At 51.0% G+C, this 55,464-nt stretch carries 63 protein-coding genes and 2 tRNA genes; 53 read left to right on the top strand and 12 right to left on the bottom strand.

Annotated features, from left to right (window positions below):
* Positions 1-22 precede the first annotated feature (22 nt).
* The 6 genes from KTQ90_RS03160 to ung all read right to left on the bottom strand — a co-directional run bounded on the left by KTQ90_RS03160 (position 23) and on the right by ung (position 8,578).
* Positions 23-1,183, bottom strand: a complete 1,161-nt coding sequence (locus KTQ90_RS03160; protein ID WP_217317163.1) for a CD0519/CD1768 family membrane protein — start codon at positions 1,181-1,183, stop codon at positions 23-25.
* Positions 1,184-1,533: 350 nt separating this feature from the next.
* Positions 1,534-3,795, bottom strand: a complete 2,262-nt coding sequence (locus KTQ90_RS03155; protein ID WP_217317162.1) for a hypothetical protein — start codon at positions 3,793-3,795, stop codon at positions 1,534-1,536.
* Between the two features lie 15 nt (positions 3,796-3,810).
* Complete coding sequence (locus tag KTQ90_RS03150) at positions 3,811-5,877, bottom strand: carboxypeptidase-like regulatory domain-containing protein (protein ID WP_217317161.1); 2,067 nt, start codon at positions 5,875-5,877, stop codon at positions 3,811-3,813.
* A gap of 167 nt (positions 5,878-6,044) precedes the next feature.
* Positions 6,045-6,605, bottom strand: a complete 561-nt coding sequence (locus KTQ90_RS03145) for a DUF3575 domain-containing protein (protein ID WP_217317160.1) — start codon at positions 6,603-6,605, stop codon at positions 6,045-6,047.
* A 202-nt stretch (positions 6,606-6,807) separates the two neighbouring features.
* A complete protein-coding gene (locus tag KTQ90_RS03140; RefSeq protein ID WP_217317159.1) occupies positions 6,808-7,398 on the bottom strand; it encodes a DUF3109 family protein in 591 nt (196 codons plus the stop codon).
* Positions 7,399-7,912: 514 nt separating this feature from the next.
* Positions 7,913-8,578: a uracil-DNA glycosylase gene (gene ung / locus KTQ90_RS03135; RefSeq protein WP_217317158.1), complete on the bottom strand. Its 666-nt coding sequence runs from the start codon at positions 8,576-8,578 to the stop codon at positions 7,913-7,915.
* A 197-nt stretch (positions 8,579-8,775) separates the two neighbouring features.
* Between ung and KTQ90_RS03130 the strand changes: the two genes are divergently transcribed.
* From KTQ90_RS03130 to rplQ, 38 genes are all read left to right on the top strand, one after another.
* Complete coding sequence (locus tag KTQ90_RS03130; protein WP_217317157.1) at positions 8,776-9,729, top strand: bile acid:sodium symporter family protein; 954 nt, start codon at positions 8,776-8,778, stop codon at positions 9,727-9,729.
* Positions 9,730-9,811: 82 nt separating this feature from the next.
* Positions 9,812-10,129 carry a DUF3467 domain-containing protein gene (locus KTQ90_RS03125; RefSeq protein ID WP_022158826.1) on the top strand — a complete coding sequence of 106 codons (318 nt, stop codon included), beginning with the start codon at positions 9,812-9,814 and terminating at the stop codon, positions 10,127-10,129.
* Positions 10,130-10,586: 457 nt separating this feature from the next.
* Positions 10,587-11,036 (top strand): hypothetical protein, encoded by a 450-nt coding sequence (locus KTQ90_RS03120; RefSeq protein ID WP_217317156.1) that lies wholly within the window; start codon positions 10,587-10,589, stop codon positions 11,034-11,036.
* Between the two features lie 10 nt (positions 11,037-11,046).
* A complete protein-coding gene (locus tag KTQ90_RS03115; protein WP_217317155.1) occupies positions 11,047-11,475 on the top strand; it encodes a hypothetical protein in 429 nt (142 codons plus the stop codon).
* Positions 11,476-11,647: 172 nt separating this feature from the next.
* Positions 11,648-12,070, top strand: coding sequence for a nucleotidyltransferase substrate binding protein (locus KTQ90_RS03110; protein ID WP_217317154.1), 423 nt, complete (start codon positions 11,648-11,650; stop codon positions 12,068-12,070).
* 367 nt (positions 12,071-12,437) lie between these two features.
* Positions 12,438-12,818, top strand: coding sequence for a 30S ribosomal protein S12 (gene rpsL / locus KTQ90_RS03105; RefSeq protein WP_007899805.1), 381 nt, complete (start codon positions 12,438-12,440; stop codon positions 12,816-12,818).
* Between the two features lie 140 nt (positions 12,819-12,958).
* Positions 12,959-13,435 (top strand): 30S ribosomal protein S7, encoded by a 477-nt coding sequence (rpsG, locus tag KTQ90_RS03100; protein WP_007899803.1) that lies wholly within the window; start codon positions 12,959-12,961, stop codon positions 13,433-13,435.
* 24 nt (positions 13,436-13,459) lie between these two features.
* Positions 13,460-15,574 (top strand): elongation factor G, encoded by a 2,115-nt coding sequence (gene fusA, locus KTQ90_RS03095; RefSeq protein WP_217317153.1) that lies wholly within the window; start codon positions 13,460-13,462, stop codon positions 15,572-15,574.
* 199 nt (positions 15,575-15,773) lie between these two features.
* On the top strand, positions 15,774-16,079 hold the full coding sequence (gene rpsJ, locus KTQ90_RS03090; RefSeq protein WP_007899799.1) for a 30S ribosomal protein S10: 306 nt from the start codon (positions 15,774-15,776) through the stop codon (positions 16,077-16,079).
* Positions 16,080-16,107: 28 nt separating this feature from the next.
* The gene (gene rplC, locus KTQ90_RS03085) at positions 16,108-16,722 is read left to right on the top strand and encodes a 50S ribosomal protein L3 (protein ID WP_217317152.1); all 615 of its coding nucleotides are present in this window, start codon (positions 16,108-16,110) and stop codon (positions 16,720-16,722) included.
* Complete coding sequence (gene rplD / locus KTQ90_RS03080; protein ID WP_022158819.1) at positions 16,722-17,351, top strand: 50S ribosomal protein L4; 630 nt, start codon at positions 16,722-16,724, stop codon at positions 17,349-17,351. The genes rplC and rplD overlap by 1 nt, the downstream gene beginning before the upstream one ends.
* Positions 17,352-17,366: 15 nt before the next feature.
* Positions 17,367-17,711, top strand: coding sequence for a 50S ribosomal protein L23 (rplW, locus tag KTQ90_RS03075; RefSeq protein WP_007899791.1), 345 nt, complete (start codon positions 17,367-17,369; stop codon positions 17,709-17,711).
* Positions 17,712-17,719: 8 nt separating this feature from the next.
* The gene (gene rplB, locus KTQ90_RS03070; RefSeq protein WP_217317151.1) at positions 17,720-18,544 is read left to right on the top strand and encodes a 50S ribosomal protein L2; all 825 of its coding nucleotides are present in this window, start codon (positions 17,720-17,722) and stop codon (positions 18,542-18,544) included.
* A 14-nt stretch (positions 18,545-18,558) separates the two neighbouring features.
* Positions 18,559-18,825, top strand: coding sequence for a 30S ribosomal protein S19 (gene rpsS, locus KTQ90_RS03065; protein ID WP_007899787.1), 267 nt, complete (start codon positions 18,559-18,561; stop codon positions 18,823-18,825).
* A 35-nt stretch (positions 18,826-18,860) separates the two neighbouring features.
* Positions 18,861-19,265, top strand: coding sequence for a 50S ribosomal protein L22 (rplV, locus tag KTQ90_RS03060; RefSeq protein ID WP_007899784.1), 405 nt, complete (start codon positions 18,861-18,863; stop codon positions 19,263-19,265).
* An 8-nt stretch (positions 19,266-19,273) separates the two neighbouring features.
* Positions 19,274-19,999, top strand: coding sequence for a 30S ribosomal protein S3 (gene rpsC, locus KTQ90_RS03055; RefSeq protein WP_022158818.1), 726 nt, complete (start codon positions 19,274-19,276; stop codon positions 19,997-19,999).
* Positions 20,000-20,014: 15 nt separating this feature from the next.
* Entirely contained in the window at positions 20,015-20,443 is a 429-nt protein-coding gene (rplP, locus tag KTQ90_RS03050; RefSeq protein ID WP_007899778.1) for a 50S ribosomal protein L16, read from the top strand.
* A 3-nt stretch (positions 20,444-20,446) separates the two neighbouring features.
* Positions 20,447-20,641, top strand: coding sequence for a 50S ribosomal protein L29 (rpmC, locus tag KTQ90_RS03045; RefSeq protein WP_022158817.1), 195 nt, complete (start codon positions 20,447-20,449; stop codon positions 20,639-20,641).
* A 2-nt stretch (positions 20,642-20,643) separates the two neighbouring features.
* Positions 20,644-20,910, top strand: coding sequence for a 30S ribosomal protein S17 (gene rpsQ, locus KTQ90_RS03040; protein WP_007899766.1), 267 nt, complete (start codon positions 20,644-20,646; stop codon positions 20,908-20,910).
* 3 nt (positions 20,911-20,913) lie between these two features.
* Positions 20,914-21,279: a 50S ribosomal protein L14 gene (rplN, locus tag KTQ90_RS03035; RefSeq protein ID WP_007899763.1), complete on the top strand. Its 366-nt coding sequence runs from the start codon at positions 20,914-20,916 to the stop codon at positions 21,277-21,279.
* Positions 21,280-21,301: 22 nt separating this feature from the next.
* A complete protein-coding gene (gene rplX / locus KTQ90_RS03030; protein ID WP_022158815.1) occupies positions 21,302-21,622 on the top strand; it encodes a 50S ribosomal protein L24 in 321 nt (106 codons plus the stop codon).
* Entirely contained in the window at positions 21,622-22,176 is a 555-nt protein-coding gene (gene rplE / locus KTQ90_RS03025) for a 50S ribosomal protein L5 (RefSeq protein ID WP_007899758.1), read from the top strand. Before rplX ends, rplE begins: the two co-directional genes overlap by 1 nt.
* 5 nt (positions 22,177-22,181) lie before the next feature.
* On the top strand, positions 22,182-22,484 hold the full coding sequence (gene rpsN, locus KTQ90_RS03020; protein WP_022158814.1) for a 30S ribosomal protein S14: 303 nt from the start codon (positions 22,182-22,184) through the stop codon (positions 22,482-22,484).
* A 56-nt stretch (positions 22,485-22,540) separates the two neighbouring features.
* Positions 22,541-22,936, top strand: a complete 396-nt coding sequence (rpsH, locus tag KTQ90_RS03015; RefSeq protein WP_022158813.1) for a 30S ribosomal protein S8 — start codon at positions 22,541-22,543, stop codon at positions 22,934-22,936.
* A 15-nt stretch (positions 22,937-22,951) separates the two neighbouring features.
* Positions 22,952-23,518 carry a 50S ribosomal protein L6 gene (rplF, locus tag KTQ90_RS03010; protein WP_022158812.1) on the top strand — a complete coding sequence of 189 codons (567 nt, stop codon included), beginning with the start codon at positions 22,952-22,954 and terminating at the stop codon, positions 23,516-23,518.
* 22 nt (positions 23,519-23,540) lie between these two features.
* The gene (rplR, locus tag KTQ90_RS03005; RefSeq protein WP_007899747.1) at positions 23,541-23,885 is read left to right on the top strand and encodes a 50S ribosomal protein L18; all 345 of its coding nucleotides are present in this window, start codon (positions 23,541-23,543) and stop codon (positions 23,883-23,885) included.
* Positions 23,886-23,891: 6 nt separating this feature from the next.
* Positions 23,892-24,404 (top strand): 30S ribosomal protein S5, encoded by a 513-nt coding sequence (rpsE, locus tag KTQ90_RS03000; RefSeq protein ID WP_217317150.1) that lies wholly within the window; start codon positions 23,892-23,894, stop codon positions 24,402-24,404.
* Between the two features lie 12 nt (positions 24,405-24,416).
* A complete protein-coding gene (rpmD, locus tag KTQ90_RS02995) occupies positions 24,417-24,593 on the top strand; it encodes a 50S ribosomal protein L30 (RefSeq protein WP_007899740.1) in 177 nt (58 codons plus the stop codon).
* 22 nt (positions 24,594-24,615) lie between these two features.
* Positions 24,616-25,062, top strand: a complete 447-nt coding sequence (gene rplO, locus KTQ90_RS02990) for a 50S ribosomal protein L15 (protein WP_007899735.1) — start codon at positions 24,616-24,618, stop codon at positions 25,060-25,062.
* Between the two features lie 8 nt (positions 25,063-25,070).
* Positions 25,071-26,408 (top strand): preprotein translocase subunit SecY, encoded by a 1,338-nt coding sequence (gene secY, locus KTQ90_RS02985; protein ID WP_217317149.1) that lies wholly within the window; start codon positions 25,071-25,073, stop codon positions 26,406-26,408.
* A 15-nt stretch (positions 26,409-26,423) separates the two neighbouring features.
* Positions 26,424-27,212, top strand: a complete 789-nt coding sequence (map, locus tag KTQ90_RS02980) for a type I methionyl aminopeptidase (protein WP_217317148.1) — start codon at positions 26,424-26,426, stop codon at positions 27,210-27,212.
* 78 nt (positions 27,213-27,290) lie between these two features.
* A complete protein-coding gene (gene infA, locus KTQ90_RS02975; protein ID WP_004341775.1) occupies positions 27,291-27,509 on the top strand; it encodes a translation initiation factor IF-1 in 219 nt (72 codons plus the stop codon).
* 12 nt (positions 27,510-27,521) lie between these two features.
* Complete coding sequence (gene ykgO / locus KTQ90_RS02970; protein WP_007899708.1) at positions 27,522-27,638, top strand: type B 50S ribosomal protein L36; 117 nt, start codon at positions 27,522-27,524, stop codon at positions 27,636-27,638.
* Between the two features lie 101 nt (positions 27,639-27,739).
* On the top strand, positions 27,740-28,120 hold the full coding sequence (gene rpsM, locus KTQ90_RS02965) for a 30S ribosomal protein S13 (protein ID WP_007899704.1): 381 nt from the start codon (positions 27,740-27,742) through the stop codon (positions 28,118-28,120).
* Positions 28,121-28,201: 81 nt separating this feature from the next.
* Positions 28,202-28,591, top strand: a complete 390-nt coding sequence (gene rpsK / locus KTQ90_RS02960) for a 30S ribosomal protein S11 (RefSeq protein ID WP_007899701.1) — start codon at positions 28,202-28,204, stop codon at positions 28,589-28,591.
* Between the two features lie 78 nt (positions 28,592-28,669).
* The gene (gene rpsD / locus KTQ90_RS02955) at positions 28,670-29,275 is read left to right on the top strand and encodes a 30S ribosomal protein S4 (RefSeq protein ID WP_022158808.1); all 606 of its coding nucleotides are present in this window, start codon (positions 28,670-28,672) and stop codon (positions 29,273-29,275) included.
* A gap of 11 nt (positions 29,276-29,286) precedes the next feature.
* Positions 29,287-30,279 (top strand): DNA-directed RNA polymerase subunit alpha, encoded by a 993-nt coding sequence (locus KTQ90_RS02950; protein ID WP_022430512.1) that lies wholly within the window; start codon positions 29,287-29,289, stop codon positions 30,277-30,279.
* A gap of 6 nt (positions 30,280-30,285) precedes the next feature.
* Entirely contained in the window at positions 30,286-30,765 is a 480-nt protein-coding gene (gene rplQ, locus KTQ90_RS02945) for a 50S ribosomal protein L17 (protein ID WP_217317147.1), read from the top strand.
* Positions 30,766-30,791: 26 nt separating this feature from the next.
* Here the strand turns inward: rplQ and KTQ90_RS02940 are convergent, their stop codons facing one another.
* Complete coding sequence (locus KTQ90_RS02940) at positions 30,792-30,950, bottom strand: hypothetical protein (RefSeq protein WP_217317146.1); 159 nt, start codon at positions 30,948-30,950, stop codon at positions 30,792-30,794.
* A 182-nt stretch (positions 30,951-31,132) separates the two neighbouring features.
* On the opposite strand from KTQ90_RS02940, the gene KTQ90_RS02935 reads away from it, so the two are divergent.
* The 6 genes from KTQ90_RS02935 to KTQ90_RS02910 all read left to right on the top strand — a co-directional run bounded on the left by KTQ90_RS02935 (position 31,133) and on the right by KTQ90_RS02910 (position 36,212).
* The gene (locus tag KTQ90_RS02935) at positions 31,133-32,062 is read left to right on the top strand and encodes a carbohydrate kinase family protein (protein ID WP_217317145.1); all 930 of its coding nucleotides are present in this window, start codon (positions 31,133-31,135) and stop codon (positions 32,060-32,062) included.
* A 244-nt stretch (positions 32,063-32,306) separates the two neighbouring features.
* Complete coding sequence (gene dapB, locus KTQ90_RS02930; protein WP_217317144.1) at positions 32,307-33,062, top strand: 4-hydroxy-tetrahydrodipicolinate reductase; 756 nt, start codon at positions 32,307-32,309, stop codon at positions 33,060-33,062.
* Positions 33,063-33,391: 329 nt separating this feature from the next.
* The gene (locus KTQ90_RS02925) at positions 33,392-34,852 is read left to right on the top strand and encodes a S26 family signal peptidase (protein ID WP_217317143.1); all 1,461 of its coding nucleotides are present in this window, start codon (positions 33,392-33,394) and stop codon (positions 34,850-34,852) included.
* 18 nt (positions 34,853-34,870) lie between these two features.
* Positions 34,871-35,068, top strand: coding sequence for a hypothetical protein (locus tag KTQ90_RS02920; RefSeq protein ID WP_217317142.1), 198 nt, complete (start codon positions 34,871-34,873; stop codon positions 35,066-35,068).
* Between the two features lie 65 nt (positions 35,069-35,133).
* Positions 35,134-35,805 carry a WbqC family protein gene (locus KTQ90_RS02915; RefSeq protein WP_217317141.1) on the top strand — a complete coding sequence of 224 codons (672 nt, stop codon included), beginning with the start codon at positions 35,134-35,136 and terminating at the stop codon, positions 35,803-35,805.
* Positions 35,802-36,212: an acyl-CoA thioesterase gene (locus tag KTQ90_RS02910; RefSeq protein WP_217317140.1), complete on the top strand. Its 411-nt coding sequence runs from the start codon at positions 35,802-35,804 to the stop codon at positions 36,210-36,212. Before KTQ90_RS02915 ends, KTQ90_RS02910 begins: the two co-directional genes overlap by 4 nt.
* A gap of 1,033 nt (positions 36,213-37,245) precedes the next feature.
* On the opposite strand, the gene dusB is transcribed toward KTQ90_RS02910, so the two are convergent.
* Both dusB and KTQ90_RS02900 read right to left on the bottom strand, forming a co-directional pair.
* A complete protein-coding gene (gene dusB / locus KTQ90_RS02905; protein WP_217317139.1) occupies positions 37,246-38,241 on the bottom strand; it encodes a tRNA dihydrouridine synthase DusB in 996 nt (331 codons plus the stop codon).
* A gap of 253 nt (positions 38,242-38,494) precedes the next feature.
* Positions 38,495-40,165 (bottom strand): S41 family peptidase, encoded by a 1,671-nt coding sequence (locus KTQ90_RS02900; RefSeq protein ID WP_217317138.1) that lies wholly within the window; start codon positions 40,163-40,165, stop codon positions 38,495-38,497.
* Between the two features lie 284 nt (positions 40,166-40,449).
* Between KTQ90_RS02900 and KTQ90_RS02895 the strand changes: the two genes are divergently transcribed.
* A tRNA-Asn gene (locus tag KTQ90_RS02895) sits at positions 40,450-40,523 on the top strand.
* Between the two features lie 13 nt (positions 40,524-40,536).
* A tRNA-Asn gene (locus KTQ90_RS02890) sits at positions 40,537-40,613 on the top strand.
* A gap of 203 nt (positions 40,614-40,816) precedes the next feature.
* On the opposite strand, the gene KTQ90_RS02885 is transcribed toward KTQ90_RS02890, so the two are convergent.
* A complete protein-coding gene (locus KTQ90_RS02885) occupies positions 40,817-42,127 on the bottom strand; it encodes an MATE family efflux transporter (protein WP_217317166.1) in 1,311 nt (436 codons plus the stop codon).
* Positions 42,128-42,140: 13 nt separating this feature from the next.
* Positions 42,141-42,320: a DUF4250 domain-containing protein gene (locus KTQ90_RS02880; protein WP_022158551.1), complete on the bottom strand. Its 180-nt coding sequence runs from the start codon at positions 42,318-42,320 to the stop codon at positions 42,141-42,143.
* A 288-nt stretch (positions 42,321-42,608) separates the two neighbouring features.
* On the opposite strand from KTQ90_RS02880, the gene KTQ90_RS02875 reads away from it, so the two are divergent.
* The 7 genes from KTQ90_RS02875 (at position 42,609) to KTQ90_RS02845 (ending at position 53,777) form a co-directional block, all read left to right on the top strand.
* Positions 42,609-43,793, top strand: a complete 1,185-nt coding sequence (locus KTQ90_RS02875) for a PCMD domain-containing protein (protein ID WP_217317137.1) — start codon at positions 42,609-42,611, stop codon at positions 43,791-43,793.
* A 12-nt stretch (positions 43,794-43,805) separates the two neighbouring features.
* Positions 43,806-44,561 carry a porin family protein gene (locus tag KTQ90_RS02870; RefSeq protein ID WP_217317136.1) on the top strand — a complete coding sequence of 252 codons (756 nt, stop codon included), beginning with the start codon at positions 43,806-43,808 and terminating at the stop codon, positions 44,559-44,561.
* A 164-nt stretch (positions 44,562-44,725) separates the two neighbouring features.
* The gene (locus KTQ90_RS02865; RefSeq protein ID WP_217317135.1) at positions 44,726-46,150 is read left to right on the top strand and encodes a hypothetical protein; all 1,425 of its coding nucleotides are present in this window, start codon (positions 44,726-44,728) and stop codon (positions 46,148-46,150) included.
* Positions 46,151-46,166: 16 nt separating this feature from the next.
* Positions 46,167-48,443 (top strand): calycin-like domain-containing protein, encoded by a 2,277-nt coding sequence (locus KTQ90_RS02860; RefSeq protein ID WP_217317134.1) that lies wholly within the window; start codon positions 46,167-46,169, stop codon positions 48,441-48,443.
* 128 nt (positions 48,444-48,571) lie between these two features.
* Entirely contained in the window at positions 48,572-49,177 is a 606-nt protein-coding gene (locus KTQ90_RS02855) for a calycin-like domain-containing protein (RefSeq protein ID WP_217317133.1), read from the top strand.
* Between the two features lie 47 nt (positions 49,178-49,224).
* Complete coding sequence (locus KTQ90_RS02850) at positions 49,225-51,765, top strand: hypothetical protein (RefSeq protein ID WP_217317132.1); 2,541 nt, start codon at positions 49,225-49,227, stop codon at positions 51,763-51,765.
* An 812-nt stretch (positions 51,766-52,577) separates the two neighbouring features.
* A complete protein-coding gene (locus tag KTQ90_RS02845; RefSeq protein ID WP_217317131.1) occupies positions 52,578-53,777 on the top strand; it encodes a helix-turn-helix domain-containing protein in 1,200 nt (399 codons plus the stop codon).
* Positions 53,778-54,034: 257 nt separating this feature from the next.
* Here KTQ90_RS02845 and KTQ90_RS02840 read toward each other — a convergent pair whose 3' ends face one another.
* Positions 54,035-55,207 carry a MalY/PatB family protein gene (locus KTQ90_RS02840; protein WP_217317130.1) on the bottom strand — a complete coding sequence of 391 codons (1,173 nt, stop codon included), beginning with the start codon at positions 55,205-55,207 and terminating at the stop codon, positions 54,035-54,037.
* Positions 55,208-55,464 lie beyond the last annotated feature (257 nt).

The following is a 55,464-nucleotide window of genomic DNA, read 5'->3' as shown; positions in this document are numbered from 1 at the left end:
TTTGTTATTTGTTTTGCAAGTTTTATCCCACCGCCAGCGAGTAGAGGAAGAACATCCAGTGGGCGGTGATGGCAGCGACGAGTCCGCCGCAGAAGTGGGCGAGGATAGCCTTCGGCGTGAGGTCGCGGTAGCCGAGCGAGTCGAGCATGGCGGTGTGAGTGCTGAGGAAGCCGCTCCAGCACATGCCGATGGCGGTGAAGACGGCGATGGCGTTGCCGTCAATCCAGCCGTGCGCTATGAAGTTGGGTATCAGGCTGAGCGCAGCGCCTACAGCACCGAGCGCCGTGATGGGGAACGCCACGAGGTGCGGGTCGTGGAAGCCGAAGAGCCACTCGAACACGAAGTCGATTTTGTTGGCAAGCCACGGCAGCAGCTCCACACCCTGATAGGCGGCGCCCGTGTACGAGCCGTCGGCAGACGCGCCGAACGTGAATATCATCACGAACGTAGAGATGATGAGCACGCCGGGGATGATGGCTATGCCCACTTCAACGCCGCTGCGTCCGCCGTCGAGCATGGCGTTGAGCAGGCGTATGAACACGGTCTTCTCTTCTTGCGCACCTTCCTCTTTCTCTTCTTCCTCTATGTCCTCCTTCGACACGGCGTCCTCCGTGGCATACTGCGGATAAGCCTTCAGCACGAAGCGCTGCATGAGGCGCGTAGAACAGACGCAGCCGAAGCAGGCGCCGAGCAGACCGATGAGTGGCGCGGCGTAGTAGCCCTGACTCGCCATGAACACGATGACGAGCAGACCCATGCCGAACGCCGTACCGAAGTTGGTGAGCGAGATGAACTGGTATTTCTTGAAGTAGCTTGCGAAGCGCTTGTCGTGTGCAAGCGAGATGATGGCGGGGTTGTCGGAGAGGAACGTCATCACGGCGCCCAGCGACGTCACGCCCGGCAGGTTGAAGATAGGTCGCATCAGCGGTCGCAGCGTGCGTTCGAGCAGCGTAACCACGCCGAATTCCACGAACACCCTGCCTATGGCGCCGGTTATCACGCAGATGCTCATAAGATAGAATACGGTGTTGAGCAGCAGGTCGTGCGCCGTGCGCATGATGGTGTTTAGCATGTTGGGCACACCCATCACCATGCCCAGATAGCCGAAGAGCACCACTACGCTGGTGATGCACCAGATGCCGCTCGGGATGAGCGCTTTGCGTTTAGAATTGTTCTGTTTCATAAGGGTTCGTTTAATAGTTAGTAGACGTGACGGTTGAGGTTTGTGGGCAACCGCCGTAACCATTCGCAAAGATATGAATAAATACTGAACGGCGCATGCCAACATCCGATATTTTTTTCGGTTGGTATTCGTAAGCATTGTTTTAGATATAGTTCGTAGTGGCAAACAGCTTCGTATAAATACAAAAGAAAGTGACGAAAGGAACTGTATCCTTTCGTCACTTTCTTTGTGATTTGTATTTGGAAATTATTAGTTATTAATTATTAATTGGTTGATTGAAATCGTACATCTTCATAATAATATGAAGCATGCTTGATAATTAATAATTAAAAATTAATAATTACTAATTGTTAGAAGTGTAACTTCGTACCGATGCTGAACTTCAGCTCGCCGTTAGCCGGCTCCTGGTCCTTCACCTGGTCGATCGACTTGGCGTGTACCACCGCTGCCGGCTCTGCGTATATCTCGAAGTGGCGGCTCAAGCGGAAGCCAGCCTGGATAGCTGCGTGTACGCCCGGCACAACCTTCGTCTTGTGCATGTCGCACGAGTTTACGCTGAGCTGCGCGCCAAGCATACCCGTCACCTGGAACAAGCGGTCGTCGCTCTGTTCGCCAGTGATGGCGTTGCGCATGTTCATCATATAGTCGGCTGTAACGGCTGTGATGTGGTCGGTGTAGCTGAGTCCGTTCGCACCACGCTTGGCGAATGTCTCGCTCACGCTGCCGTGCACACCATGCACACCATTGAACCAGTGGCCGTAGCCAGCCTGCACGTTATATGTGAGCTTGTGCTGAGCGTGCAACTCGCTGAAGCTGCCCGAGAAGAGTCCGGCGCCACCGCCGATAGTGATGAAGTTCTTCTCTTCGGGTGCCTCCTTAAGGTCGCTTGAACCCTTGTCGCGGTTCATCGTGTAGTCGAGACCGACGAGAGCGCGCGGCGTCACACGACCCCAGTTGCGGTGCATGAAGCGGTCTGACAGCTCGTAAGCCATCTGCGGCTCGATGAACAGACCCGTAGTGCTTGAAAGACGGATTCGACCCTGCGCGCCGGCGTGAACGTCGGCAGAGAAGTACGACTTGTGGCCGCCGTAGTCGGCGCCGACAGCGAAACCGATGACAGAACGTATTGAGAGCCACTTGGTGTTCTCCGTGCCATAGTTCATAGCTGTGAGGTCTGCAAGCCAGTCGAACGCGCCTACAGCCTTAGAGTAGCGCTTGTCCTCGATGCGGCGCTGCATCGTTCCGTCAAGACTGAAACGCACGCCGTGCGAAGCTGCCGACCACTTGGTGTAGCTGATGCGTGCAACCGGCATCCAGTAGTCGGTCTGCTTCATCTTTGTAGACGTAGACGCCAGACCTCCGGCGATGCTTATAGACGCCTTGGGTATGCCGTGGATGCCTGCTTCGCGGCGCTCGATGGCGTATCTGTCATGATAGGTATACATGAAGCCGGCGAGAAGCGACGGCATCACGCTCCACTTCTTGAAGACGCGGTCCTGCTGCATGAAGTTCTTGGTGTAAGAGTCGACACGCGGTTCGATAACGAACGCGAGTCCGCGCGAAAGGCGTATGTTGCCCTGCAGACCTCCGCTGAAGCCCCAGCTGCTCTTGATGCCGTCGATGCGGTCGGAAGAACGGTTGAAGCTGAAACCTGCCAGCGCATTGATCCATACGTAACGCTCTGGATCGACACCGCCGATGAGGTTGTTAAGGTTGAGAAGGTACTCGAACTGTGAGCTGAGTGCCTTTGTGCGCCACTGGTTGTCGGGGCGGATAGTTGTAGAGCTGAGCGTGAAGCGCACACCGTGATACGGTCCGAACCATTTGCCGGCACTTGCTGCCTGACGAACGCCGAGGAAGTCGCTCCAAGTGGCTTTGTGAGCGTTGGAAAGCGTTGCCGGACCAACCATTCCGCCTACGAAGATACCGTCCCAGATGCTGTGTTTGCCACGTTCAGGGTCTTCATAATTCTTGCGAACAAACGGCAGACGATAGCCCAAACCCATAGTGAGCGTAGTGAACGGGCGGTAGCCGTGCCATGTCTTTTGCTGCGATATCTGGTCCTCCATCAAGCCGTAGCGCGACTCGAGGTAGGTATAGAAGTTGTCGCTCAGAGCATACTGTCCGCGCAAGCCGATATGTATGCCCATACCGTACTTTGTTACGTTGTTGTGGTTTGACGTAGCGAGGTCGAAACCTGCGATGCCGTACACCTCGAAGCGTTTTGTCTCGTAGTAGGTGCCGGGCTGAGCGATGGCTGTGATATTGAGCAGGTAGTCGAGGCTGAGGTCAAGATACTTAGCCTTCAGTCCGCGTGTGCTCCACTTGCCTCCGTTGATGTTGATGCGTGCGCCGTGCTCAGGAGTAAACCAGTCGCCGATGTTGAAGTCGGCGGTAAGTCCGAACTCAGGGTGGCGTGTTCCCATGATGTTGGTGCCCAGGCCAGCGTCTACGAAGAGATGGTCGAAGTAAGTCTTCTGCTTCCACTTCTTTGCAACGCGTGGGCGCTGCAGCATATAGTTGAGAGCACTGCCTTCAATCTGTGCGTTTGCTGTTGCGATGTAGGCGCAAGCCATGAAGGCAGCCACAATCGCTTTTCTTATATTGTTCATAACTCTTTTCCCTCCTTATTTCTTCTGCTCTAACAACAAATCGTTAACGTCTCCATCGGTGTGCGCAATCTTCTCGAGCGACGGGTCCATCTCGAACGAGCGCTTCAGCTCCTCGTATGCTCCCACAGCGTCGTCGGTGCGGTTGAGGCAGACAGCGCGCAGGTAGTGGGTGAGCGCCTCGTCGTCGGGCAACTCGCGGCTCAGCTTGAGAGCCTCCTTGTTGCGCTTCATGGCGAGCATCATGAGTAGCTCGTTGCGCTTGCCCGTAGCAGCCACCGTCTTGTAGTTCTCGTCGTAGCGTCCGTTGAGAACGCCGCTGATGGCGTGCAGCAGTTCTGACTCCTCGGTCTTGGGCACGTACGAAAGACACTCGTCGGCGGCAGCGAACTGGCGGTTCTGAATCAATGCGATGGCGTGGTTGATGTTTACCGTAGCCGGTGCCTTCTCGCCTGCGAACGGCTCGAGCAGCTGCGGGTCAGACTCACCGCGGTTGATAAGATCGGCTGCGAGGTCGTTGGCTGCAATCATGAACGAAGGATACATCTCCAGAGCCTGGCGTATGATGGTGTCGCGCTTTACGGCGTTGTTCTCGCTGCGATAGAGTGTGAAGAACTCGTAGCGAGTGAGCTTCTTGTAGTCGGCAGCGTAGAGATTGCGAATCTCGTCGAGCGTGAGCTGACGGAAGATTGTGTAGTTCATCACGTAGTTCACCTGGCGAAGCTTCGGCAGATAGCGTGCCTCAAGTACACTTCTGAAGAACGGCAGACGGCGTATCCTTGCGCTCTGCACGTCGATGTTGCTGCTGCGGTTGATGATGCTCTGCACCTGGTCGGCTTCGCTGAAGAGCGAGTCGCGGCGCAGCAGAGCAACCACCTCGCTCCAAGGAGCTACCGACGACTTGCTGCTGAACTCGATGCCGCTGCGCAGGTTCTCGGGCAGCTTTTCGCGTATATATCCCAGCGCGAAGTCCATACGCTGGCGTGCAAGATCCTGGTTGAAGTTGTAGCGACCGTCAGGCGAAGCGATACCTTCGAGCGAGAGCGACTGGATTGTAGCGTCCTTGTCGGCGCGTATGGCGTCAATCTGCTGGCGCAGTTTCTCAATCTCTATATCGTTGTGCGGGTCGTTGGTGTTGAGCGTTGCCTTGCCGATGAGGAACTTCAGGTTGATGTTGCCCTTGCTGTCGCGCATCTGCTTCTCGGGAGTGGGGTAGTAGGATGCGTCGGTGAGCGGCTTGCCCAGCAGCGAGCAGTCGAGCCAGCGCAGCGGATTGACCGTTCCGCGGGCGATGATGGTAGTGTCGCGGTAGATGATGTGCGTGTAGTCCTCGATAGCCATGTACACGTCGCAAGAGTATTCTGCCTTGAGGTTCTTCACGAAGATAGAGTCGCTGTAGCCGATGATGTCGTTATCCTGACCCTTCTCGCGTGTGGCGCTGCTCTTCACGGTGACGTGCTTTGCAAGCGGGTCGCCGGCGGTCTCGCTGTTCATGTTGAAGTTGTAGAGGCGGTCCTGCGTTCTGTGATACTCCTTGGCGTCGTACACCATCGGGCGCATCAGCGTGAGCTTGTTCTCCGTCACATTATTCAATATAGGCTGCACCACGAGTCGGCGGTCGTGCTGGAACATCTGCTTCGGCACACGAACACGCGTACGTACATAGAGCCAGTTGCCCTTCACCTCGATATCCGTAGGCTCGGGCATGATGCGGTCGGTGATGCGCTTTGTCTTCACCTCAACCTCCTTGAGCTGCACGTCGTCCTCGTCGAGCTTCACTGTGAGGAACTTGTCGTTCTTCACCTTCACCATTTCCTGCTTGGCGCCAATCATGGAGAAGCGCAGCTGAGTGCCTACGTGTGTGTTCATTGAGAAGCGTCCGTCCTCGTCGGTTACGGCGAGCGCTCGGCGTAATCTGGTGTCGGTGATATTCACGCCGATGAGCGGTTCGCCGGTCTGCTTAGACACTACGCGACCCGTAAGGCGCACCACTTCCTGAGCCTGCGCACCGAGTGCGAGGCATAGCAGGGCTGCGAGTGTGAGTGCCACCCGCTTAAAGTGTGTTGCTATGTTTTCTGAATTCATAACTCTTTGTTTTCAAACTTTAAAATTAAGTTGCTTATAAAACCCTCTAATCTAAACTTATTCGTAGATAAACCAGTTTCTGTAGCGTCTCTTGTCCGTCGGCGGACATATCGCGAAACGCCGTTTATAAGTATTTAGCTTTAACTTCCAGTTGAGTTTGTGTTGTGTTATTTAATAATGTATACGAAGTTGACGCCTGCCTTTATCGGAGCGAAGTTGACGGTTTCGACGTTAGGCTTGTCGAGTGTTGCACGCTGAGCGTCGTTTCTCGAGAACTTCTCCTGGCGGTATACCAGACCCACGCCGAGCGTTGTCTCTATACTCCAGTGGCGACTGAGCACGAAGCTGTAGCCGTAGGTGACGCCACCGCCGAATACATCGCCGTCGTGTCGCTTCTGCTTGAACTTCAGGTCGTAGTTTGCTGCTACTGCGGCTATGCCCACAAAGTGAGCAGCCTGAGGACGTGCGCTGAACCAGTAGCGTACTTCGGGTTCGACTCCGAATCCCTTGACGTCGTATTTGCCGTTGTTAAACTTGGTGCGGGTGACAACGCCTTCGAGGTTGAACGTCACATGACGATTAATCCTGAATTCAAGCCCGAGGTTGGGTGCCGCTACAGCCCAATATAAGGCGTTCGTTTTTACATTTACGCGCTGCGCATTAGATGGCGTGGTTGTCACAAGCACCGCCACAATGGCTACCAATCGCGCGAACCATTTGTTTGACATGTGTGTTTGATTTTATACTGAAAAAAAACAATTTGCTGCAAAAGTACTAATAATATTTAATAAGTCGACGCTCGAAAACTTGTTCAAGCGCCGACTTAACATATTATTAACATCTTTTATGTTAACGCGCACCGTTTGTGTACGCAGATGTTTCAGAAAGAAAGTGCGGGTTTAGTAATGTGTTGAGCGCTACTATGTTATGCTAAGTAGCCGACGTGTTGCATTCGTCGAAGTGGTCTGCCACCTCGCAGAGCGCAGCATACCACTCCTTGCCGAAGCGTCTGGTGAGCGGACCTTCGAGGAACTTGTATACGGGCAACCCGAGTTCGCGACCCTTCTTCACGGCGTCCTTGCACACGTCCCAGCGGTTGTAGTTGAGCGCCACGGTGCCGTTGGCGAAGCGCTTCTCGCGGATAGGGTAGAGTGCGCACGAGATGGGCTTGATGAAGCTGGTCTTGCCGGCGCGGTATGCACGCTCTAAGGCGCAGAGGCAGCAGTCGCCTTCGTAGCAGGTGAAGACGCAGTCTTTGCCGCCCACGATGCTTGTCACGAGGTCGCCGTCGCGGTCGGTGTACGCCACGCCCTGCTTGTCGACCACGGCTTGTGCTTGTGCCGACATGTCGCCCCACACGGTGTCGAGCGCGTCTTCTATGCCGCCGATCTCTTCGAGTGTGACGGGTGCGCCGGCGTCGCCTTCTACGCAGCAGATGCCCTTGCAGGCGTCGAGGTCGCAGCAGAACTGCTCGGTGATGATGTCCGATGAAACGAGTATGTTGTCAATGTCAAGTATCATATTTCTGTTTTGTTTCTTAATGATTATTTCTTCTTGCTGTGAAATGCCTCCCACGGATTGCACTCTTCTTGCAGTGAAATGCCTCCCACAGATTGCACAGATTTTCACAGAATCTTCTTGCTGTATATTCTCCCACAGATTGCACAGATTTTCACAGATGCTGCTTTCAGGGGGTGCACTTGTCTCAAGTGCACCAACCAGCTCTGTTGTTGCACTTCTTGCTCTGTAGGCGCATCAATCTGCTTTGTTGTTGCACATCTTGCTTCATTGGTGCCTTTTTTGCTTTGTTGGTGCACTTGAGACAAGTGCACCCCCTGAAAGAACCCATCTGTGTTGATCTGAAATCTGTGGGAGTATACTTTCAGCAATCTCTTCCGTGAATTCCGTGAAATCTGTGGGAGAACAATTTCAGCACGAAGTTCTGTGAATTCTGTGAAATCTGTGGGAGTATACTTTCAGCAACCTCTTCTATGAATTCCGTGAATTCCGTGGGAGAATATCTCAGCAGAGCGTGTTACCAGTCGATCTCCTGCTCGCCATGCTCGCGCAGATACGCGTTGCAGAGCGAGAAGTGGTGGTTGCCGAACCATCCGCCGCGGTTGGCAGAGAGCGGCGAAGGATGCACCGACTCGAGCACGAGATGGCGCTCGCGGTCGATGAGCTGCTTCTTAGAGCGCGCATAGCCGCCCCAGAGAATGAACACGAGGTGCTCGCGCTCGGCGCTGAGCGCGCTGATGGCGGCATCTGTGAACTGCTCCCAGCCGTGACGCTGATGACTCGCCGCCTGATGCGCACGCACCGTGAGCGTAGCGTTCAGCAGCAGCACGCCCTGCTTAGCCCACCGCGTCAGGTCGCCCGTCGGTGGGATAGGCTTTCCGAGGTCGAGCTGTATCTCCTTGAAGATGTTCTGAAGCGACGGCGGGAAAGGCACGCCTGCCGGCACAGAGAAGCTCAGACCCTGCGCCTGACCCGGCTCGTGGTAAGGGTCCTGACCGATAATCACCACCTTTACCGCGTCGAACGGACAGAGGTTGAAGGCGTTGAAGACGAGCGAACCCGGCGGATAGCACGCCGTCGTGGAATATTCCTGGCGCACGAAGTCGGTGAGCTGAGCGAAATAGGGCTTCTCAAACTCCGCTCCAATATGCTTGCGCCATGAGTTGTCGATTTTTACGTTCATTGCTTTTAAGGGGGTGCAGTTGTCTCCGCTCGGCTTCGCCGCTTGCCAGAGCAAGAACTGCACCAATTGAATTAGTGTGGTGTAATAATATAGGTGTGCACCTCTTTCGAGTACAAAATTACGAAATTATTGCGAACAACCCACACTATCTGATATATTTTCGCTACTTTTGCTCCGTATAACAAAACCCGACGATAATGCAACTTATACGCTTACTGAAAGACTGGACGCTGCCCGTAGCCATCGCCACGGGATGTGTCGTTTATATGATATTCGCGCTCGTGCCGCAGCTCGACACGTTCGCCACCTGCGCAGCGCCCGTGTTCGACGCCCTGCTCCCCATGTTCATGTTCCTCGTGCTCTTCGTCACGTTCTGCAAGGTCGACTTCCGCCGCTTGCGCCCCGTGGCGTGGCACTGGTGGCTTGGCGCCTTTCAGCTGCTCGGCGTGGGCGTGGTGATGGCAGCCGTCATAGCCTTCTCTCTGAAGGGCAACCGGCTCATCCTCGCCGAAGCACTCCTCACGTGCATCATCAGTCCGTGCGCCTCAGCCGCGCCCGTCGTCACGCAGAAGCTGGGCGGCAACCTCGAGGAGATGACCACCTACACCTTCCTCTCCAACTTCATCACGGCGCTCATGATACCCGTCTGCTTCCCGCTCCTCGACGGCGGACGCGAGATGCACTTCCTCGCCGCCTTCTCGCTTATATTATATAAGGTGTTCACGGTGCTCGTCGTGCCGATGCTCCTCGCCTACGTCGTGAAGCACCACGCCAAGCGCCTCTGCCAGCGCATCGTCAGCGTCAAAGACCTCTCCTACTATCTCTGGGGATGCTCGCTGCTCATTGTCTCCGGCACCACGATGAAGAACATCTTCCACGCCGACACCACGCTCCGCTTCCTGCTCCTCATCGCCGCCGGTTCGCTCCTGCTCTGCATCTTCCAGTTCGCCTGCGGCAGAACCATCGGTCGACGCTTCGGCGAGACCGTCAACGCCGGGCAGGGACTCGGACAGAAGAACACCGCCTTCGCCATCTGGATAGCCTGCACCTACCTCTCGCCACTCTCAGCCGTAGGACCCGGATGCTACATACTCTGGCAGAACATCATCAACAGCATAGAGATATGGCGCGCGCAGATTTCTGAAAAATAATTTGCACGACCCAAATGAAAACCGTATCTTTGCAGATACAAAAGGAAAACACATAATTAATAACTTAAACAAAATAACAAAAATGGAAGAAAACAAGAACCAGCAGCCCCAGGGTCTTCAGATCGAACTGAAGCCAGAAATCGGTGTAGGCGTTTACGCTAACCTCGCACTCATCACACACTCTTCAAGCGACTTTATCCTCGACTTCACTTGCATGCTCCCCGGTATGCAGCAGCCGCAGGTACGCAGCCGCGTCGTAATGGCTCCGGAGCACGCAAAGCGTCTGCTCATGGCCCTGAACGACAACATCCAGAAGTACGAGCAGAACTTCGGTAAGATCAACCTGCCGGAGGCACAGCAGCCTCGCACAGCTACTCCGTTCAACAACCCGGAGGCTTAACCGACGCACTCGTTAGCTCTCCGTCTGCTTCCTGAAGCAGACAGCATGAGCCGATATGCATATAGGCGCAATTCCCACAAGGGAGTTGCGCCTTTTTTGATGTCAACGACGTGCTATAGCAGCGCGTAGCGGAAAGCCAATGCCGTAGCCTCCTACAGATAGTCAGTCACTTCTTGCCTCTGCGCCATAACCCTCAACATCTTTCCACCGTTCGTGTCCGCCGCCCGATCGGATTCCGTTCGCCGCCCAATCAGATTCCGTTCGTCGCCCGATCAGATTCCGTTCGGAGCCCGAGGAAAATCTTGAGCATTCGTCTTGTCTCAGCATACGGAATAAGCTGCTGAATTTCACCGCATATGAAGATGTTGAAACTATTTTTATCAAGAATGCCTTGCGTTTATTATGGGAAAGTAGTATCTTTGTGTTCAAAGTAATAAAACAACCTAAACACCAACCAATGAAGAAATTTTTCATTTACACAATCATGTGTTTTCTGTATATCACGCTCACGGCAACAACGTGCGATGATGATGGATCTTCTGTTACTCATCTTTATTGCACCTTTACAAACGAATCGGAAGGCGAGGTGTATTTAGTTACATATTATAATGCGAAACCTAACCAATGTGTTACGGTGGAATCCGTGTTTGATAAAATACGCAGTAGAGACAGAATGTCTAAGGTTTTGCCAGAGGAGAGTTGGGGACTCTCCATCATTTGTCCGAATGATGCTCGTGTGGCTCTTAATTCTACCTATTTGTTTATCTTCAAAAAAGAAACCTTAGATAAATATACCGATGCTGAGCTTGTGGAAAAGGGAATCTGTGATAAAATATATCGCTTCACTTATGATGATGCTTTAGCAATGGGTTCATCAATTACTTATACGGGAAATGATGATAAATGATAAAAGAAGTATGAGGTATAAATTAATATTTTTGGCTATAGCGTTTGTGTCCATTTTGTCTTCGTGTAAATTCTTCTTCGGGTACAGGGATGACGACGAGTTGGAATTCGATTATGACTACCCGAATATTTGTTTCATAAACAAATGCGGTGAATCGGTTTATATTGGCTATGGAGCATTCGCAGACATTTCTTCAGAACTTACTACTAAAACTATACTCTCCAAAGGACTTCGGCGTGTTAAAAACAATGATCAATACAAAGGCTACGAAGTGTATAAGCGCAACGACGACTTGGTCTATCAGATTGTTGTTATTAGGAGGAGCACGTATAAAAAGCACACCAAAGAAGAACTTGCAGAGAAATGTATCTATGACAAAAAGTATAAGTTCGTGATAAAACAGTTGGCAAGAATGAATTATACGGTGATATATCAATAAATAAACATCTATATATGAAAAAACTACTTTTGACGGCGTGTCTTATCGGTTCTGACGCATGAAACGAGGGTGCGGCATGGTTGGTTGATATTGTTGTACTCCTCGCTTTTATGGTGTGAAGCCTTGCTCTTTTCGCGTAAAAGTAGTAACTTAGCACGCAAAACAGCAGTATATGATTAACATTCCGCGTTGGGAACTACGTCTTGACAGCTACCATAAGGCACTTGCACGCCTCGCCGAGATAGTCGGCGCCAGCAAAAAGCGGACGCTCAACGAGTTTGAGCGCGACGGACTTGTACAGCGATTTGAGTTCACACACGAACTCTCATGGAAACTCATGAAGGCATATGCCGAGTATCAAGGCTTCGACGGCATCGGAGGCTCGCGCGACGCTACACGCAAAGCCTTCGAAATGAGCCTTATAAGCGACGGGCAGTCGTGGATGGACATGATAAAGAGTCGTTCGGATGCTGCGCACAATTATGAAGGCTCTGTGATAGACGTTCTTGTTGACACTATAATAAACAAGTATTATCCTCTCCTCGCTGATTTTTGTCGGAAATTGGATGCGCTTCGCACCGACGCTGACGACTGACGAGTGGGGAAGAGTGGTCTACGCAAAATGAAAGTTTGTAGGGATGAATTGTTGCTTTTCGTATACCGTCGAACGCACCATTATATATATAATGTGTAACCCCACTGCAAACAGCATGTTACGCATGCGTTTCAATCAGGATAAACCTCGGTTGCTATTCGTAAAATGGCTGCATACTATTGTGAATGTCTGTTAAAATATCCTGTCGCATATTAAATTTTTAATTTCGTAGTGAGATTGTGTTTTTATATATTAGGTAGTTTCGAGAAAAGTTTGTACCTTTGCACCCCGAAAACAGCTTGTAATAGAGCGGTTTTATGGAATACGACAATAGAAAAATAAAATATATAAATTAAAAATTAAAATCATGCCTACAATTTCACAATTGGTAAGAAAAGGCAGAAAGGTGCTCGTAGACAAGAGCAAGTCGCCGGCTTTGGACTCATGCCCTCAGCGTCGTGGTGTTTGCGTTCGTGTTTACACAACAACACCTAAGAAGCCTAACTCGGCAATGCGTAAAGTTGCCCGTGTACGTCTCACAAACTCAAAGGAGGTTAACTCTTACATCCCGGGAGAAGGTCACAACCTTCAGGAGCACTCAATCGTGCTTGTTCGCGGTGGTCGTGTAAAGGACCTTCCTGGTGTACGTTACCACATCGTTCGCGGTACACTCGATACAGCAGGTGTAGCAAACCGCACACAGCGTCGTTCTAAGTACGGTGCTAAGCGTCCTAAGGCAAAGAAGTAATCTGAAAATTGTCGGACGAAACAAATTTTAAAAACGTTTTGCTGGAGAATTGTTAATAGACAGGTTGAGTAAATGTCCAAGAGAGGACGTTGAAGAACAGTAAGAAACAGCCCCACGCAGACAGAAATTTTTCAAACAAAATGAGAAAAGCAAAACCAAAGAAGCGCGTGATCCTTCCGGATCCGAAGTTCAATGACCAGAAGGTCTCTAAGTTTGTAAACCACCTTATGTATGATGGTAAGAAGAATACATCATACGAAATCTTCTACAACGCACTCGAAACCGTAGGTGCTAAGATGCAGAACGAGGAAAAGTCAGCTCTCGAAATCTGGAAGCAGGCTCTCGACAACATCACTCCGCAGGTTGAGGTAAAGAGCCGCCGTATCGGTGGTGCTACTTTCCAGGTGCCGACAGAGATCCGCGCAGAGCGCAAGGAGAGCATCTCTATGAAGAACCTTATCCTCTTCGCACGCAAGCGTGGCGGTAAGAGCATGGCAGACAAGCTTGCTGCCGAGATTATGGACGCTTTCAACAACCAGGGTGGTGCTTACAAGCGTAAGGAAGATATGCACCGCATGGCAGAGGCTAACCGCGCATTCGCTCACTTCAGATTCTAATATAATAATAAGGTAAAAGGAAAAATGGCAAATCGCGATTTACATTTGACTCGTAACATCGGTATCATGGCGCATATCGACGCTGGTAAGACCACTACTTCTGAGCGTATCCTGTTCTACACAGGTAAGACTCATAAGATTGGTGAGGTTCACGACGGCGCTGCTACCATGGACTGGATGGCACAGGAGCAGGAGCGTGGTATCACTATCACCTCAGCTGCTACAACATGTAACTGGAACTATCTTGGCAAGTCATACAAGATTAACTTGATTGACACCCCGGGACACGTTGACTTTACCGCTGAGGTGGAGCGTTCACTCCGCGTACTCGACGGCGCAGTTGCTACTTACTCTGCAGCTGACGGCGTACAGCCGCAGTCAGAGACAGTATGGCGCCAGGCAGACAAATATAACGTACCGCGTATCGGCTACGTAAACAAGATGGACCGTTCGGGTGCTGACTTCTTCGAGACAGTACAGCAGATGAAGGACATCCTCGGTGCTAACCCTTGTCCTATTCAGATTCCTATCGGAGCTGAGGAGAACTTCAAGGGTGTTGTAGACCTTCTCAAGATGAAGGCTATCCTTTGGCACGACGAGACAATGGGCGCTGAGTACGACGTTGAGGAGATCCCTGCTGATCTCGTTGACGAGGCTAACGAATGGCGCGAGAAGATGGTTGAAAGCGCAGCCAACTTTGACGACGCTCTCATGGAGAAGTATCTCGAGGGTCAGGAGATCACAGAAGAGGAGCTTATCGCAGCTATCCGCAAGGGTACAATCTCTATGGAGCTTACTCCTATGCTTCTCGGTTCTTCATACAAGAACAAGGGCGTTCAGCCGCTTCTCGACTACGTTTGCGCATTCCTTCCTTCACCTCTCGATACAGCAGCTATCGTTGGTACAAACCCTGACACAGAGGAAGAGGAAGACCGCAAGCCGTCTGAGGAGGAGCCGACATCAGCTCTCGCGTTTAAGATCGCTACCGACCCGTTCATGGGCCGTCTCGTGTTCTTCCGCGTTTACTCAGGTAAGGTAGTTGCAGGCTCATACGTTTACAACCCGCGTTCACGCAAGAAGGAGCGTATCAGCCGTCTGTTCCAGATGAACTCAAACAAGGAAATCCCGATGGAGTCAATCGACGCTGGTGATATCGGCGCAGGTGTAGGCTTCAAGGATATCCGCACAGGTGACACACTCTGCGACGAGGCACACCCGATCGTGCTCGAGTCAATGTCGTTCCCTGATACCGTAATCTCTATCGCAGTAGAGCCGAAGAGCCAGGCTGACATCGCTAAGCTCGACAACGGTCTCGCTAAGCTCGCTGAAGAGGACCCGACATTCACTGTTCGTACCGACGAGCAGAGTGGTCAGACCATTATCTCAGGTATGGGTGAGCTCCACCTCGACATCATCATCGACCGTCTGAAGCGTGAGTTCAAGGTAGAATGTAACCAGGGTAAGCCGCAGGTTAACTACAAGGAGGCAATCACCAAGCCGACTACTCTCCGTGAGGTTTACAAGAAGCAGTCAGGTGGTCGCGGTAAGTTCGCTGACATCATCGTAACAATCGGCCCGAAGGACGAGGATTACAAGGAAGGCGACTTGCAGTTCATCAACGAGGTTAAGGGCGGTAACATTCCTAAGGAGTTCATCCCGTCAGTACAGAAGGGCTTCGAGAACGCCATGAAGACTGGTGTCCTCGGTGGCTATCCGATGACTGGCCTTAAGGTTGTCCTCACCGATGGTTCGTTCCACCCGGTTGACTCTGACCAGTTGTCATTCGAGCTCGCTGCCCTCAACGCTTACAAGAACGGCTGCCCGAAGGCAGGTCCGGTTCTCATGGAGCCTATCATGAAGGTAGAGGTTGTTACTCCGGAGGAGAACATGGGTGACGTAATCGGCGACTTGAACAAGCGCCGTGGTCAGGTAGAAGGCATGGAAGAGGCTCGCTCTGGCGCCCGCATCGTAAAGGCTCAGGTACCTCTGTCAGAGATGTTCGGTTACGTAACAGCTCTCCGTACCATCACTTCAGGTCGTGCAACAAGCTCTATGGAGTACGATCACCACGCACCTCTCTCAAGCGCTATCGCTAAGGCAGTGCTCGAGGAAGTAAAGGGTCGCGCAGACCTCGTGTAACCAATCACGCAATTGCGTAGGGAGCCGCCAAAACGGCTCCCGACAAAATAAAACTAAAGGGACATGGGGCGTCGCTTAGCGAATGACTCTTAAGCGACGTACCCCACCTCCTTTTTTCGGCTGTTCAGCACTCCAAGTTGAGACCATAATCACGCTGAACGTGCCACATTAAATTGCATTATAAACTTTAAATACAATTATGAGTCAGAAAATTCGTATCAAGCTGAAGAGCTACGACCACAAGCTCGTAGACAAGTCAGCTGAAAAGATCGTGAAGGCAGTTAAGGCCACAGGTGCTATCGTTAGCGGTCCTATTCCATTGCCTACACACAAGCGTATCTACACTGTAAACCGCAGTACTTTCGTTAACAAGAAATCACGTGAGCAGTTCCAGCTCTCAGACTTCAAGCGTCTTATCGACATCTACAGCTCAACAGCTAAGACAGTTGACGCGCTCATGAAGCTTGAACTCCCGAGCGGTGTAGAAGTAGAGATCAAAGTATAGTAATTTTCATTTTTAATATTCATTTGAAATGCCAGGATTAATTGGAAGAAAAATCGGAATGACATCCGTTTTCAGTGCCGACGGTAAGAACGTACCGTGCACTGTTATCGAAGCTGGTCCATGTGTTGTAACACAGGTTAAGACCGTTGAAACAGACGGCTACAAGGCAGTTCAGCTGGGCTATGGTGAAGCTAAGGAAAGGAACACCACAAAGCCTATGATGGGCACCTTCAAGAAGGCTGGTACAACACCTAAGAAGCACTTGGCCGAGTTCAAGTTTGACGAGGAGTACAACCTCGGTGATGTTATCACTGTAGAGCTCTTCGCTGACACAGAGTTTGTTGACATTGTAGGCACATCTAAGGGAAAAGGTTTCCAGGGTGTTGTTAAGCGTCATGGATTCGGCGGTGTAGGTCAGAGCACACACGGTCAGGACGACCGCGCACGCAAGCCGGGTTCTATCGGTGCTTGTTCTTACCCAGCAAAGGTATTCAAGGGTATGCGCATGGGCGGCCAGATGGGCGGCGACCGCGTTACAACCCAGAATCTCAAAGTGTTAAAGGTAATTCCGGAGCACAATCTCCTTCTCGTTAAGGGTTCTGTAGCCGGATGCAATGGTTCAACCGTATTAATCAAGAAATAATGGAAGTTAGCGTATTAAATATCAACGGTCAGGAGACCGGTAGAAAGGTTCAGCTGAACGACGCAATCTTCGGAATCGAGCCTAACGATCACGTACTCTACCTCGACGTTAAGCAGTACCTCGCTAACCAGCGCCAGGGCACAGCAAAGTCGAAGGAGCGCAGCGAGGTTAGCGGTTCTACACGCAAGCTCGGACGCCAGAAGGGCGGCGGCGGTGCACGCCGCGGTGATATCAACTCACCGGTGCTCGTTGGTGGTGGCCGCGTTTTCGGTCCGAAGCCACGTAACTACAGCTTCAAGCTCAACAAGAAGGTTAAGGCTCTCGCTCGTAAGTCAGCCCTCTCATACAAGGCTCAGGAGAACGCTATCGTAGTTCTCGAAGACTTCACAATGGAGGCTCCAAAGACTAAAGATTTTGTAAATATTACTAAAAATCTTAAAGTTGAGGGCAAAAAGATGCTCCTTCTTTTGCCAGAAGTAAATAAAAACGTATTTTTGTCATCACGTAACTTGCAGCGTGCTGAAGTAATGACAGCAACAGCAGTGAACGCATACAAAGTTCTCAACTCTGAGGTGCTCGTAATCACAGAGAATTCGCTCAAGGCTATCGATTCAATCTTATCAAAATAATAGGAGGCAACAGACATGACATTTATCGTAAAACCATTGGTCACTGAGAAGATGACCAAACTGACAGACAAGTCTTCTGTAGCTAAAACCTACAAGGTAAAGGGTCAGGAGCGCACAAAGAAGGCAGAAACAAAGTATGGCTTCATCGTGCTTCCGGAGGCAAACAAGCTTCAGATCAAGAAGGAGATTGAGACACGCTACAACGTTACTGTTCTTGACGTGAACACAATGGTATACGCTGGCAAGCGCCAGAGCCGTTACACACGCAAGGGTCTCGTGAAGGGACAGAAGAACTCGTTCAAGAAAGCAATCGTTACTCTTAAGGAGGGCGATGTAATTGATTTTTACAGCAATATCTAAAATAAAAAATGGCAGTACGTAAATTTAAACCGGTTACTCCGGGACAAAGACACAAGGTTATTGGCACGTTCGAGGAGATTACTGCATCCGTGCCAGAGAAGTCTCTCGTTTTCGGTAAGCGTTCTACTGGTGGTCGAAACAACACCGGTAAGATGACTGTCCGCTACATGGGCGGCGGCCACAAGAAGAAGTATCGTTTGATCGACTTCAAGCGAGAGAAAGATGGTGTTCCAGCTGTAGTTAAGACAATCGAGTACGATCCGAACCGCTCGGCTCGCATCGCTCTGTTGTTCTACGCAGATGGCGAAAAACGTTACATTATTGCTCCTAACGGACTGGAAGTTGGCGCAAAGCTGATGTCTGGCGCAGAGGCTGCTCCTGAGATCGGTAACGCTCTTCCGCTCGCAAACATTCCCGTTGGTACTGTGATCCACAACATTGAGTTGCGTCCAGGACAGGGTGCTCTGCTCGTTCGTTCGGCTGGTAATTTTGCTCAGCTCACTTCTCGTGAAGGCAGTTATTGTGTAATTAAGCTCCCTTCAGGCGAGACTCGTAAGGTGTTGAGTGCTTGTAAGGCAACTGTAGGTAGTGTTGGTAACTCAGACCACGCACTCGAGCAGTCAGGTAAGGCTGGTCGCTCACGCTGGTTGGGACGCCGTCCGCACAACCGTGGTGTAGTTATGAACCCTGTCGATCACCCGATGGGTGGTGGCGAAGGCCGTCAGTCTGGTGGACATCCGCGTTCACGCAAGGGCTTGTATGCTAAGGGTCTCAAGACACGTGCACCTAAGAAGCAGTCTAACAAGTATATCATCGAAAGAGCTAACAAATAAAACAAGAGTAAATTATGAGTCGTTCATTAAAAAAAGGTCCATATATCAACGTGTCGCTTGAGAAGAAAATTCTCGCCATGAACGAGAGTGGCAAGAAGACTGTTGTCAAGACTTGGGCCAGAGCATCAATGATCTCACCTGACTTCGTGGGACACACTGTTGCAGTTCATAACGGAAACAAATTTATCCCTGTTTACATCACAGAGAACATGGTTGGTCACAAGCTCGGTGAATTCTCTCCGACTCGTCGCTTCGGTGGTCACTCTGGTAACAGAAAGTAAGCGGGTTTAAACCATTTAAAATTAAGAAATAAATAATGGGAGCAAGAAAACATATATCGGCTGAAAAAAGAAAAGAAGCCCGTAAGAACTTGTACTTCGCAAAGCTCAACGGCGTTCCTTCTTCACCACGCAAGATGCGCTACGTTGTAGACATGGTTCGTGGCATGGAGGTTAACCGCGCACTCGGCGTACTCCGCTTCTCTAAGAAGCAGGCTGCTGCTGACGTTGAGAAACTGTTGCGTTCGGCTATTGCAAACTGGGAAGCTAAAAACGACCGCAAGGCTGAGGACGGCGAACTCTTCATCACTAAGGTGTTCGTTGACGAAGGCGTGACAATGAAGCGCATGCGTCCTGCACCGCAGGGTCGCGGATACCGCATCCGCAAGCGCAGCAATCACGTAACTCTGTTTGTTGATTCCAAAACTAATGACGAAAAATAATAAGTAGAATGGGACAGAAAGTTAATCCAATAAGCAACCGTCTCGGTATCATCCGCGGATGGGATTCAAATTGGTTCGGTGGAAAGAGCTTCGGTGACAACCTCGTTGAGGACAAGAACATCCGTACTTACCTCAACAAGCGCCTTGAGAAGGCAAGCGTTTCACGCATCGTTATCGAGCGCACACTGAAACTCATCACTATCACAATCTGCACAGCTCGTCCGGGTATCGTCATTGGTAAGGGTGGTCAGGATGTTGACAAGCTCAAGGAAGAGCTCAAGAAGCTCTACAAGAAGGATATTCAGATCAACATCTTCGAGGTAAAGAAGCCTGAGCTTGACGCCAACATCGTTGGTAACAACATCGCTCGTCAGGTAGAGGGCAAGATTGCTTACCGCCGCGCTATCAAGATGGCTATCCAGAACACAATGCGCGCTGGCGCTGAAGGCGTAAAGATCCAGATCACTGGTCGTCTCAACGGCGCTGAAATGGCTCGCAAGGAGATGTTCAAGGAAGGTCGTACCCCGTTGCACACATTCCGTGCAGACATCGATTACTGCCAGGCAGAAGCCCTCACTAAGGTAGGTCTTCTCGGTATCAAGGTATGGATTTGCCGTGGCGAGGTTTACGGCGATCGTGACCTCACACCTAACTTCTCTCAGGAGAAGCAGAATGGTGGCTCTAACAATGGCCGTGGCAACCGTGGTAATCGTAAGAGAAACAATAACCGTTAAAAGTAGAAGATTATCATGTTACAGCCAAAAAGAGTAAAATATAGAAGACCTCAAGACGGACGTGGCAATAAAGGCAACGCCCACAGAGGCACACAGTTGGCGTTCGGCTCTTTCGGCATCAAGACTCTTGAGCCGAAGTGGATTGACAGCCGCCAGATAGAGGCTGCCCGTGTTGCAGTAAACCGTTACATGCAGCGCCAGGGTCAGGTCTGGATTCGTATTTTCCCGGATAAACCAATCACACGTAAGCCTGCTGACGTACGTATGGGTAAGGGTAAGGGTGATCCCGCAGGATGGGTAGCACCGGTTACCCCGGGTCGTATCCTCTTTGAAGTAGAAGGCGTAAGCTTCGACATCGCTAAGGAGGCTCTCCGCCTCGCTGCTCAGAAGCTGCCGGTAAAGACAAAGTTTGTTGTAAGACGTGACTACGATAAAAACGCTTAATTTATGAAGATCAAAGAAGTAAGAGAAATGGATGCCAAGACATTGGCAGAAACTAAGGAGAACCTCCAGGAGAAGCTCGCTCAGATGAAGCTCAACCACACTGTTACTCCGCTTGAAAATCCATCACAGATTAAGGCAGTTCGTCGTGACATCGCACGCCTCAATACTGAAATCCGCCAGAGAGAACTTAACAAATAACAATGGTCCAGATGGAAACAAGAAATTTAAGAAAAACAAGACAGGGTGTCGTTATTAGCAACAAGATGGATAAAACCATTGTTATCGCCGCTAAGTTCAAGGAGATGCACCCTATTTATGGTAAGTTCGTTCAGAAGACAAAGAAATACCATGCTCATGATGAGAAGAACGAGGCTAACGTAGGCGATACAGTGCTTATCATGGAGACTCGTCCTTTGAGCAAGACAAAGAGATGGAGATTAGTACAAATCGTAGAAAAAGCTAAGTAAAATATGATACAAGCAGAATCAAGACTTACAGTATGTGATAACAGCGGCGCACGCGAGGCTCTCTGCATTCGCGTCCTCGGAGGTACACGCCGTCGTTACGCAAGCGTAGGAGACGTTATTGTCGTTGCTGTCAAGAACGTTATCCCATCAAGTGATTTGAAGAAGGGTGCGGTATCTAAGGCTTTGATCGTTCGCACAAAGAAGGAAATCCGTCGTGCTGACGGCTCTTACATCCGCTTTGACGACAACGCATGCGTACTGCTCAACAACGCAGGTGAGCTCCGCGGTAGCCGTATCTTCGGCCCGGTTGCTCGTGAATTGCGTGCAGTGAATATGAAGGTCGTTTCTTTGGCACCTGAGGTTCTTTAATATTTAAAAACGCAAACAAGTAATGGGTAAGTTACATATTAAGAAAAATGACACAGTCGTTGTCCTTGCCGGTGAGGATAAGGGCAAGACTGGTAAGGTGCTCAAAGTGCTGGTTGAGAAGAACCGCGCACTCGTTGAAGGTGTGAACATGGTTTCAAAGAGCACCAAGCCTTCTGCACAGAACCCTCAGGGTGGCATCGTTAAGCAGGAAGCTCCGATTCACATCTCTAACCTCAGCCTTGTTGATCCAAAGAGTGGCAAGGCTACTCGCGTAGGCATCAAGGTTACCGAGGATGGTAAGAAAGTACGCATCGCTAAAAAGTCAGGGGAGGAAATCAAGTAATGGATACAGCACAGTTAAAGAAATTCTATGCAGAGAGCATCGCTCCTGCACTGAAGGAGCAGTTCAACTACTCTTCATCAATGCAGATTCCAGTTCTGAAGAAGATTGTCATCAACCAGGGTCTGGGCGACGCTACTCAGGACAAGAAGATCATCGACGTTGCAATCAACGAGATTTCTACTATCGCAGGTCAGAAGGCAGTAGCTACATATTCTAAGAAGGATATCGCTAACTTCAAGCTTCGTAAGAAGATGCCTATCGGCGTTATGGTAACTCTCCGTCGTGAGCGCATGTACGAGTTCCTCGAGAAGCTCGTTCGTATCGCACTTCCCCGTATCCGCGACTTCAAGGGCATCGAGAGCAAGTTCGACGGCCGTGGTAACTATACACTGGGTATTCAGGAGCAGATCATCTTCCCTGAAATCAACATCGACCAGATCGACCGCATCCAGGGTATGAACATCACATTCGTGACCTCTGCCAACACAGACGAAGAGGGCTACGCTCTCCTCAAGGCATTCGGTCTTCCATTTAAAAACGCTAAAAACGATTAAGCAATATGGCAAAAGAATCAATGAAGGCTCGTGAGGTAAAGCGTGCCAAGCTCGTTGCTCGCTATGCTGAGAAGCGTGCCGCTCTGAAGAAGGTAATCGCTACTACTGAGGATCCTTCTGAGGCTTACGAAGCTGCCCGCAAGTTGCAGGCTATTCCTAAGAATGCAAACCCTATCCGTCTGCACAACCGCTGCAAGATCACAGGCCGTCCGAAGGGATACATCCGTCAGTTCGGCATCTCTCGTATCCAGTTCCGTGAGATGGCTTCACAGGGTCTCATTCCTGGTGTAAAGAAAGCAAGCTGGTAAATTTTTTTCTTTAATATTGTCGGGGTAGTCCCGATTAATTAAACTTTTTATATAAAATGACAGATCCAATAGCAGATTTTCTGACAAGACTCAGAAACGCAATCATGGCTCATCACCGTGTCGTAGAGGTTCCTGCGTCTAACTTGAAGAAAGAGATCACCAAGATCCTCTTCGAGAAGGGCTACATCCTCAATTACAAGTTCGTAGAGGACGGTCCTCAGGGTACAATCAAAGTTGCTTTGAAGTACGACCCTGCAACCAAAACAAACGCTATCACAACATTGAAGCGTGTTTCTACTCCTGGTCTCCGCAAGTACGTCGGATACAAGGATATGCCGAGAGTTATTAACGGATTGGGTATCGCAATCCTCTCTACTTCAAAGGGCGTAATGACCGACAAGGAAGCTTCTGCCCAGAAGATCGGTGGTGAGGTTCTTTGCTATGTTTATTAATTGGAGGATTTGAATATGTCAAGAATAGGTAAATTACCAATTAGTATCCCAGCAGGTGTTACAGTAACACTCAACAACGGAGTAGTAAACGTTAAGGGTCCCAAGGGCGAACTCTCACAGAAGGTAGACCCGTCAATCATCGTTAAGGTCGAGGACGGTCACGTAACTTTCGAGGTAGACGAGAACAGCCCTGTAAACTACAAGCAGAAGTCAGCTTTCCACGGTCTCTACCGTTCACTCGTTAACAACATGGTTGTTGGCGTAAGCGAAGGCTACAAGAAGGTACTCGAGCTTGTCGGAGTCGGTTATCGTGTTTCAAACCAGGGAAACCTCATCGAGTTCTCCCTCGGTTATACTCACCCTATCTTCATCGAGCTCCCGGCAGAGGTTAAGGTAGAGTCTAAGAGCGAGAGAAACCAGAACCCTATCCTCACTTTGGAGTCTTGCGACAAGCAGTTGCTCGGACTCATTTGTGCAAAAATTCGTTCTTTCCGCAAGCCTGAGCCGTACAAGGGCAAGGGTATCTTGTTCCAAGGCGAAGTTATCCGCAGAAAGTCTGGTAAGACAGCTTCAGCTAAGTAACATTCTTAATTTTTTTAGGATTATGACAACAAAGAAAGTAGAAAGACGAATCAAAATCAAATATAGAGTTCGTAAGCGTATCAGCGGTACTGCAGAGCGCCCTCGTCTTAGCGTTTTCCGTAGCAACAAGCAGATTTACGCACAGGTTATCAACGACTTGACTGGAACAACACTTGCTTCAGCTTCTTCACTCGGTCTCGAGAAGATGCCTAAGAAGGAGCAGGCTGCTAAGGTTGGTGAGCTCGTAGCTGCCAACGCAATCGCTGCTGGTGTTTCAGCTGTAGTTTTCGACCGTAATGGTTATCTTTATCACGGACGTGTTAAGGAGCTCGCTGATGCAGCTCGTAACGGTGGTCTCAAATTCTAAACGATTATGGCAATGAATAAAGTAAAAGTTTTTAATGACGTTGATTTGAAGGACCGCCTCGTGGCTATCAACCGTGTAACTAAGGTTACAAAGGGTGGTCGTACATTTACATTCGCTGCCATCGTTGTTGTTGGTGACGGCAAGGGCGTTATCGGCTACGGTCTCGGTAAGGCTGGCGAAGTTACAGCAGCAATCGCTAAGGGCGTAGAGGCTGCAAAGAAGAACCTCGTTAAGGTTCCGGTGCTCAAGGGCACTATCCCTCACGAGGTAGAGGCTCGCTTCGGCGGCGCTCAGGTGTTCATGCGTCCGGCTGCTGCCGGTACTGGTCTCGTTGCCGGTGGTGCTATGCGTGCCGTACTCGACAGCGTAGGCGTAAAGGACATCCTTGCAAAGTCAAAGGGCTCTTCTAACCCTCACAACCTTGTGAAAGCTACAATCGAGGCTTTGTCACAGCTTCGTGACGCTTACACCATCGCAGGTGTTCGCGGCATCTCTATGGACAGAGTATTTAACGGATAAGGAGGAAAAACAATGGCAACAATAAAAGTAAAGCAGATTAAGAGCAAAATCGGTTATCCGAAGGATCAGAAGGCAACTCTTCAGGCTCTTGGACTCCGCAAGATCTCTCAGGTTGTTGAGGTTGAGGATACTCCTAGCGCACGTGGAATGATTCGCAAGGTTCACCACTTGGTAACTGTAGTTGATTAATTAAATCTTAAAAGAACGAATTATGAAATTAAATAATTTAAAGCCTGCTGCAGGTTCCACACATTCACGTCGTCGTATCGGTCGTGGTCCAGGTTCTGGTCTTGGCGGTACTTCTACACGTGGACACAAGGGTGCTAAGGCACGTTCAGGTTACAAGAGAAAGATTGGTTTCGAAGGTGGACAGATGCCGTTGCAGCGTCGAGTACCGAAGGCTGGTTTCAAGAACATCAACCACAAGGAATACTTCGCTGTTAACCTCTCTACACTCCAGAAGCTTGCTGAGGCAAAGAACCTCACTGTAATCGGAATCGAGGAGCTCAAGGCTGCTCACCTCACCAATGGCAAGGAGCTTGTTAAGGTTCTTGGCAACGGCGAGCTCACAGCTAAGCTTGAGGTTAAGGCTCACGCATTCTCAAAGACAGCCGAGGAAGCAATCAAGGCAGTCGGAGGTAACACAACTATTATCTAAAAAAGTAGATGAAAAAGTTTATTGAGACACTAAAGAACTGTTGGAGAATTGAGGATTTGCGTCAGCGACTCCTCATTACTCTGCTGTTTACGGCTATCTACCGTTTCGGCTCGTTTGTGGTGCTTCCTGGCATCAATCCGGGCATGTTGGACAAACTTCAGTCGCAGACATCGGGCGGTCTTATGTCACTGCTTGACATGTTCTCTGGTGGTGCATTTTCCAATGCGTCTATCTTTGCGCTTGGAATCATGCCATACATCTCAGCTTCTATTGTCATGCAGCTTCTGGCAGTGGCAGTGCCTTACTTCCAGAAGATGCAGCGCGAAGGCGAAAGCGGACGTAAGAAGATAACTTGGTACACACGAATACTCACAGTGTTCATCCTTCTGTTCCAGGCTCCTTCTTACCTGCTTAACCTTAAGGCGCAGGCTGCTGCAGCCCTTTCGTCAGGCATCTCATGGACAATGTTCATGATTCCTGCAACGATTATCCTCGCAGCAGGCAGTATGTTCATACTGTGGCTTGGTGAGCGTATCACCGACAAGGGAGTTGGAAATGGTATCTCAATGATCATCATGATTGGTATCATCGCACGTCTGCCCCAGGCTTTCGTGCAGGAACTGGGCTCACGATTCACAGCTATCTCAAGCGGTGGACTTGTGATGTTCATCATAGAGATCTTGGTTCTGTACGCAGTAATCTGTGCTTCAATCATGCTGGTTCAGGGTACCCGCAAAATCCCAGTACAGTACGCCAAGCGTCTCGTGGGTAATAAGCAGTATGGCGGCGCTCGCCAGTACATACCTCTGAAATTGTTCGCAGCCAATGTGATGCCGATCATCTTTGCTCAGGCTTTGATGTTCATTCCTTTGGCTTTCGTACGCTACCAGAGCGACGGTGCCTCGTCTTGGGCAACATCCCTTATGGACAACCGCAGCCTCCTCTACAACGTCATCTATGTTACGCTGATCGTCGCATTCACTTACTTCTATACGGCAATCACACTCAATCCGACACAGATGGCTGAGGACATGAAACGCAATAACGGCTTCATCCCGGGTATCAAGCCGGGCAAGGACACAGCCGAGTACATCGAGACAATCATGTCACGACTCACATTCCCCGGCTCGTTCTTCATCGCCTTCATTGCTATAATGCCTGCACTCGCAGGACTGCTCAATGTTCAGCAGGCCTTCTCACAGTTCTTCGGTGGTACATCACTCCTCATTCTCGTTGGTGTTGTCATTGACACACTCCAGCAGATCGAGAGCCACATGCTGATGCGTCACTACGACGGACTGCTCAACTCAGGACGTACACGTAACGGTGCTGTTTCTGCGTATTGATTTTCCTCTTGAGAAATGAAAATATTTCTAAAGACCGAAGATGAAATTGAGCTGATGCGCAAGGCTAACCACTTAGTAGGTGAAACCCTTGCCGAATTGGCCAAACATATTAAACCAGGCGTGACGACCCTCCAACTGGATAGGATCGCGGAGGAATTTATCCGTTATAACGGAGCCGTTCCTACCTTCAAAAACTTTCCCAATCCTTTTGGAGGGCCGTTTCCCGCAAGTATCTGCACCTCTGTCAACAACGTTGTAGTTCATGGAATACCCGATGAAAAAACAATTTTAACTGACGGAGATATCATTTCTATTGATTGTGGCACACTTTTTGCTGGATATAACGGAGATAGTGCTTATACCTTTTGTGTCGGAGAAGTGAGTCAGAATGTCAGAGATTTACTGACAGTGACACGACAATCTTTGTACAAAGGCATAGAAATGGCAGTTGCAGGAAATCATGTCGGTGACATAGGTGATGCAATCCAAACTTTTTGCGAAGCGCACGGATATGGAGTGGTGAGAGAACTCACCGGTCATGGTATCGGACGCGAGATGCACGAAGATCCGGCGGTGCCCAATTACGGCAAGCGTGGAAACGGAGTGATGCTAAAGGAAGGAATGTGTATTGCCATCGAGCCTATGATAACCATGGGCGACAGACGAATTGGGCTCCTGCCAGACCGCTGGGGTATAGCTACCCGCGACGGTAAGCCAGCAGCACACTTCGAGCATACCATTGCCGTAAGGCGAGGTAAGGCAGAGATACTGTCAACGTTTGATTTAATAGAAAATCCTCAGTAATACCCGGCATCCTTTGATATATATAAGGTTTGCGTGTTGGAGGGAAAGTCAAATTCTAAAACAGAATAATACATATTTATGGCAAAACAATCCGCTATAGAGCAAGACGGCACAATCGTGGAGTCACTGTCAAATGCAATGTTTAGAGTCGAGCTTGAGAATGGTGTGCAGATTATTGCTCACATTTCAGGTAAGATGCGAATGCATTACATCAAAATCCTGCCCGGCGACAAGGTAAAGGTCGAGATGAGTCCGTACGACTTGACTAAGGGCAGAATCGTTTTCAGATACAAGTAACAATTTAAAGATATGAAAACAAGAGCATCATTAAAGAAACGTACACCCGACTGCAAGATCGTACGTCGTAAAGGTCGTCTGTTCGTTATCAACAAGAAGAACCCTAAGTTCAAGATGCGTCAGGGTTAATCCCGATGCAGGGTTGTAGGACGTGAACTTGAGAAAGTCGGGTTCTGCCACTCACAAAAAGAATTAATTAATTTAATCAATCAAATTTTTATTTTTAACAAATGGCAATAAGAATTGTTGGAGTAGATTTGCCCCAGAACAAGCGTGGCGAAATCGCATTGACCTATATCTATGGTATCGGTCGAAGTAGTTCAGCAAAGATATTGGACAAAGCCGGCGTTAGCCGCGACCTGAAGGTTTGCGATTGGAACGACGACCAGGCTGCCAAGATCCGTGAAATTATCGGCGCTGAATTCAAGGTTGAAGGTGATCTCCGTTCAGAGATCCAGATGAATATCAAGCGACTGATGGATATTGGTTGCTATCGTGGAGTTCGTCATCGTAACGGTCTTCCTGTTCGCGGTCAGAGCACAAAGAACAATGCCCGTACTCGTAAGGGAAAGAAGAAGACTGTTGCTAATAAGAAGAAGGCTACAAAGTAAAATTTAGTTGAAAGCTAAGTCACCGCAGGCCAGTGAGTGGTCGGCAGACTTTTAACTTTTAACTTTTAACTAAAAACAATTATGGCAAAGAAAACAGCAACAACTAAGAAAAGAAATGTAAAGGTTGACGCTATCGGACAGCTTCACGTTCACAGTTCGTTCAACAACATTATTGTATCTTTAGCAAATAGCGAGGGACAGGTGATTTCATGGTCTTCTGCAGGTAAGATGGGCTTCCGTGGTTCTAAGAAGAACACACCGTACGCAGCTCAGATGGCAGCAGAGGATTGCGGCAAGGTAGCATTCGACCTTGGTCTGCGTAAGGTTAAGGCTTACGTTAAGGGTCCGGGTAACGGTCGTGAGTCAGCAATCCGTGGCGTACACAGCTGCGGTATCGAAGTTATGGAGATCGTAGACGTTACTCCGCTTCCGCACAACGGCTGCCGTCCTCCGAAGCGTCGTAAGGTCTAACATTCCCTTTGCAGGTTTCTTTTTTGTTGAAACCTGCATACAATAAAGATACAAACAATATAAAGCATATAATTTATTATGGCAAGATATACAGGTCCGAAATCTAAAATTGCACGCCGTTTTGGTGAACCCATCTTCGGTGCTGACAAAGTTTTGTCCAAGAGAAACTTCCCTCCTGGACAGCATGGCAACAATCGTCGCAGAAAGCAGTCTGAGTACGCTGTCATGTTGGCAGAGAAGCAGAAGGCCAAGTACACATACGGTGTACTCGAGCGCCAGTTCCGTAACATGTTCGAGAAGGCAGCTAAGGCTGACGGTATCACAGGTGAGGTATTGCTCCAGAACCTCGAGAGCCGTCTTGACAACGTAGTATTCCGTTTGGGTATTGCTCCGACACGTGCTGCTGCTCGTCAGCTCGTTAGCCACAAGCACATCACAGTTGACGGCAAGGTAGTGAACATTCCTTCATTCTCAGTTAAGGCTGGTATGGTTGTAGGTGTTCGCGAGAAGTCAAAGTCTCTCGAGGTTATCGAGGCTGCTCTCGCAGGTTACAACCACAGCAAGTTCCCGTGGATTGAGTGGGATCAGACCACAAAGAGCGGTAAGTTCCTCCACAAGCCGGAGCGTGCTGACATTCCAGAGAACATTAAGGAACAGTTAATCGTTGAGTTGTACTCTAAATAATCATTAAATTAATGGCGATATTAGCATTTCAAAAACCTGACAAAGTTGTAATGTTGGATTCCAACGACAAGTTCGGTAAGTTCGAATTCCGTCCGTTGGAGCCAGGATTCGGTGTTACCATCGGTAACTCCCTGCGCCGCATTCTTCTTTCGTCACTTGAGGGCTACGCTATCAACACCATCAAGATTAGTGGTGTTGAGCACGAGTTCTCTTCAGTACCCGGCGTAAAGGAGGATGTAACTAACATTATCTTGAATTTGAAGCAAGTAAGATTCAAGCAAGTAGTAGAAGAATTCGAGAACGAAAAAGTTAGTATCACCGTTGAGAATTCGACAGAGTTCAAGGCTGGTGATATAGGCAAGTATCTGACTGGATTTGAAGTGTTAAACCCTGATTTGGTGATTTGTCATTTAGATGTCAAAGCTTCAATGCAGATCGATCTTACTATCAACAAGGGCCGTGGCTACGTCCCAGCTGATGAGAACAGAGCTTACTGCACTGACGTTAACGTAATTCCAATCGATTCTATCTACACCCCAATCCGTAACGTGAAGTATTCGGTAGAGCCTTATCGTGTCGAGCAGAAGACCGACTACGACAAGCTCGTTCTCGAAGTCACAACGGACGGTTCCATCCACCCGAAGGATGCGCTCAAGGAAGCTGCTAAGATTCTGATTCAGCACTTCATGCTCTTCAGCGACGAGAAGATTACTCTCGAGAGCCCTGAGCACGAAAGCAATCAGGAGTTCGACGAGGAAGTTCTCCACATGCGCCAGCTCCTCAAGACAAAGCTCACAGACATGAACCTTTCTGTTCGTGCGCTCAACTGCTTGAAGGCTGCAGATGTTGAAACACTCGGCGACCTCGTACAGTACAACAAGACAGACCTCCTTAAGTTCCGCAACTTCGGTAAGAAATCGCTCTCTGAGCTTGATGATTTGCTCTTGAGTCTGAATCTGTCGTTTGGAACCGACATTTCTCAATACAAATTAGATAAAGAATAAAACAAAATGAGACACAATAAGAAATTCAACCACTTAGGTCGTACTGCATCTCACCGTGGCGCTATGCTCGCAAACATGGCTATCTCGCTGATTATGCACAAAAGAATCACTACGACCCTCGCAAAGGCTAAGGCTTTGAAGATGTATGTAGAGCCGCTGATCACACGCAGCAAGGACGACAGCACAAACTCTCGTCGTGTTGTATTCAGCTACCTCCAGAACAAGTACGCTCTTAAGGAGCTTTTCAGCACAGTAGCTGAGAAGGTAGGCGACCGTCCTGGTGGCTACACACGCGTTATCAAGCTCGGCACACGTAAGGGTGACGCTGCTCAGATCGCATTCATCGAGCTCGTAGACTTCGACGAGAACATGGCTAAGACTGCAAAGGCTGGCAAGAAGACACGCCGTAGCCGCAAGTCAACTGCTGAGGCAACTGAAGCACCTGCTGCAGAGGCTGTTCAGGCAGAGGAGCCGAAGGCTGAATAATCGATGCACATCGCTTTATCTTAATATTAAGCCTGCTGACCGAAAAGGTCGGCAGGCTTTTTTTTGTTTTGTTTGATGAAAAAATCTGCCATATCTACCAGCATTGCCGTAACCTTCACATTATAAGCACGATAAAAGCTGGTAGATTTTCTAAAAAATGCAAAATATTCCAGCCTATCTACCATGTTTTATAAGTGTATCTGCCATGCCGTCTTGTACACTTTAAAATTTCTGTGTACATTTGTATGGTAAAATGTTAGGCGACGACTGAACCTTTCGGGGCACAAGGTTTGCGTTCTATATTTTGAAGACAATATTCTTTAGAAAACTATATTCTTTGGAAAACCAATATTCTATAGACAACAATATGCGCAAAGTAATAGGAATAGGAGAGACCCTTCTCGACATCATTTTCAAGGACAACAAGCCGATGGAGGCTGTGCCCGGCGGATCCACTTTCAATGCCATCGTGTCGTTGGGACGCGTTGGCGCCAATGCAACTTTCGTTACGGAGACCGGCGATGACCATGTTGGCGGACTTATTCGCACGTTTCTCTCGCAGAACAACGTGAACACCGATTATGTGTCGGTACGCAACGGATGGAAGTCGCCCGTTTCGCTGGCGTTCCTCGACAACGACAACAACGCCAACTACACATTCTATCGCGACGCCAATACCGACCCCGTTGATATGCAGTTGCCAGAAATTCAGGCAGACGACATCGTGCTGTTCGGTTCGTTCTATGCAGTGAGTCCTGCTACACGTCCTCAGGTGTCAGCCTTGTTGGATCGTGCGCGGGAGTGTGGAGCCATCATTTACTATGACGTCAATTTCCGTCCGTCGCATCGCGGCGACGTGATGAAGGTGACGCCAAACCTTATTGATAACCTCGATTACGCCGATATAGTGCGCGGTTCGCGCGACGACTTCGAGGTGCTCTACAAGAAAGACTCTGCAGAACGTGTCTACCGCGCCGAGACCTCGTTCTACTGTCCGCGACTTGTCTACACCGACGGTCCGCACCCCGTCACCGTCTTCTCTGACGGCGGCTTCCGCAAGGAGTATCCGATGCCGCAGACGCCTACCGTGAGCACCATCGGCGCCGGCGACAACTTCAACGCCGGACTTATCTGCGCCATGCTTCGCCATGACATCCGCCGTGCAGACCTCGAGCGAGGGCTTACGGAAGGCGAGTGGGCGAAGCTGATAGAGAGCGCAACGGCGTTCTCGGCGGATTGCTGCGCCGGGATATACAATTATGTGTCGGCGGAGTTTGGAGAGAAGCATAGGCTGTAGGAACTAGGGGGCTAGGGGTTCTAGGGGAGCTAGGGTTTCTAGGTAGATTAGGGGGCTAGGGTTTCTAGGTAGACTAGGGGGCTAGGAATTCTAGGTTTTTGGGGGAAACTGGGGATTCTAGGTTTTCTGGGGGAAACTTGTTGCTCTAGCTTTTGTATTATAAAACCCTAAAAAATAGACATTAATTGCTGTTACTCCGTCTTTTTCAGTAACTTTGCATAGATTAACTATAAACGTATAGACAATGAATATAGCACTTATAGGCTACGGCAAGATGGGACATATGATAGAGTCTATCTGCAAGGAGCGTGGCCACAACATTGTGAGTATCATCGATGTTGACAATCAGGACGACTTTGAGTCGGCTGCTTTTGCGTCTGCCGACGTAGCGATAGAGTTCACTTCGCCCACAGCCGCTTATGGCAACTATCTGCGTGCGTGGAAAGCAGGCGTGAAGGTGGTGAGCGGTTCTACCGGATGGATGAAAGACCACGGCGACGACGTGCGCCGCGCCTGCACCGAGGAAGGCAAGACGCTGTTCTGGGCTTCCAACTTCTCTATCGGCGTAGCAATCTTCTCAGCCGTAAACCGCTATCTGGCTAAGATAATGAACCAGTTCAGCCAGTACGACGTGCGCATGAGCGAGACCCACCACATACACAAGCTCGATGCTCCGTCAGGCACAGCCATCACCCTCGCCGAAGAGATTATCGACGACCTCGACCGCAAGACGTCATGGGTGAAGGGCGAACAGCATCTCGCTGACGGCACCGTAGAAGGCACCAACGATGTGGCTGCCGACCAGCTCGCCATCGAGAGCATCCGCCGCGATGAGGTGCCGGGCATACACACCATCTGCTACGACTCTGACGCCGACTCGATAACAATCACCCACGACGCCCACTCGCGCAAGGGATTCGCTCTCGGAGCCGTGCTCGCTGCCGAGTACACCAAGGAACACGACGGACTGCTCACCACGAAGGATCTGTTCAAGTTCTAAGGCAGGAGGCGGATGTGTCAAAAGTCAATTAGTGCGGGCTGAAAGCCCAACAATCACATAGCCCAGGGCCGCTCGGCTTTGCCGCTTGCCAGAGCAAGAACGCCCTGGGTGTTGAGATATATGATTGAACAGTGCGCCCTGTAAGGGCAACTCCTTAATAATTAGGCTTTTGCCCTTACTGGACGTATGGTTCGTGTGTGCCTTTTAACCCAAGGCGCTGCCTTGGGCTATGTGGTGCTGCCCCTTCGGGGCGTGTCGCTTGTGAGTTTTGACACACCCTCATCCTAAAGAATACTAATCGGAGCTTAGCTCCTAACCATTCAATAACAATGACCGAAAAAGAAAAGAAAGCCCTCAACCCGAAGGTGCAGTGGGCTAAGTGCATTGCCGCTGTTGTGGCATATCTGCTCTTCCTCTATTGGGTGAAGAGCTGGTGGGGACTCATCGTCCTACCGTTCATATTCGATGTCTACATCACAAAGAAGATAAACTGGCAGTGGTGGCGCGACTCAGAGAACCGCGTCACGGCAGCCATCATGCCGTGGGTCGACGCCCTTGTGTTCGCCCTTGTAGCCGTTTACTTCATCAATATCTACTTCTTCCAGAACTACGTCATCCCGTCGTCGTCGCTTGAGAAGTCGCTGCTCGTAGGCGACTACCTCTTCGTGTCGAAGGTGAGCTACGGACCGCGCAAGCCGCAGACCCCGCTCACGCTGCCGCTGACGCAGCACACGCTGCCCGTTGTCGACTGCGACTCGTACATCGAGTGGCCGCAGTGGGGCTACGAGCGCGCCAAGGGACTGGGCAAGGTGCAGCTCAACGACATCGTCGTGTTCAACTACCCGGCTGGCGACACCGTTCTCACCGCGCCCAAGTACTTGGGTCGCGACTTCTACGCCATCGCCTACGGAGCCGGCGAGCAGGAGTGGGCTGAGAAGCATAACGGCGAGATACCTTACTTCGCCACAAAGCAGCAGCAGTACGACTTCTTTGCGAAGCTCTACGCCGCAGGCCGCAAGCTCATCGACCAGAACCCCTCCGAGTTCGGCACGATAAAGACACGCCCCGTCGACCGCCGCGAGAACTACGTGAAGCGCTGCGTGGGTCTGCCCGGTCAGACTCTGCAGATAAAGAACCGCATCATCTACCTCGACGGTAAGCCGAACAAGGAGCCCGACAACGTGCAGTACAGCTACCACGTGAAGCTGCGTGCGCAGCTCCCGCTCGAACTCATCGACGAGCTGGGCATCTCCAGCGAGGACATCGCTTCGCTCAACATGTACGGCTACCTGCCGCTCACCAACGCTTCCGTGAAGGCACTGCGTGCACGCAAGGACGTGGTGGAGAGCGTTACACCAGTGACCGATGCCGACAACCTGGCTGACGTATGGAGCACCTATCCGCTCAACGGCAACAAGCGTTGGACCCGCGACAACTACGGACCGATTTGGATTCCGAAGCGCGGCGCTACGCTCACGCTCACCATGGACAACATCGCCGTCTACGAGCGTCCGATACGCGTCTACGAGGGCAACGACCTGCAGGTGAAGAACGGAAAGATATACATCAACGGCAAGCAGACCAACAAGTACACCTTCCGCATGGACTACTACTGGATGCAGGGCGACAACCGCCACAATTCTGCCGACTCGCGCTACTGGGGCTTCGTGCCCGAAGACCACATCGTGGGCAAGCCGATATTCATCTGGTGGTCGAGCGACCCCGACCATACCGGCACCGCCGGCATCCGCTGGAGCCGTCTGTTCCGCTTCGTCGACAATATCAAGTAACTATAAAACCCTAAGATTATGGCAGTAAGCAAAGTGGCGGTGAGAAAGACCGTCGAGTTCCTTCTCTATTTCGTTACGTTCATGGTGTATATGGGCATCGCCAGTCTGTTCGGATACGATGCGTATAGCTTCGAGAGCAATTGGGCTTTGTTCGTCTATTACCTCGTGCTCAACTTCCTTACCGGCGTCACCGTGAGCTGCGTGCTTTCGCTTTAGAGCAAGCGCAATAAACGCAGATCGTAGGGCTGTATATCCAATCACTAACACGACCATTCAGACAGATGTCAACAAACATTGAGCAACCCACTCCCCACACCGCTGCCGAAGGGCAAGAGGGCACGGCTACCTGCCTGCTCTCCTCCGCCTACTTCCCACCCGTGCAATGGATGCAGAAGCTTCATCGCTACGGACATGCGATAGTGGAGCGTTGCGACAACTTCACGAAGCAGACCTACCGCAACCGCTGCCTGATAGCCACGGCTAACGGCGTGCAGGCGCTCACCGTGCCCATCGAACGCTACGACGGCGCCAAGTGCCCCATGCGCGACATACGCATCTCCGACCACGGCGAGTGGCGCCACCTCCACTGGAACGCCATCGTGTCTGCCTACGGCGAGTCGCCGTTCTTCATGTACTACGCCGACGACCTGCGCCCGTTCTTCGAGCGCCGTTGGGAGTTTCTCTTCGACTTCAACATGGAGATAACCGCCAAGCTCTGCGAGCTGCTCGACGTGCGTCCGAATATCAGCGTCTCAGACGAGTACATGGACGCCGCTGCTGTAGGCGCCGACGACTTCCGCGACGCCATCCGCCCGAAGCATCCGCTGCCCGACGCTGCGTTCACGCCGCGCGAGTATTATCAAGTTCATGCCCTGCGCCAGGGCTTCCAACCCAACATGTCGGCTCTCGACCTGCTCTGCAACGAGGGTCCCGAAGGAATATTATATTTATGAAACCGAACTATATCTTTGAAACAGAAATGGAGGTTCGCGACTACGAGTGCGACATCCAGGGCATCGTGAACAATGCCAACTACCTCCACTACACCGAGCACACGCGCCATCTCTTTCTCACGTCGCTCGGCGTGAGCTTCGCGCGCCTTCACGAGAAGGGCGTCGACGCCGTAGTGGCGCGCATGAACCTGCAGTACAAGACGCCGCTACGCTGCGACGATGTCTTCGTCTCGAAGCTCGGCGCGCGCAAGGAGGGTCTGCGCTACATCTTCGACCACGCTATTCACCGCAAGTCGGACGGCCGCCTCTGCTTCCTCGCCACCGTGGAGCTCGTGAGCCTTATCAACGGCAAACTCGGCGTAAGCGAAGACTACGACCGCGCATTCGGCTTCGCTGCCTGCGAGTGATTTGACAGCGTATTCCGCTGCTTGTTATGATTTTACAACGGATTAATCGGATTTTCTGCTGCTTTGGATGTTTAACAACGGATTAATCGGATTAAACGGATTTTCTGCTGCTTTGGATGTTTAACAACGGATTAATCGGATTAAACGGATTTTCAGCTGTTTTGGAAATTTAACAACGGATTAATCGGATGCTATTCTCAGGGGGTGCACTTGTCTCAAGTGCACCAACCAAGCAAGAAGAACCTCCCACGGAATCCACTTGCTGAGAGTGGACTCCCACAGATTCGTTGGGTGCGTTGATTTCACAACTGATTAAACGGATTCCTGCTGCTTGTAAAAAACAACGGATTAATCGGATTAAACGGATTTTCTGCTGCTTTGGAAAATTAACAACGGATTAATCGGATGCTATTTTCAGGGGTGCACTTGTCTCCGCTCGGCTTTGCCGCTTGCCAGAGCAAGAAGTGCACCAACCAATCAAGAAGAACCTACCACGGAATCCACTTGCTGAGAGTAGACTCCCACAGATTGCACGGATTTTCACAGATTCGTTGGGTGCGTTGATTTCACAACTGATTAAACGGATTCCTGCTGCTTGTGAAAAACAAACAACGGATTAAACGGATTAAACGGATGCTATTTTCAGGGGGTGCACTTGTCTCAAGTGCACCAACCAAGCAAGAAGTGCACCAACCAAGCAAGAAGTGCACCAACCAAGCAAGAAGTGCACCAACCGAACAAGACTTGCACTAACCAAGCAAGACTTGCACCAACCGAGCAAGAAGTGCATCAATCAAGCAAGAGAACAGATTTTGTTGCAGGTTCTTCTCACCAAGTGCTCATTCTATGGGCGAACTCCAACGAGTAAACCTCCTTACCGCGACCTGGTAACGCCGTTACCGCAGTCGGGTAATGATGTTTCCGATACGCGGTAATGACTTTTCCGGTGCGTGGTAATGATACGACCATAAATCAAAAGGGACTCAGTACGCATCGTACTGAGTCCCTTTTGCTTTGATAACGTTGCGCAGACCTACACGCCCTGCACCTTATGAATCATCTCTCGTGCCTGCTCCATGATAGCCGTCAGCTCCTCCACCGTCGTGGCGCGCAGCATGGCGATGCGCGTCTGACGGAAGTCGGGTATGCCCTTGAACACCGGCGACGCAGCGATATGGCGGCGCGTGTGCAGTATGCCGCGATACTCGTCGATGCGCTCCACGTTGATGCGCAGCTGCTCAAGCAGCAAGTCAATCTTGCGGTCGGTGGTGAGCGTAGGGTCGGCAGGACGTCCGTCGAGCACGTCGCGCATCTCCTGGAATATCCACGGACAGCCGAACGTAGCACGACCCACCATCACCGCGTCCACGCCGTAGCGGTCGAACGCGTCGCGCGCCTGCTCGGGTGTGCAGATGTCGCCGTTGCCGATGATGGGGATGTGTATGCGCGGGTTGCGCTTCACTTCGCCGATGAGCGTCCAGTCGGCGTCGCCCGTGTACATCTGCGCGCGCGTTCTGCCGTGTATGGTGAGCGCCTGGATGCCGCAGTCTTGTAGCGCCTCCGCAAGGTCGCAGATGACGAGCTGTTCGTGGTTCCATCCCAAGCGCGTCTTCACCGTGACGGGCGTGTTCACCGCCTTCACCACCTCGCGCGTGATGTCTAATAGCAGCGGTATGTTCTGCAGCATGCCAGCTCCGGCTCCCTTGCCAGCCACCTTCTTCACGGGGCATCCGAAGTTGATGTCAATCACGTCGGGCTTCACCTGCTCCACAATCTTCGCAGCCTCCACCATCGACTCCACGTCGCGGCCATATATCTGTATTCCCACGGGTCGCTCCTCGTCGCTGATGGTGAGTTTGCGCAGCGTGGCGTTCACCGATCGCACGAGTGCCTCGGCGCTCACGAACTCCGTGTAAACCATCGATGCGCCGAACCGCTTGCAGAGGTGTCGGAATCCGATGTCCGTCACGTCCTCCATTGGTGCGAGGAACAGCGGTCGTTCCCCAAACTGTATGTTTCCTATGTTCATGTTGTTCTTTGTTCTTTTCTTAGTGTATTATCTTTGTATTTTCCCAAAGAATATCTCCCACAGATTTCACAGAAGTTAGGTTGTCTTCAAGGGGGGCACTTGTCTCAAGTGCACCAACCGAGCAATGTTAATATGCCTTTGTTACGTTGGTGCACTTGAGACAAGTGCACCCCCTGAAGTTAGCAGCATCTGTGTCGAGTGCAATCTGTGGGAGAATCCTCATCGTAAATCGTATTCCGTGGGAATCAACGCGCTACTTCTTTATGGGAGCAAGCGTTTTGCGATACTCCTCGGGGTTCTTCAGCAGTTCGGCAGCCTTGGCAAACTGCTTGTCGTAGCGCAGCGAGTTCTGCAGCGCGCCGCGGTCGAAGTAGTAAGCCGACATGATGTCGTTGGCGATGATCTGCTTCAGCTGCTCCTTGTTGTACGGATAAGCCAAGTCCTTCTTCAAGTCGTGCTTCAGCTTCGCCTTCAGCGCCTCGAACTCCGGCTTCGCATCCTCGTAGTAGCCCTCGAAGCGCGCCAGCTTCTCCAGGTCCTTCAGATACTTCTCGCTCACCTGGTCGTACTCGAAACCACTCTTTATGACATAAGCGCAGAACTCGTCGTAGTCCTTGTCCGAGAACTCGAACTCCGACGGCTCAGCCACCGTGCGGTGCTTCGCCATGTACTCAATCTCGTAGTTGAGCAGCAAGTCGGTAGTGTCGGCGAACTGCAGGTAGTAGGCGATGTTCGGCATCGAGTCGGGGAGCACCTCGATGTCGGGCTTTATGCCTCCGCCGTCGCGCACGATGCGGCCCGCCGCCGTGCGGAACTCATGCGTCAGCGAGTCTGCCACATTCTCGCTCGCCAATCCCTTCTCCGTATGCTTGTACTTGCGCGCCTGGATGCAGCGGCCCGACGGAATGTAGTATTTCGCGGTAGTCAGTTTCAGCTTGCCGTTGTAGGGTAGGGGCACGTTCGGCACCTGCACCAGTCCCTTGCCGTATGTGCGTGTGCCCATCACCACGGCGCGGTCGAGGTCCTGCAGCGCGCCCGACGTAATCTCGCTGGCGCTCGCCGTCTCCTCGTTCACCAGCACCACGATAGGCATCACAGTGTCAATCGGTTCCATCGTCGTAGAGAACGTCTTGTTGGAGCTCTTCACCTTGCCGCGCATCTCGAGCAACTGCTTGCCCTTCGGCACGAACATATTCAGAATCTGCAGCGCCTCCTGCACCGATCCGCCTCCGTTGGAACGCAGGTCGAGCACCAGTCCGCGCATGCCCTTCGAGCGCATCTCGACGAACGCGCGGCGCACGTCCTTCGCCGAGTTCTCGAGAAACTGGTTGTAGCTGATATAGCCGATGCCGTCGGGCTGCAAGCCGTAGTACGTAAGGTAAGGCATCTGAATGGCGCGTCGCTGCACCTTCAGCGTTAGTGTCTTGCCCGTAGCTGGGCGCTTCACCTTCAGCATCATCGTCGTGCCGGCGTCGCCGCGCAGATGCTCCGACACGTACGCCGTCGTCTTTCCCTCCATCGACTCGCCGTCGATAGACAGAATCATGTCGCCCTTGCGCAGACCCGCCTCCGCTGCCGGCATACCCTCGTACGGCTTGTTTATCACCACGTTCTTGCGCGTGAAGCTATACGAGATAATGGAGCCGATGCCCGCATACTTGCCCGTGAGCATCTGCTTGTATTCGCCCACCTTGTCCTCCGGGTAATACTCCGTGTACGGGTCGAGCGATCGCAGCATCTGGTTGACGGCGTCGCCCACCACCTCGTCGGCGTTCAGCGAGTCGACGTATAGCAGGTCGAGGTTGCGGTAGACGGCGTTGAACACCTCAAGGTTCTTCGCCACGCGGTAGTTGTGGTCGCTGCTGTTCTGCGCCGCCGCCAGCATAGGCAGCATTATCAGCGCAATGATTATGAGTTTTCGCATTTCTTCTATGTTTTTGAGTTCGTTATAAATCTTTTTCGGTTCGATGTCACGCTTTTCGGGCACATCGTCATTCAGCCTACAAAAGTACAACATTAACGCCAAATACATATAAATAATGTAGAGTTTTTAAGCCCGCACACCTTTCTGTGTCAGCAAAACAGCCCCATTTTTAATTTTTTTGCCATATTATAACAAAAAAATGCTGAAAAATTTTTGAGTTACGGAAAAACTTATTACCTTTGCATCCGCAATCAGACAACAAGCCAAGTTGTCACAAGAAAAATGCTTCAATAGCTCAGTTGGTTAGAGCACCTGACTGTTAATCAGGGGGTCGTTGGTTCAAGTCCATCTTGAAGCGCAAACATCGGATTGCTTCAATAGCTCAGTTGGTTAGAGCACCTGACTGTTAATCAGGGGGTCGTTGGTTCAAGTCCATCTTGAAGCGCCATTTAAAAAGCCTCGCAAGTTTTCACTTGCGAGGCTTTTTCTGTTAGGGGGTGCAGCAGTCTCTGCTGCACCAACCAAGCTATTGGTGCACTTCTTGCTTGGTTGGTGCAGTGGAGACCACTGCACCCCCTATTTGGGCATATTTTTTTTGAGGCTGCTTTTTAGTTGCTGCGGAGACCGGAGACCTCCGCTACTAAAGCAACTCTATTTGTATTTTCTGAATCTCCACCACATCATCACGCCCGCCGACGTCAGTCCGAACGGGAACGCCATCCACACGCCCATCAGTCCGTAGCCCAGCACGAATCCGCAGAGATAGCCAACGGGCAGCGAGATGACGAAGAAGGCGATGAACGCAATCAGCATCAGCGGCTTCACGTCGGCGATGCCGCGCAGCGCGTTCGCGTAGTTTATCTGCATGCCGTCGCCGAACTGGTAGATGAAGAACGGCAGGAGCAGCGAGAGCACACCCGCCGACACCTCGGCGCTGTCTGTAAACCATCCGCCGATATGGTTGCGCAGCAGGAAGATGATGCCGCCGAGCACCACCTCGAGCATCACCATAAGACGCAGACCCGCCGTCACCGTGTGGCGCACGTTCTGCACGTCGTGCTGTCCGTGGAAGTAGCTCGTGCGCACAGCCACCGCAGCACCCAGTCCGTAGTAGACCATGAACGTGAACTGCGAGATGGTAGACATCACCTGATGCGACGCCAAGGCTATCGTGCCGAGCCATCCCACCATGATGATAGAGAGCGAGAACGACGCCGTCTCCATGCCCATCTCCAGCGCTATAGGCGTGCCGAGCGAGCCGAGGCGGCGCAGCAAGTCGCGCGACCAGCCCAGACGGAAGAAGCCCTCTCTGTATGAAGCGAAGCGGCGTGCGCGCAGGAACACCGTGGCGAACACCACCACCATTATTATACGCGAGAGCAGCGTAGACACGCCCGCACCGATTACGCCCATCTCGGGCGAACCGCACTTACCGTAGATGAATATGTAGTTGCCGACGATGTTCAGCAGGTTGCCCGAGAGCAGAATCCACATCGACGTGCGCGTCAGCGTGATACTGTCCGTAAACTGCTTGAAGGCGTTGAACAGCATCACGAACGGCAGCGATGCAAACAGCACCATATAGTAAGGACGCATGTAGCCGAGCAGTTCCTCCGGCTGTCCGATGTTGCCCAGATTGAAGAAGAGCACCAGCAGCACAGTCATCATCGCCACCGCCGCCAGCGTGTTCGTAAGCAGCGAGCAGCGCAGCGCCTGACCCGCTCCGGCATGTTCGCCGCGTCCGAAGAGCGCGCCCACTATAGGCGTCAGTCCGTAAGAGAAGCCCGTGCCGGTGATGATGGCAAGGTTCATGATGTTGTTGACGAACGACGCAGCGCCAAGCTCCGTCGTGCTGTGATGGCCCACCATCATCGTGTCCGCAAAGCTAAGCACAATCATACCCATCTGACCTATCATGATAGGGATGCCGATGGAGAGCAGCGTGCGGTAGTGCTGCCCCATGCTTATCGTGCTGTTACCAGAATTTGTTTTTGTCTTCGTTGTATTCATATCCGACAGCTGCCAGTTGGTCAATAATCTGTTGTTTTTCTACGTGGAGGTCGTCGCATAAAGCGTCGAGCGAGGGGTAAGTGTCGCGCAAGTGCGCATTGATGACGCTGAAGAGCATCATCGGGTCTTTGGGTAATCCAAGCATAATAATCTGATTAAATAATAGTTACCTGATAAAATTCAGAGTGCAAAGTTACTCAAACTTTTACAAACAAATGGCACGAATGGGTTTACATCTTGTCAAAAGGTTCAATATATTTCCGTTTTTTAGTGCGAGAGGGTAGATTTTCGGGCTTTTTTTTGGCTCTGTCGCTTTTTTTGCCGAACTTTGCACCGAATATAGCTTTCTAAAATTCAAGCACATAGGCGACTTTACGATGTGGCGGAAAACGATTGCGCCACCTATATATAATAAATCAAAACAGAAATATTAATGGTAAAGCCATTCTCACTAATTGCTGTCGTGGCATTTGCTACGACACTCACATCTTGTTTCAAGGATGAAGCGCTCAACAACGAGTGCGACATAGAAAAGGCATGGATTCAGGTGGACAACCCCGACGAGGTGTTCTTCCAGCCGTCCAATGCCGAACTCCCGGATATCGAGTCGACAAAGACCGATCTTATCTTCCCCGACCTGCGCCCTAACAGCGATGTTACAGCCTTGCCGGTATACTTCAAGGTAACTGACGGAGCGACAATCGCTCCGGAGAACGGTTCGGTGCAGAACTTCGCAGACGGCCCCGTGACATACGTCGTGACGTCAGAAGACGGACAGTACAACCGCACATACCGCGTCTTCATAAAGGCGACGGATGCAGGTACCACCCCCGATCCGGGCAAGCCGGAGGAGCAGTTCGGCTACGTAAACTACAACTTCGAGAACTACTTCCTCGACCCCGCATCGTCTAAGTTCTATGTGTGGAGCGACTACGAGAACGGCTCTAACTGGGCAACCGGCAACCCCGGCTTCAAGATTGCGAAGGGATCTGCTACGCCCGACCAGTATCCGTCTACACCTCTCGCAGAGGGCTACGACGGAGCAGGCGTCAAGCTCGTGACAAGCGATACCGGTCCGTTCGGCGTGGTAGTGAACATGCGCATCGCAGCCGGCAACCTCTTCACCGGCGTGTTCGACTCGAAGTCGGCTACCAAGGCGCCGCTTAAGGCTACACACTTCGGCGAGGGCTCGTACAACCAGATAAACTATCGCCCCGTGACGCTCGCAGGCTACTACCAGTACACGCCGGGCGAAGTGTTCAAGGACAAGTCGGGCAAGGTGGTAGAAGACCGCATCGACCAGGGCGACATCTACGCCGTAGTGTTCCGCAACGTAGACAGCGAGGGCAAGTCGTTCTACCTCACCGGCGACAACGTGCTCACATCTCCGCAGATTGTGGCGCTGGCTCGCGTGCCTAACGTCGTGAAGACCGAAGGCGGATGGAAGAACTTCTCCGTCGACTTCAACTACTGCGGCGAACTCGACCCCGCCATACTCGCCAACTACGGCTACAGCATGGCAGTAGTGTTCACATCGAGCATCGAAGGCGCAGCCTTCCAGGGTGCAGTGGGCAGCACGCTGCTCATCGACAAGGTAAGTATTGCATACAAGAAGTAAGGAAACAAGCAAATGAAGAAATCAATAATAGCCGCAGCCTTCGCGCTGCTCTTCGGCGCGCAGGGCGCGTCGGCAATCGGAATATTCGACAACCTTTGCTATCAGGCTCGTCTCGGCTACAATATCGGCGGCACAATGCCGATGGGCATGCCCGCTTCCATACGCGGTCTCAATAGCTACACGCCGAAACCCAGCTTCACCATAGCACTCGACGCCTACAAGCCGCTCACCGAGAAGTGGGGCATGATGGCAGGCTTCCATTTCCAGACAAAGGCGATGGAGACCGACGCTCGCGTGAAGAGCTATTCAATGGAGATGCGCCAGGGCAGCGAGTCGCTGAGCGGACTCTTCACGGGCAATGTCGTTACGAATGCAAAGCAGCTCGTCATAACGCTGCCTCTGCAGGCTACGTTCAGCGTGTCGGACGCAGTGCGACTGAAGTTCGGTCCCTACTTCTCTTACGCTCTTAACAACGAGTTCACCGGCTACGCCTACGACGGCTATCTGCGCGAGGGCGACCCGACTGGTCAGAAGGTGGAGCTCGGACATAACGAGGGTGAGCGCGGCGACTACGACTTCTCGAGCGATATGCGCCACTGGCACTTCGGCTTCGACTTCGGTGCCGACTGGTACTTCTCGCAGCACTTCGGCGCATACGCCGATGTGCAGTGGGGTATGTCGGGCGTGTTCCGCGAGAAGTTCAAGACTATCGAGCAGACAATGTACCCCGTGTATGCTACGCTCGGTGTGCTGTACAAGCTCAAGTAGGTTGATGTGTTGAGATGTTGATGTGTTGAGATGTTGACATTAGTTTACTGCTTAATGGCAAATCTCACCACCACACCATACACCACCTCACCATCACATCTCACCACCTCACCACCTCACCATAACAACAATAATTATTAAACCTAAAAACAAATAACAAGCTTATGAAAAAAATCTTTACTCTGTTAGTCCTTTTGATGGCGACAGTATGTGTGTCTGCCCAGCAGTATTACAAAGGAACATTCCACTCAAAGGTGAATGACTTTAACGATTATGAAACAACCGTAGCCGTAACCCAGGGCGAAGGCGGCAAGTACACACTCGTGTTCGAGAGCGTAATCTTCGGCAACGACGACTTCGGCAAGTGTACATTCGCCGGAATCGAGAACTATAAGTGGGCAGGCGGCAACAGCTTCACCTTCTCTAACGAAGGCGGCAACATCGGCGCAGCTACAAAATACTATTTCGAGTTGTCTGACGCTCTCGGCAAGTCTGTAATCGACGACGAGAAGATCTACATCACATTCAAGTACTTCCAGGTTAACACGACCAAGGAGTACAGAAACGTAGTGTTTGAAGGCAAGCGCACAAGCAGCGGCGGTGGCAGCACTGGCGGCGACGACAAGCCGACAATCACCGACACAGAGCAGTTCACTGCTGACGTAGTTTCTGTATTAGAAGGCGGTCAGGCTGGCAAAGTTAAGTATCCTAACGTATTAGCAAAGGTTTGCGAGTGGAGCGACGGCGTACACAGCCTCGAAATCGAGCACATCGACACAGAGAAGGGCTCAATGTCAGGCGTTATGTTCAAGGGTCTTGAGAAGAAGGAAGTAAACGGCGAGGTGGTATACACTGGCACAGTAGAGCCGGACATCACAGACCTTCCTGACTTCTACCTCGGCTACACAAAGCTCATGGCAAACGTTGAGGCTAAGATCGACGAGAGCGGCGACCTCTCTGCTACAATCGTGTTCACAGACGAGGACGAGCCTGCGTTCAAGCTCACAGCATGGTTCAACTATCAGGAGCCGTTCGTTCCGGCAGGTCCGTTCTCTGTAGGAGGTGGCCTCGTTGGTTACACCGTAACAGACGACGGCGATTTCACTAATAACGTAGTGAATACACTCACATTCACAGAGACAGCAGAAAACGTATATACACTCTCGTTCTCTAACGTAGCTATTCCTAACGGCATCGGTCTCAACACCGTTTCGTTCGAGGGCGTTGCACGCACAGGCAACGACAGCGAGGCTAAGTTTGCAAGCAAGAAGGGCGTGGCTAAGACAACAGCTGCACACCCGTCTTACACAGAGGTCGACTACACCGATCTCGAGTTTATCGTAGGCTTCGACGCAGATAAGAAGGTGACAAGCTGCACTGGTAGGTTCGTCATCGACAACTGGGGCGAGTCTGTTGCTTACACATTCAACTACGACCCGACAGCAACTTCTGTAAACACAGTAGTAGCTGCTGACGGCACCGTTAAGCACATCTACACACTCACTGGTGCGAAAGTTACTTCTCTCCAGCGCGGCGTGAACATCGTGCGCACAGCCGACGGCAGAACGCTGAAGGTTCTGAAGAAGTAATTTTAATTAATAATAGATGAACAAATTATTTATTACAATGGCTACCGCTGCCCTGAGTCTCTCGGCAGCGGCAGCCGATTTCACCGGCTCGTTCGGCAAAGACCTGAACGGTAACGGTAAGATCAGCGTTGTCGACAACGCTGACGGCAAGACAGTGAAGGTGACAATCAGTGGCGCAACTATCAAGGTAGGCACCACCAGCGCACCTGTTAGCGACCTTGTTCTTGACGGCGTGAAGTCGTCAAAGGTCGGCAAATTCCAGCTCCTCAACGGAACAGCGCACGCCGGCGACTACGACGTGTTCTTCCTCGGTCAGGTTGCAGACGGCAAGATCACAGCCAAGTTCAACCTCAACCTCGACGGAGCTTACTATGCTCAGGGTACATTCGGCGAGAAACGCTACACACTCGGCCAGCTTCTCGGTTCCGACTTCGAGACATGGCACAAGGCTGAGTACAGCGGCAACACAAGCGATGAGCCGGACGGCTGGCACTCGTTCATGAGCGCACACGCTTCTGGTATGTATGCTTCTGCGCGCAAAAACACCCACACATTTATCTCTAAGGACGTTCGCCCAGGTGCTAAGGGACAGTGCGTCAAGGTCGTTTCAAGCAAAGTGCTCGGCGTACCTGCCAACGGCACTATCACCACCGGTCGTCTTTACGCAGGTCATATAAAGCCGACAAACCCAGCCAACAACGCTACAAGCGATCCCGCCGGTACCGATAAAGACTCGAACAACGACCCGTTCTACGCCCCGATCAACACTTTGCCCGATTCTATCGCAGTATGGGTGAAGTACAAGCAGGGAGCACTCTCTGCCGACAACAAGCAAAACTATCCCTACGCCAACCTCTCGGCTGTGCTCACCGACGGCACCAAGTATCAGGATCCGGAGGACAAGACATACACCAATGTGTTGGCAAAGGCTCAGAATAAGAAGATCGCGGAGAACGGCAACGTTTGGCAGCGCATCTCTGTACCGTTCGCATACACGGATGCAAAGCTCGACCCGAAGGCAATGCTCGTAACGCTTTCTACAAACGCCCAGCCGGGTGTGGCTTCAAAGGATGTAGACACCCCTGACGAGCTTTACATCGATGACCTCGAGCTTGTCTACAACTCACAGCTCACCTCTCTGAAGATTGGCGGCGTAGAGGTTCCGGGCTTCGCAAGCGACAAGTACAGCTACACTGTCTACTCTACAAAGGACGCTGACAAGAAGCTCGAGTTCGCAACAAACGCTAAGTCGGCTTTCGTAGCGTCAGAAGCTGTCGCTCCGACAGACGGTAGCGGCAACCTCGTATACAACGTGACCGTTACATCTGCCGACCTGCAGACATCTCACACATACGTTGTGAACGTAGTTTGCCCGACAACATACACCGACCAGCTCCTCATCAACCTCAACGGCGAGGATCAGGAGCCGGAGCAAGCAAGCATCGACGTATGCAGCGAGGGCAACAACAACTACACCTTCGTGCTGACGAAGTTCTCGTTCGGCGAAATCCTTATCGGCGACGTTACAATCAGCGGCGTGCCATGCGTAGAGAAGGACGGCAAGCAGACCTTCACCGTAGAGAAGGACGCTACCATCACTAACGGTGCTGACATCGCTGAGATGCTCGGCAACAAGGTGCATGTCACAATGAACGCAGAAATCGAGAACGGCAAGCTCTACGCAGAGATGGCGCTCCCCGTAACACTCGGCGAAGCGACTATCAACGTGAAGGCTACATTCGGCAAGAAGGCTACAAACGTAGAGAAGACCACCTACAAGGACCAGCTCGTCATCTCTCTTGATGGCGAAGTGCAGGATCCTGAGGAGGCAACCATCGACGTTATCAAGCAGAGCGAGGGTAAGTACACCTTCGTGCTCAACCAGTTCTCGTTCGCAGGTCTCCTCATCGGCGACGTTACAATCACCGACGTACCGGGCGTTGAGAAGAACGGCTACGTGTTCTACACCGTAGAGAAGGACGCAGCCATCACCAACGGCGCTGAGATTGCTGAGGCTCTCGGCAACAAGGTGCACGTGAAGATCGTCGAGGCTTACAGCAAGGACGGCAAGCTCTACGCTAAGATGACTCTCCCCGTAACAATCGAAGATGCTACAATGAACGTAGAGGCAGTGTTCGGTACAAAGCCGGCAGCAGGCATCAACGGCATCACCACCACTCAGAACGGCAAGGTTGAGGTTTACAACGTCAACGGCGTACGTCTGAACGGCCTTCAGAAGGGTCTGAACATCGTTCGCACCGCTGACGGCAATGTAGTGAAGGTGTTGAAGTAATAAGACATAATAGACATTGAACATACATAGGGTGTGTTAAAATGGAATTGGCAAATGTTAAATTCCGTTTTAACGCACCCTATTTCGTTTATTTTAACTATTTTTGAAGCATCTAAACTAAAATCAGCATGAAGAAAGTATTTACACTCATGGTTTTCTTGATGACAGCGCTCTGCACATTCGGTCAGGTATTCACCGACGACCTGCATGTGACAAGCGGCGCAGGCAGAACAACCGACTACGCACAGAAGGAAGTGGAGCTGACCAAGGTGTCAGACGACGTCTACAAGTTTACGTTCCGCAAACTCGCTCCAATGGAATACAAGACCTTCGGCGACTTCGTCGTTGAGGATGTGACGGCAACCGTTGATGCAGCCGGCGAGATGACATTCTCTACCGCAAGCACCGAGGGCACATGGACCAACGTTACGAGCACAGCAGCCATCGGTGGTGTAAAAGAAGGCAGCAAGTCGTCGATCAGTGCATTCACGGCTACACTCTCAGCCGACAAGTCGAAGCTCATCGTCGACTTCACCTTTATGACGATGGGTAGCGATGTGGATGTGGTGTTTGGCAAGAAGATAGATACCGCTATCAACACCGTGAATGCCGCTGACGACAACAGGTATGTCGAGATATACAACCTCGGTGGAGTGCGTATGCAGCGCCTGCAGCGCGGTATCAACATCGTGCGCACAGCAAGTGGCAAGGTGAAGAAGGTGCTCGTGAAGTAACATTAATACAATTTACTAACATTAATTAATAACAAACCAAATTTATTATGAAGAAAATTTTCTCCTTACTCGTTATGTTGGTGATGACTGCGACGGCGTTCGCTCAGTCAACAAGCGAGAAAATTATTCCTGACGGCACTCAGCCTAACGGCGGTACCATCACACCTAAAGCAATCACAGTCGACTGGGCTACCCAGAAGATTGTAGCGAATGTAGATTTGACAAACTGTCTTACCGGCACCAACGAGCAGATCTTCGCTATCTCTACCAACAGCGCGGATATTGCAAACTGGGACCAGGAAAGCGGAAGCACTCTCCATTTCTTCTACAGACAGAACTTTACTGACTGGGGTTCTACAACTGCCGATGTTCACAAGTTCGCTGTTCAGTATCGCTATAAAGGCGATAACGGCGCTACCAACCGTTTCTACGAGGTGCAGGACATCTCTAACTGCACCATCGTAATGGACAAGGAAGGCGTTCATATCGACGGCACACTCGTGTTCGAGGCTTCTCTTATGCCGCAGCTCTACAAGGAGGGTGCTAACCAGCTCTACTTCGGTTCTTTGCGCGGCGAGCATCCGTACGCTACATACAAGTCTGTAGAGCTCGTGACAGAGGGCGGTACAACACCTGGCGAGACCACTACATACGATTTTACAAGCAATGTGGAGACTGTTTACTGGAAAGAAATTGCTGAGGGCGACTACCTCGATTTCCACCAGTATGTTAAGGATGCAAAGCTTCAGCTCGTTAAGGAACTTAACGGCACATACACAGCTACTCTCAAGAATGTAGTAGTAGGCGAAGATCGCGTTTCTCTTGGCGATATCGTTATCGCAGGTCTTGAGGCAACAGAGAACGCAGGCAAACTTGAGATTGATGTTCCTGCATGCAACATTGCAATCAATGCTCCTGGTTCACCATACGATGGCAAGTCTATGGCTATTAAGGGTGGTATGATTGACGCAACTCCTGCTGCTGATGCAGACAGCAAGGGCTCGGCATCTGTTAAACTCACTATCCTTGTCGGCAACGGCGACATGATCAGCTACGAGTTCAGTGATGATGTTTACGTTCCGAACATTTATAACTTCACAAGCAACGCTTATGTAAAGGCAGGCGATGAGGTTACTGACTATGAGAATGTAGACGCAGTGCTCACAGAGTACATGGAAGGCGTTTATATGGTTAAGTTCAAGAAGATCACTTTGGGTTCAAAGAAGGAAGACTTCACAATCGAGAACCTCAAGCCGACAAAGGGCGAAGATGGTAACATTACCTTCACAACACCTGATGCAAGCGGCTTCTGGAACGACGCTGACGAAACAGAACTCGACTTCACCGACTTCTCTGCTTCTGTAAAGGTAGGCGAGAACGGCTTCGAGGGCTTCGTTTGCAAGTTCACAACAGAGAACGGTCAGTTCGTTTACGGCGAGAAGGCAGAGACACCGGAGCCGCCGTCAGTAGTTGAGACAAAGATCTTCAGCGACAAGCTCGAATACACACTCAATACAGCATCTGGCACAAACGATCCTCAGAAGCTCACAATCGAGTCGCTTGGCAACGACCGCTACAATGTGATTCTTGCTAACCTCGACACATACAATGTTCTCTACGTGAACGTTGGTACCGTTAGCTTCAAGAATGTCGCAGGTAAGACAGAGAACGGTATCACAACTATCGAGGCTGAGAAGCCGGAGGTTACATTCACAGATGCTGACTATCCTTTGGTTGACTCTAATGAGGGCAAGCTCAAGGTTATGTTCAATAACGACAAGGCTTATCTGGACGCTTCTGGTGTTGTTTCAATCCCTTCGTTCGGCATGTCTTACAAATATAAGCTCGTTTACGGCACTGAGTTCTCTACAGAGGAGCCGAAGGACGACTACGCTGTCAACTTCGACAAGGACGCAAACAGCACACATAATAGCCGTGCCCTCAACAGCTTCTCTCTCCAGCAGACAGGCAAGGACAAGCAGACAAAGAACGTTAAGACTTCAAAGGCTGCTTACGAGGATCATACAGCAGACGAACCGTTCACAGTTGAGGCTGGCAGCGAACTGACAGCTTCGTTCGATTACACAGGCGAATGGATGCATAGCTTCGTTTACATCGACTTCGACAACGACGGCGACTTCTCTTATAAGGAGGGACAGTGGGATCAGACTGGCACCGATTTGGTAGCATTCAGCTTCTACTCTCTCGACTCTAACCCAAAGAACGATGCATCTGGTTATAACTCAGTAGGTGATGAACTTACAGGAGATGCTCGCAATACTTATGTTGCACCTTCGTTCAAGGCTCCTGCTAAGGCTGGCGAATATCGTATCCGCTTCAAGATCGACTGGAACTGCATCCTCCCTGGTGGTTCAAGCAGTATCCTCTCTGACGGTGGTGGCGTTTGGGACGCAACTCTTAAGGTTGTAGAGCCGGTTGTTGACGGCATCAGCACAATCAACGCTGAGGCTGCTAACGGCGAGGCACAGCTCTTCACTGTTGACGGCGTACAGATTTCTAAGCTCCAGAAGGGTCTTAACATCGTTCGCTCTGCTGACGGCAAGGTTAAGAAGGTACTCGTTAAGTAATATTTAATTTGCAACAACGAATGGGGTGCACTTGTTTCAGGTGCACCCCTTTTTGTAGGTGCCTTTTAGGGGGTGCTTTTAGGGGGTGCACTTGTTTCAGGTGCACCTCTTTTTGTAGGTGCCTTTTAGGGGGTGCACTTGTCTCAAGTGCACCATCCAATTATTTTGCACCACTTCCTTTGTTGGCGCATTTCTTGCTCGGTTGGTGCACTTGAGACAAGTGCACCCCCTAAGTGTGCCACAGTTTGCGTCCGCCGTCCGATCAGATTCCGTCCGCCGTCCGATCGGTTTCCGTCCGCCGTCGGTGGAAAAGTGTTGGAAAAACGTTGCAAGAACGTTGTGCTCAACGGCAATACTATCGGCGACTTCGCCATCTTTGACGTGAGCGTATTTCGTTGTTTTTATTATCCGCACCCTAACAATCTGTGTATTTCTGTGAAATCTGTGGGAGAATCACTGTTTGCTTGGTTGGTGCACTTGAGACAAGTGCACCCCCTAAAATTGCATCTGAAATCTGTGGGAGAATACTCAGTAATAAATTCTGTGAGTTCTGCGTATTTTGTGGGAGAACATTCCGTCAGACCCTCGATGAAATCGTGCTTTTTTGTCCAATTTCGCAGGCTTTTAGAAAAAAACGCCATATAAATTCGGTAAAATTAAATTATTCTCTTTATCTTTGCCAATATCTTTAGAGATTGTTATCAAACAACTGCAGTACAACACTCACTATATTTATTAATAAACCACGAATCTCTGTATATAGTTATATGATAGGTAAAAATTTATTATACTTCTTATATGGCGCAAACATAATGTTCCATCTTGTAATGGCATGTATGTTCTTCTACAGACATTGCAGCCGTTTGAAGATATACGTGAGTTTGCTTATGCTCACCATTGTGGCGCAATATGTGAAGGACCTCATATTCATCGGCAACACCTACTACAGTTCGCGTCTTGAGGAACAGTATGCGTCGAGCATCGACCTGCTCACGCTGCCCATGTACGCCATTGTACTCGTAGAAGCCTGCCGTCCGTTGTGGATGAACTGGAGTAGGGCGTTCTGTTTCTACATTCCGTTTGTCGTCCTGATGGTGGCATTCTGGGTGCATCCCGTGCCGCTTGCCTATCATGCCATGCACTTCGCCGCCATCCTCTGCGCCGTCTTCATCCTTCTGTGGGCTTTGCGAGAGTTGCCGCGCTTCGAGCGTGCGCTCAAGGAGGAGTATTCCTACGCCGAATACATCAACCTCCACTGGCTGCGCGGCGTCATCCTGCTCTTCTTCTGTCTGCTCATGCTATGGGTGTACGACAGTATGGCGTCGGGCGTGCGATACGACAACATCTTCCTCTTCAACTCACTCGTGATGTGGATAGCCGCCTGCTTCTGCTTCTATCGCCAGTCGGTGGTTATCAACGCCGTGAAGTCGTACTTCGTGGAACCGTCTGAGGACAATGCAGAGACTAACCTCGATGCCGCCGAGAACGACCTCGACAAGGCGACGGCGCATCTGGAGGCAGCCGATGCCGACCAGAATGTTCCACATGTGCACACGCAGTCCGAAAACGTAGCGGAAACGGTGGCAGAACCGCAGCCCGTTGCTGAACAACCCGCTGAACCGGAACCCGAAGAACTCAAGCTGCAGCAGGAGGCAGCCTTCGCCGAGCGCATGTATCTGCTCTTCGAGAAGGAGCATGTCTATCTCAATCCGCGCTTGCGTCTTTCGGAGCTTGCCATGCTCCTCGGCACCAACCGCACCTACCTCTCGCAGTATTTCAACCAGAACTGCGAAAGTACGTTCTATGACTTCGTAAATGATTATCGCATACACCACGCAAAACTGCTTCTTCACTCCTCCGACGACACGCTCGAAACCATTGCGATGAACTCCGGTTTCAATTCGTTGTCCACTTTCCGCCGTGCTTTTGTGCAACGAGAAGGCATGAGTCCGATAGAGTTTAGAGCGTCAAACGGTAAAATCAGGGTGTCAAACAGTCAAAAGCTGGAGTAATTTGACGAAAATCAAAGGTTTTTACAATTTGACATTTCTCTTTTACGCAGTGGAATTGAAGGTATGAAAAAAGTTACTACTTTTGCAATACCAACAGAAACAACAAGAAAACTAAGTGAGTACATCTTCTGTTCTAATAGGAACAGAGGTGTAGTTTAAATTTATAAGAAGCAGTTTGTAATTGTTTGATAAATCAAGAAAAGAGTTTAAGAACCGCCAAGCAGTGATGCTCGGCGGTTTTGTTTTTTATGCAATTCTCAACTCTGAATTTGTGCAGCCAATCGCTCCAGCGCTTCCTTCAGCACGCTTCTTGGCGTCGCTACGTTCATTCTCATGAATCCCTTGCCTTCCTTTCCGAACATCTCGCCGTCGTTGAGCGCAAGGCGTGCACGGTTTACGAAGAGGTCAATGAGCTGGTCGTGGTCGAGATGCAGACCGCGGCAGTCGAGCCACACCAGGAACGACGCCTGCGGTCGCACCGCCTTAATCTGTGGCAGATGCTTGCTGAGGAACTCCTCAACGAACAGAATGTTCTGCTCCACGTACGCCAGCATCTGCTGACGCCATTCCTCACCGTTCTTGAACGCAGCCATCGTAGCGATAGGTGCAAACAGATGCGGGTCGTCAAGCTCGTTAGCCGTCATCCACTCGAACAGCGGGCGGCGCAACTTCTCGTTCGGCACAATGCACCACGAGCTCACGATGCCCGCAATGTTGAACGTCTTCGACGGAGCGCCGAACGTGATGCTACACTGCGCAGCCGCCTCAGAAACCGATGCGAACGGCACATGCTTGTTGCCGAAGATAGCCATATCCGAGTGAATCTCGTCGCTGATGACGATGATGTTATGCTCAGAGCAGAAGTCGGCAAGACGGCGCAGCGTCTCCGCATCCCATGTTATGCCTGCCGGGTTGTGCGGGTTGGAGAGGATGAGCACGCGGCACTTCTCGTCAGCCACTTCCGCCAGATTGTCGAAGTCCATCGAGTACGATCCGTCGGCGTTCTCCTTCAGTGGGTTGTACACCACCTTGCGGTGATTGCCCTCAGGCGTCAGTCGGAACGGGTGATACACCGGCGGCTGGATGATAACCTTCTCGTCCTCCTTCACGAACACGTTGATGACGAAGCCGATGCCCTTCACGATGCCCGGTATGAAGCGCATCCACTGCTCGTCGACACGCCACTGGTGATGGTCCTCAATCCATTTAGCCACCGTCTGCCAGTAGTCGCGCGGCAATATCGTGTAGCCGAACAGCGAGTGTTCGAGACGCTTGCGCAGCGCGTCGGTTATAAACTGCGGCGTCTCGAAGTCCATGTCCGCCACCCAAAGCGGCAGCAGGTCGCCTCTGCCATATCTCTCTGCAAGCACCTCGTGCTTCAGGTCGCCCGACCCAGAGCGGTCGACAACCTTATCAAAATCGTATTTCATAGTTTTCTTTTTTTAGGGGGTGCACTTGTCTCAAGTGCACCACTTTTAGGGGGTGCAGTTGTCTCAACTGCACCAATCAAATAATACTTGTTCTGCTCGGTTGGTGCACTTGAGACAAGTGCACCCCCTGATTACAATGCTTGTTCTGTTCGGTTGGTGCACTTGAGACAAGTGCACCCCCTGATTACAATACTTGTTCTGCTCGGTTGGTGCACTTGAGACAAGTGCACCCCCTGATTACAATACTTGTTCTGCTC

The sequence above is a fragment of the Leyella stercorea genome (assembly GCF_019052365.1).
In the GTDB taxonomy this organism is placed as follows: Bacteria; Bacteroidota; Bacteroidia; order Bacteroidales; family Bacteroidaceae; genus Prevotella.
The sequence above is the reverse complement of the archived record's forward strand: the minus strand, read 5'-3'. Positions and strand labels throughout refer to the sequence as shown.

Coding starts and splice junctions, on each gene's coding strand:
- KTQ90_RS03160 (WP_217317163.1), bottom strand. CDS start 1,183: ATGAAACAGAACAATTCTAAACGCAAAGCGCTCATCCCGAGCGGCATC.
- KTQ90_RS03155 (WP_217317162.1), bottom strand. CDS start 3,795: ATGAACAATATAAGAAAAGCGATTGTGGCTGCCTTCATGGCTTGCGCC.
- KTQ90_RS03150 (WP_217317161.1), bottom strand. CDS start 5,877: ATGAATTCAGAAAACATAGCAACACACTTTAAGCGGGTGGCACTCACA.
- KTQ90_RS03145 (WP_217317160.1), bottom strand. CDS start 6,605: ATGTCAAACAAATGGTTCGCGCGATTGGTAGCCATTGTGGCGGTGCTT.
- KTQ90_RS03140 (WP_217317159.1), bottom strand. CDS start 7,398: ATGATACTTGACATTGACAACATACTCGTTTCATCGGACATCATCACC.
- ung (WP_217317158.1), bottom strand. CDS start 8,578: ATGAACGTAAAAATCGACAACTCATGGCGCAAGCATATTGGAGCGGAG.
- KTQ90_RS03130 (WP_217317157.1), top strand. CDS start 8,776: ATGCAACTTATACGCTTACTGAAAGACTGGACGCTGCCCGTAGCCATC.
- KTQ90_RS03125 (WP_022158826.1), top strand. CDS start 9,812: ATGGAAGAAAACAAGAACCAGCAGCCCCAGGGTCTTCAGATCGAACTG.
- KTQ90_RS03120 (WP_217317156.1), top strand. CDS start 10,587: ATGAAGAAATTTTTCATTTACACAATCATGTGTTTTCTGTATATCACG.
- KTQ90_RS03115 (WP_217317155.1), top strand. CDS start 11,047: ATGAGGTATAAATTAATATTTTTGGCTATAGCGTTTGTGTCCATTTTG.
- KTQ90_RS03110 (WP_217317154.1), top strand. CDS start 11,648: ATGATTAACATTCCGCGTTGGGAACTACGTCTTGACAGCTACCATAAG.
- rpsL (WP_007899805.1), top strand. CDS start 12,438: ATGCCTACAATTTCACAATTGGTAAGAAAAGGCAGAAAGGTGCTCGTA.
- rpsG (WP_007899803.1), top strand. CDS start 12,959: ATGAGAAAAGCAAAACCAAAGAAGCGCGTGATCCTTCCGGATCCGAAG.
- fusA (WP_217317153.1), top strand. CDS start 13,460: ATGGCAAATCGCGATTTACATTTGACTCGTAACATCGGTATCATGGCG.
- rpsJ (WP_007899799.1), top strand. CDS start 15,774: ATGAGTCAGAAAATTCGTATCAAGCTGAAGAGCTACGACCACAAGCTC.
- rplC (WP_217317152.1), top strand. CDS start 16,108: ATGCCAGGATTAATTGGAAGAAAAATCGGAATGACATCCGTTTTCAGT.
- rplD (WP_022158819.1), top strand. CDS start 16,722: ATGGAAGTTAGCGTATTAAATATCAACGGTCAGGAGACCGGTAGAAAG.
- rplW (WP_007899791.1), top strand. CDS start 17,367: ATGACATTTATCGTAAAACCATTGGTCACTGAGAAGATGACCAAACTG.
- rplB (WP_217317151.1), top strand. CDS start 17,720: ATGGCAGTACGTAAATTTAAACCGGTTACTCCGGGACAAAGACACAAG.
- rpsS (WP_007899787.1), top strand. CDS start 18,559: ATGAGTCGTTCATTAAAAAAAGGTCCATATATCAACGTGTCGCTTGAG.
- rplV (WP_007899784.1), top strand. CDS start 18,861: ATGGGAGCAAGAAAACATATATCGGCTGAAAAAAGAAAAGAAGCCCGT.
- rpsC (WP_022158818.1), top strand. CDS start 19,274: ATGGGACAGAAAGTTAATCCAATAAGCAACCGTCTCGGTATCATCCGC.
- rplP (WP_007899778.1), top strand. CDS start 20,015: ATGTTACAGCCAAAAAGAGTAAAATATAGAAGACCTCAAGACGGACGT.
- rpmC (WP_022158817.1), top strand. CDS start 20,447: ATGAAGATCAAAGAAGTAAGAGAAATGGATGCCAAGACATTGGCAGAA.
- rpsQ (WP_007899766.1), top strand. CDS start 20,644: ATGGTCCAGATGGAAACAAGAAATTTAAGAAAAACAAGACAGGGTGTC.
- rplN (WP_007899763.1), top strand. CDS start 20,914: ATGATACAAGCAGAATCAAGACTTACAGTATGTGATAACAGCGGCGCA.
- rplX (WP_022158815.1), top strand. CDS start 21,302: ATGGGTAAGTTACATATTAAGAAAAATGACACAGTCGTTGTCCTTGCC.
- rplE (WP_007899758.1), top strand. CDS start 21,622: ATGGATACAGCACAGTTAAAGAAATTCTATGCAGAGAGCATCGCTCCT.
- rpsN (WP_022158814.1), top strand. CDS start 22,182: ATGGCAAAAGAATCAATGAAGGCTCGTGAGGTAAAGCGTGCCAAGCTC.
- rpsH (WP_022158813.1), top strand. CDS start 22,541: ATGACAGATCCAATAGCAGATTTTCTGACAAGACTCAGAAACGCAATC.
- rplF (WP_022158812.1), top strand. CDS start 22,952: ATGTCAAGAATAGGTAAATTACCAATTAGTATCCCAGCAGGTGTTACA.
- rplR (WP_007899747.1), top strand. CDS start 23,541: ATGACAACAAAGAAAGTAGAAAGACGAATCAAAATCAAATATAGAGTT.
- rpsE (WP_217317150.1), top strand. CDS start 23,892: ATGGCAATGAATAAAGTAAAAGTTTTTAATGACGTTGATTTGAAGGAC.
- rpmD (WP_007899740.1), top strand. CDS start 24,417: ATGGCAACAATAAAAGTAAAGCAGATTAAGAGCAAAATCGGTTATCCG.
- rplO (WP_007899735.1), top strand. CDS start 24,616: ATGAAATTAAATAATTTAAAGCCTGCTGCAGGTTCCACACATTCACGT.
- secY (WP_217317149.1), top strand. CDS start 25,071: ATGAAAAAGTTTATTGAGACACTAAAGAACTGTTGGAGAATTGAGGAT.
- map (WP_217317148.1), top strand. CDS start 26,424: ATGAAAATATTTCTAAAGACCGAAGATGAAATTGAGCTGATGCGCAAG.
- infA (WP_004341775.1), top strand. CDS start 27,291: ATGGCAAAACAATCCGCTATAGAGCAAGACGGCACAATCGTGGAGTCA.
- ykgO (WP_007899708.1), top strand. CDS start 27,522: ATGAAAACAAGAGCATCATTAAAGAAACGTACACCCGACTGCAAGATC.
- rpsM (WP_007899704.1), top strand. CDS start 27,740: ATGGCAATAAGAATTGTTGGAGTAGATTTGCCCCAGAACAAGCGTGGC.
- rpsK (WP_007899701.1), top strand. CDS start 28,202: ATGGCAAAGAAAACAGCAACAACTAAGAAAAGAAATGTAAAGGTTGAC.
- rpsD (WP_022158808.1), top strand. CDS start 28,670: ATGGCAAGATATACAGGTCCGAAATCTAAAATTGCACGCCGTTTTGGT.
- KTQ90_RS02950 (WP_022430512.1), top strand. CDS start 29,287: ATGGCGATATTAGCATTTCAAAAACCTGACAAAGTTGTAATGTTGGAT.
- rplQ (WP_217317147.1), top strand. CDS start 30,286: ATGAGACACAATAAGAAATTCAACCACTTAGGTCGTACTGCATCTCAC.
- KTQ90_RS02940 (WP_217317146.1), bottom strand. CDS start 30,950: ATGGTAGATAGGCTGGAATATTTTGCATTTTTTAGAAAATCTACCAGC.
- KTQ90_RS02935 (WP_217317145.1), top strand. CDS start 31,133: ATGCGCAAAGTAATAGGAATAGGAGAGACCCTTCTCGACATCATTTTC.
- dapB (WP_217317144.1), top strand. CDS start 32,307: ATGAATATAGCACTTATAGGCTACGGCAAGATGGGACATATGATAGAG.
- KTQ90_RS02925 (WP_217317143.1), top strand. CDS start 33,392: ATGACCGAAAAAGAAAAGAAAGCCCTCAACCCGAAGGTGCAGTGGGCT.
- KTQ90_RS02920 (WP_217317142.1), top strand. CDS start 34,871: ATGGCAGTAAGCAAAGTGGCGGTGAGAAAGACCGTCGAGTTCCTTCTC.
- KTQ90_RS02915 (WP_217317141.1), top strand. CDS start 35,134: ATGTCAACAAACATTGAGCAACCCACTCCCCACACCGCTGCCGAAGGG.
- KTQ90_RS02910 (WP_217317140.1), top strand. CDS start 35,802: ATGAAACCGAACTATATCTTTGAAACAGAAATGGAGGTTCGCGACTAC.
- dusB (WP_217317139.1), bottom strand. CDS start 38,241: ATGAACATAGGAAACATACAGTTTGGGGAACGACCGCTGTTCCTCGCA.
- KTQ90_RS02900 (WP_217317138.1), bottom strand. CDS start 40,165: ATGCGAAAACTCATAATCATTGCGCTGATAATGCTGCCTATGCTGGCG.
- KTQ90_RS02885 (WP_217317166.1), bottom strand. CDS start 42,127: ATGGGGCAGCACTACCGCACGCTGCTCTCCATCGGCATCCCTATCATG.
- KTQ90_RS02880 (WP_022158551.1), bottom strand. CDS start 42,320: ATGCTTGGATTACCCAAAGACCCGATGATGCTCTTCAGCGTCATCAAT.
- KTQ90_RS02875 (WP_217317137.1), top strand. CDS start 42,609: ATGGTAAAGCCATTCTCACTAATTGCTGTCGTGGCATTTGCTACGACA.
- KTQ90_RS02870 (WP_217317136.1), top strand. CDS start 43,806: ATGAAGAAATCAATAATAGCCGCAGCCTTCGCGCTGCTCTTCGGCGCG.
- KTQ90_RS02865 (WP_217317135.1), top strand. CDS start 44,726: ATGAAAAAAATCTTTACTCTGTTAGTCCTTTTGATGGCGACAGTATGT.
- KTQ90_RS02860 (WP_217317134.1), top strand. CDS start 46,167: ATGAACAAATTATTTATTACAATGGCTACCGCTGCCCTGAGTCTCTCG.
- KTQ90_RS02855 (WP_217317133.1), top strand. CDS start 48,572: ATGAAGAAAGTATTTACACTCATGGTTTTCTTGATGACAGCGCTCTGC.
- KTQ90_RS02850 (WP_217317132.1), top strand. CDS start 49,225: ATGAAGAAAATTTTCTCCTTACTCGTTATGTTGGTGATGACTGCGACG.
- KTQ90_RS02845 (WP_217317131.1), top strand. CDS start 52,578: ATGTTCCATCTTGTAATGGCATGTATGTTCTTCTACAGACATTGCAGC.
- KTQ90_RS02840 (WP_217317130.1), bottom strand. CDS start 55,207: ATGAAATACGATTTTGATAAGGTTGTCGACCGCTCTGGGTCGGGCGAC.